This is a genomic window from Mycobacterium sp. 1245801.1 (assembly GCF_001673055.1).
GTDB classification, from domain to species: domain Bacteria; phylum Actinomycetota; class Actinomycetes; order Mycobacteriales; family Mycobacteriaceae; genus Mycobacterium; species Mycobacterium europaeum_A.
On the sequence record NZ_LZKY01000273.1, the window covers coordinates 1 to 50250 of the forward strand.

Genomic DNA, 50250 nt, shown 5'->3' on the forward strand with positions numbered 1-50250 from the left:
TCGCAGGCCGCATCGGCGCCCAAGCCCGCCGGCCCGTCGGGCGCGGCCCCCGGCGCACCCAAGCCCAAGCCGGCGGGGGACCGGCTTCCGGGGGCGGCGCCCCGAACGGCGGATTGGCGACCGGCTGCGGGGGTGCGAACGGCTGCGGCGGCGCGACCGGCTGCGGCGGCGCGACCGGCTGTGGCGCCCCGAACGGCGGGGGCGGCGCACCGAACGGCGGCGGCGGACCCACGGCCGGTGAGCTCTGCGAGCTGATGCAGATCACCGTGCACCCGGGAACCTGGGCCGGCGCCTGCGCAGGCGTGGGCGTCATCCACGGGAACATCGGCTGGGGACTGCCCAGCGCCGGGCTGCTCAGGTCGATCAACGGGACACGGGCCAGCGGGTCGTCCAGCGGCAGGCCGTTGACGTTCATCGGCAGGTTGGGCCCGAGCCCTTCGGGGTGCTCGAGGTGTGCGTCGCCCAGCGGCGGCGGCGGCCCGGTCATCGGCGGCAGGTCGACTGGCACGACGCCCGTGGCGTAGGCCGCCGCCCAGCCCAACACGTTCTGCGCGTAGGGCATCGAGTTGTTGTAGCGCAGGATCGCGGTCAACACCTGCGACTGATCACGCAGGTTGAGCCCGCCGCTGCACAGGTATCGGGCGGCCGCCAGCGTCGCGTCGAAGATGTTCTGCGGATCCGCCACGCCGTCGCCCTTGCCGTCGGAGGCGTAGCGCGCCCAGGTGCCCGGCAGGAACTGCATGGGCCCCATCGCGCGGGCATAGGTGACGCGGTTTCCGGCGCTGCTCTGGATGATCGTTTCGTTGCCGGGCAGCGTGCCGTCCAGGGACGGGCCGTAGATCGGGCTGATCGCGGTGCCGCGGGCGTCCACCGCGCCGCCGCCCGCGTGTCCCGACTCGATGCGCCCGATGCCGGCCAACAGATTCCAGCTGACGCCACAGCCCGGGGCGGCGACGGCCATCTTCTGCTCCGCGCTGCGGTAGGCGGCCAGCGCGATGCTCGGAATGCCAAGGGCGCCAGGCGCATTCACGATCATCGCCGGCGGCGGAGCCGACAAGGCTGGCTCGGCGACGTGAAAGAGCGTGGGGCCGCGGTCGATTGAGACGACGGCGGGGCCGGTGAGGTCGGGGAAGGTCGGGGACACCGCGGCCACCGGGGTGACGGCGGCGTGCACCGGGGGCATTCGCATGGGAAGCGATGGAGCCGTTGCGCTGACCGCCCCCGCGAAGACCAATGGAGTAATCATTGCCACGCCGAAAATCGGCTTGCGCGTGTTCCGAAGTGCTCGCTGCCGCACAGTCGCGGCGGCGGGGCTTTCACCCCGGCTTCCCCCTATGCGCACTCGACCGTCCTAGTTATGTGAGCTGGGTCCACTTTCTGTTAGCTCGGTGAACCAGATCACCATACATAACTCTTGTGACACGAGTGGCGCAATGGTGCAAACGGTTCTCACCTGGATTTCTTAGCCGTTCGCTCCAATCCGTCGCCGCCCTGAACCGGGTCGGCATCCGCGGCGTCCGGCTGCAGATTTGCCAGCAGTTCGCGCAGGTCATCGAGCTCGTGGCGCAGGTATTCGCGCGTCACCACCTCGCCCACGGCCAGCCGCACCGCGGCCAGTTCGCGGGCCAGGTATTCGGTGTCGGCCTTGGTCTGCGCCGCGCGACGGCGGTCGTCCTCGAGCGCCACGCGGTCCCGGTTCTCCTGGCGGTTCTGGGCCAGCAGGATCAGCGGTGCCGCGTAGGCCGCCTGGGTGGAGAAGGCCAGGTTCAACAGGATGAACGGGTAGGGATCCCAGCGCAGCCCCACCGCGAACAGGTTCAGCGCGATCCACACGAAAACCACGATCGTCTGCAGCAGCAAATACCGGCCGGTGCCGAAGAAGCGGGCGATCGACTCGGTGAACTGTCCGACGGTTTCGGGATCCAGCCGCGGCGAGTACCTGCGCGATGTCCGCGGGGTGTAGAGCCCCCGCGGAGCCGTGGACTTGCTCACGCGGATCCTCCCAGTCCTTCGAGACGGCCGGCGGTGTCGAGGTCCTGCATGTCCACCCGCCAGTCGTGCGGCAGCAGGTGATCGAGCAGGTCGTCGACGGTGACCGCGCCCACCAGGTGGTTCTGGTCGTCGACCACGGGCCCGCACACCAGGTTGTAGGCGGCGAGGTAGCGGGTCACCGCGACCAGCGGTGTCTCCGGCGTCAGCGTCAGCAGGTCGCTGTCGACGATCCCGCCGACCAGCTCGGCCGGCGGCTCGCGCAGCAGCCGCTGCAGCGCCACACATCCCAGGTAGCGCCCGGTCGGGGTGGCCGTGGGCGGACGCACCACGAACACCATGGACGACAGCGCGGCGGACAGGTCGGGATCGCGGACGCGGGCCAGCGCCTCGGCGACCGCGGTGTCCGGGGTCAGCACCACCGGGTTCGACGTCATCAGTCCGCCGGCGGTGTCGGGTGAGTGGGTGAGCAGCCGTCGCACCGTGGCGGAATCCCCGGGATCCATCCGGGTCAGCAGCATTTCGGCGTCGGTCGGATTCAGCACGCCCAGCAGGTCGGCGGCGTCGTCGGGATCCATCTCCTCGAGCACGTCGGCGGATCGCTCGGTGCCCAGCTGCGACAGCACGTCGGCCTGATCCACCTCGGGCAGCTCCTGCAGGATGTCGGCCAGCCTGTCGTCGTTGAGCGCCTTGAGCACCTCGTAGCGGCGCTTGGCCGGCAGCCCGCGGATGGCATCGGCGACGTCGACCGGTTTGCGGCCCTCGAACTGATCCAGCAGCTGTGCCACGCCCTGGCCCGGCAACGCCAGGGCCGACGGGGTCAAGCCCTGCACGTTGTGCCAGTCGACGACGTGCACCGGGCCACGCCGCCCCAGCCGGCGCTGGCTGCGCACGGCGACCCGGCTCACCATCCAGTCCCGGGTCCGGGTCTGCTCGATGCCCAGATCGGTGACCACCACGTCCAACCCCGCCAGCTCGGGCAGTTCGGGGTCGTTGACCTTGACGGCGGTGTCGAGCACCTGGCCGATAGCCAGCACCTCGCCGGGTCGCTGCTCGAAATGGCGCAAGGACACGTTGCCGGTGCTCAGCGTCACCGCGTTGGGCTCAATGGAGGCGACCCGCAGGATCGGGATGAAGATGCTGCGCCGTGTGGCCAGGTCGACGACCAACCCCAGGACGCGCGGTTGCTGGCGCACGATGCTGATGCTGATGACGACATCGCGCACCCGGCCGACGGATTCCCCGAGCGGGCCCAGCACCAACATGCGCGACAGCCGCGCGACGTACACCCTATTGACCGATCCCATGGAAGTAGAGCCTAGGCAGCCGCGGGTCCGATGGCAGACAGCCCGGCTCCGGCGCGCTGGCGCTAATGCGTGCGTATCGCGAAGAGCACGACCACAAAAGTGACGAGGAGCATGGCGATTCCGATGACGATGCCGGCGACCGCCAGGCCGAAGCCGTCCTGACGGGTCCGCTTGATCTGATCCAGCGCGATCGCGCCCAGCACCATGGCCACGATCGAGCCTACGCAGCACAGCAGGCCGGTGAAAGAGGCGATGAGCGACGCGATCGCCAGCGGGTTCGTCCCGGGCTGCGCTGCCGCAGGTCCATAGCCTCCCTGGTAATCCGGAGTCGGGTAGTAGCCGCCCGGATATGCGGGCGGCCCGTAGGTGGGCGGGCCGCCCACGGACGCGGGCGGATAGGCCGGACCGGCATAACCGGGCGGTTGCTCGTAGCCCGGCGGGGGCGGAACGGGCGGCGGGTAGGACGGCGCGTACCCGGACGAATAGTCGGGGGGGTAGCCCGGCCCCGGATAGGGGGGTGGCGCCGCTTCGGGAGGCGGCGGCGCGGCGGGCGGCTCCCAGGGCGCGGTCGGGTCCGGCTGCTCGTGGCGCCCGGCGCCGGCCGGCGCCGAGCCGGCCTCGTCGTCGTGGGCGCCCTCGCCGAAGCCACCGCCGGGAGCTGTCATGGTGTTCAACCTAACCCATGCGCTCAGGCCAAGTGCCGCCGCGAATCGCTGCCGGACGTACGCGGGCGCCGCACCGGTTTCGGGGCGGGCCGGAGCGAAATCCTGGGGCCGGCGTGACGCCTGGGTCGCGTCGGCGCCGCCGAAGACACGGCGTCTCCGCAGGTGGCCAAAGGTCGATAGGGTGAAGAAGCCCTGAGATGAAACCCTGGCCGAGGCGGAGGACAATGAGCGGCGATGACTAATCCTTTCCAGCCTGGGCAGGTTCCCGGCGCGACGCCTGCGGGCGCGGCGGGGCGCCGCGGGGCGCCCGGCCTCCCGACGCCGCCGCGGGGCTGGCCGGTGGGCTCCTATCCCACTTATGCCGAGGCGCAGCGCGCCGTGGACTACCTGTCCGACCAGCAGTTCCCCGTGCAGCAGGTGACCATCGTCGGTGTCGACCTGATGCAGGTGGAGCGGGTCACCGGCAGGCTGACATGGCCGAAGGTGCTCGGCGGCGGGGTGCTCAGTGGGGCATGGTTGGGGTTGTTCATCGGGCTGGTGCTGGGCTTCTTCAGTCCCAATCCGTGGGGAGCGCTGGCCACGGGTCTGGTCGCCGGCGTGTTCTTCGGGTTGATCACCTCCGCCGTTCCGTATTCGATGGCCCGCGGCACCAGGGATTTCAGCTCGACCATGCAGCTGGTAGCCGGGCGCTACGACGTGCTCTGTGATCCGCAGAACGCAGAGAAGGCGCGGGATCTGTTGGCGCGCTTGGCGATCTGAGCCGCGCCCGAGAGGTGTGAATTGGTGGTGATTCGTCGCGGGCGCGTGCGCCGGGTAGGCGCGTTCGCGCTGGCGACGGCGATCATCGCCGCGGCGGTATCGGCCTGCGGTTCCGGTGGCCATGGCTTGGTGATCAGCTTCTACACCACGGCCGCCGACGGGGCGACCTTCACGACGGTGGCCCAGGACTGCACTAGGCAATTCAACGGTCGCTTCGCCATCCAGCAGATCAGTCTGCCCCGGGCCCCCGGCGAACAGCGTCTGCAGCTGGCGCGTCGGCTGACCGGTCGCGACCGCACGCTGGACGTGATGTCGCTGGACGTGGTGTGGACCGCCGAGTTCGCCGAAGCGGGCTGGGCGCTGCCGCTGTCCGACGATCCCGAGGGACGCGCCGAGTCCGACGCCACGGTCGACACCCTGCCGGGTCCGCTGGCGACGGCGCGTTGGCAAGGCAAACTGTACGGCGCCCCCGTCACCACCAATACCGAATTGCTCTGGTACCGGCCAGATCTGGTGTCTCAGCCACCGCGAACCTGGGACGGCATGGTGTCCGAGGCCACCAGGCTGCATGCCGCTGGGCAGCCCAGCTGGATCGGCGTGCAGGCCAACGAGGGCGAAGGCCTGGTGGTCTGGTTCAACACGCTGTTGGCGAGCGGCGGCGGCCAGGTGCTCTCCGAGGACGGTCGCCGGGTCACGCTGACCGACACGCCCGCGCACCGGGCGGCCACCGTGACCGCGCTGCGCGTCCTCAAGTCGGTGGCCGTCGCGCCCGGAGCGGATCCGTCGATCAGCCGGACCGACGAGAGCACCGCGCGCCTGGCGGTCGAACAGGGCCGGGCCGCGCTCGCCGTCAACTGGCCCTACGCGCTGGCGTCCATGCTGGAGAACGCGGTGAAGGGCGGGGTGCCGTTCCTGCCGCTCAACCGGAACCCGATGCTGGCCGGCAGCATCAACGACACCGGCGCCTTCGTGCCCGATGACGAGCAGTTCCGCATCGCGTACCAGGCCAGCCAACAAGTGTTCGGGTTCGCCCCGTATCCCGGTGTGGCGCCCGGCCGCCCGGCCAAGGTGACGATCGGCGGGGCCAACCTGGCGGTGGCCAGCACCTCGCGTCACCGTGCCGAAGCCTTCGAAGCCATCCGCTGCCTGCGCAATCTGGCCCACCAGAAGTATGTTTCGCTCGAAGGCGGGCTGCCGCCGGTGCGCGCGTCGCTGTATTCCGACTCGCAATTTCAGGCGAAATACCCGATGTACACCATCATTCGCCGCCAGCTCACCGATGCCGCGGTGCGCCCGGCGACGCCGGTCTACCAGGGGGTGGCTATTCGGCTCGCCGCGACGCTGAGCCCGATCAACCAGATCGATCCCGAGCGGACCGCCGACGAGCTCAGCACGCAGGTGCAGAAGGCGATCGACGGGAAGGGGCTGCTGCCGTGACGGCCACGGTCTCCGAAACCCGCACCGCGCCAACGACATCGGTCCTACCACGGTGGCGCCGCCGGCCGGCGGAACGGAGGTTGGCGTTTCTTCTGGTCGCCCCCGCGGCGATGCTGATGCTGTTGGTGACGGCGTATCCGATCGGCTACGCCGTGTGGTTGAGCTTGCAGCGCAACAACCTTGCCGTCCCCAACGACACGGCGTTCGTCGGGCTGAACAATTACGTGACCATCCTGACCGATCGCTATTGGTGGACGGCACTGGCGGTGACGCTGGGCATCACGGTGGTCTCGGTCTGCCTCGAATTCGTGCTGGGGTTGGCGCTCGCGCTGGTCATGCACCGCACCATGGTCGGCAAGGGCCTGGTGCGCACCGCGGTCCTGATCCCGTACGGCATCGTCACCGCGGTCGCGTCCTACAGCTGGTATTACGCGTGGACGCCGGGCACCGGTTATCTGGCCAACCTGCTACCGCAAGGCAGCGCACCGCTGACCGAACAGGTTCCGTCGCTGGGGATCGTCGTGGTCGCCGAGGTATGGAAGACAACACCTTTCATGTCGTTGCTGTTGCTGGCCGGTTTGGCGCTGGTCCCGGAGGATCTGCTGAAAGCCGCCCAGGTCGACGGCGCCGGCGCGTGGCGGCGGCTGACACGAGTCACCCTGCCGATCATCAAGCCGGCGGTGGTGGTCGCGCTGTTGTTCCGGACCCTGGACGCGTTCCGCATTTTCGACAACATCTACGTGATCACCAACGGCGCCAACAACACCGGATCGGTGTCGATGCTGGGTTACGACAACCTGTTCAAGGGCTTCAACCTCGGGCTCGGATCGGCGATCAGCGTGCTGATCTTTTTGTGCGTGGGCGTCATCGCGTTGGTGTTCATCAAAGTGTTCGGTGCGGCGGCGCCCGGGGGTGATGTCGATGGCCGCTGATCGGGCGGGATTGTCGATCGGTGCGCGGCGCACCGCGCTCTGGGCCGTCGTCGACACCCTGGTAGGGGTGTATGCGCTGCTGCCCGTGCTGTGGATCTTCAGCCTGTCGCTGAAGCCGAGCTCGACGATCAAGGACGGCAAGCTGATTCCGTCGTCGATATCGCTGGACAACTATCGCGGCATCTTTCGCGGTGACTTCTTCAGTTCGGCGCTGATCAACTCCGTGGGGATCGCCCTGATCACCACCGCAATCGCCGTGGTGCTCGGCGCCATGGCGGCGTATGCGATTGCCCGGCTGGACTTTCCGGGCAAGCGACTGCTGGTGGGCGCCACCCTGTTGATCACCATGTTTCCCGCCATCTCGCTGGTGACGCCGTTGTTCAACATCGAACGCTTCGTCGGCTTGTTCGACACCTGGCCGGGCCTGATCCTGCCGTACATCACCTTCGGGCTGCCGCTCGCGATCTACACGCTGTCGGCGTTCTTCCGGGAGATCCCTTGGGATCTGGAGAAGGCGGCGAAAATGGACGGTGCGACACCGGCTCAGGCGTTCCGCAAGGTGATCGTGCCGCTGGCCGCACCCGGCGTGGTGACGGCGGCGATCCTGGTGTTCATCTTCGCCTGGAACGATCTGCTGCTGGCGTTGACGCTGACCGCCACCAAGGCGGCCATCACCGCCCCGGTGGCGATCGTGAACTTCAGCGGCAGTTCGCAGTTCGAGGAACCGACCGGATCGATCGCGGCGGGCGCCGTCGTGATCACCGTCCCCATCATCGCTTTTGTTCTAATCTTCCAACGACGAATCGTCGCCGGGCTGACCTCTGGCGCTGTGAAGGGATAACTCGATGGCCGAGATTGTGCTGGAGCATGTCAGCAAGAGTTACCCGGACGGCGCGACGGCGGTGCACGACCTGAACCTGACCATCGCCGACGGCGAATTCCTGATCCTGGTGGGCCCTTCGGGCTGTGGCAAGACGACCACCTTGAATATGATTGCCGGGCTTGAGGACATCTCATCCGGCGAGCTGCGCATCGGCGGTGAACGGGTGAACGAGAAGGCGCCCAAAGACCGCGATATCGCGATGGTGTTCCAGTCGTACGCGCTGTACCCGCACATGACGGTGCGGCAGAACATCGCCTTTCCGTTGACGCTGGCCAAGATGAAGAAGCCCGAGATCGCCCAGAAGGTCGAGGAGACGGCGAAAACCCTTGATCTGACCGGACTTCTGGATCGCAAGCCCTCACAGTTGTCGGGTGGGCAACGCCAACGGGTGGCGATGGGCCGCGCCATCGTGCGCCATCCCAAGGCGTTTCTGATGGACGAGCCACTGTCGAACCTGGACGCGAAACTGCGGGTGCAGATGCGCGGCGAGATCGCCAGGTTGCAGAAACGGCTGGGCACCACGACCGTCTACGTCACCCACGACCAGACCGAGGCCATGACGCTGGGCGATCGCGTGGTGGTGATGCATTCCGGTGTCGCGCAACAGATCGGCACGCCCGACGAGCTGTACGAGCAGCCCGCCAACCTGTTCGTCGCCGGCTTCATCGGTTCACCGGCGATGAACTTCTTTCCGGCCACGCTGTCGCCCGTCGGGCTCAAACTGCCGTTCGGCGAGGTGATGCTGACAGCGGAGGTCCAGGAGGTGATCGCCCAGCATCCGCGGCCCGCGAACGTCATCGTCGGCGTGCGGCCCGAGCATCTGTCCGACTCCGCGTTGATCGACGGCTACCAGCGCATCAGGGCGCTGACCTTCGAGGTGAAGGTCGACCTGGTGGAGTCGCTGGGCGCGGACAAGTACGTCTACTTCTCCACCGCGGCGTGGGCGGCGCACTCGGCCCAGCTGGACGAGCTGGCCGCCGAATCGGACGCTCACGAAAACCAGTTCGTGGCAAGGGTTCCCGCCGAATCCGCCGCGGCCATCGGGCAGTCGATCGAATTGGCAATGGACACCACCAAGCTGGCGGTCTTCGATGCGGACACCGGGGCCAACCTGACCATCGCGCCGGCCGGGGCACCGTGACACAGGATCAGGTGCGCGCGCATCTGCGGGCGCACTTCACCGACGCCGAGCCCGACGCGGCGAGTGTGACGTTTCTGGGCACCGAGACCATCGAGGTGCTGCGTTTCCGCGAGCCGGACACGACGGTGCACTACGTCACCCTGGGCTGCTCACGCCACCCGATGACCGAACCGACGCTGGACATCGCCGACCCGTTGCGCGGTCCGCGCGCCGAAATCGTGCTCCAATTGCGCGGTCCCGGCCCGATCACCGGCATCGCGCGCAGTCTGGCAGTCCTGGCCGCGGCGCCGGCCGTCGACGGTGTGGTGCTGTGCGCGGACGCGCTGGTCGATCTCGGTTCGCCGCTGTGGGCGTCCCCGTCGGCGCGGGTGCCGTTTACCGCGGTGCTGCTGGGCCGCAGCGAGATTGGCGATCTGGCGCTGGACCCGCCCCGTGACCCCGTGCAGTTCCTGTCGGCGACACCCATCACCGCGACCGAGGCGGCCTGGGTGCGGCTCAAGGGCGCCGAGGCGATGCGGCAGGCGTGGGACAACGACGGCGTCGATGTGCTGGACCCGAATCGCCCCGCAGCACAACCTAACTGACTATTGCCGAGCAGACGCAAAAGCACCCGACACGCCGAAGAATTGGGTGCCTTTGCGTCTGCTCGCGACGGTCTGCGTGGACTCAGCCCGCTATGCGGGGCGTCCTCAGGTGACTGTTGATCCGCTCGACCAGGCCGACCGGATCTCTTCGGATGTCGTCAACTGTCATCGGAATACATGTCCATCCACACTCCTGCAATCGCGCGGTTTTCAGCCGGTCGTGCAGTAGGGCATCGCGGCCGACGTGCCATTCCACGCTGTCGTATTCGGCCACGACCATCGCATCTGGCCAGGCGAAATCGACACGCCACAGCTTGCCGTAGCGGTCCAGGATGGTGTGTTGCAGCTCCGGTGTGGGCAGCCCGCTGGCGATGAATACGAGTCGCGCCTCGCTCTCCATCGGTGATTCCGCGCGGCCGTCGGCATATTCGACTAGCTTGCGGACCTTCACGATTCCGCGGCGTCCCCACTGCTCGCGAATCGCCGCGGCCAGTTCCACGGCCGTACAAGCGCCGATGTGCAGGGCGGCATCAAGCGTCGCCAGGGCGCGTGGCGGCCGGAGTGCTCGGGCTACTTCGACTGCGGTCCACGCCGGCGCCGTCGCGAGGCGGCCGTTGACTTGCCGCAGCGGCGCACCGATTCGCTGATGCACCATAACCCCAGGTGACGGGCGCATCCTGACGCCTGGATCAAGGACATGGAGTCGATAGGTGCTTTCGGTGTCGAAGCCGTACAGGCCGGCAGCGGTACCTAGGCAAGCCACGACCGGCTGGCCGACTACCAGGTCGAGAGCGGCCAGCATGTCAGCCGCATCGGGTTCTCTCGCCGCATAGACCCCATGGCATACCCGAATAAGCTTGCCGGACTTCACAAGTCCGACCAAACGCCTGCGCGAGACCACGGTCAAAAGTTGGGAAGTAGTTGCCAGCCCGCCACCGTCGAAAAGCACTTTTTCGATGTCCACAGCCGTAAACATGCGCCAAGGCAAGCGATCCAAGTAGCCAGTTGCTCCGGCGATGTGAACAAACCTGTGATCCATGCGCGACGACCAGACGCAAAAACACCCGACACGCCCAAGAAATGGGTGCTTTTGCGTCTGCTCGGCGAAAAGCGCTAGAGCCAATTGTTGCGCCGGAACTGGAAATACAGTCCCACGCAGGCGACGGCCATCACGGCCATGATCGCCGGATAGCCCCACGTCCAGTTCAGTTCCGGCATGAAATGGAAGTTCATCCCGTAGATGGCGGCGACCATGGTGGGCACCGCCAAGATGCCGGCCCAGGCCGCCATCTTGCGCATGTCGTTGTTCTGCTGCATCCCGACGCGGGCCAGCGCCGCCTGGATCAGCGAGTTGAGCATGTCGTCGTAGCTGGCGATCTGGTCCGCGGCCTCGGAGTGGTGGTCGGCGACGTCGCGCAGATAGCGGCGCACCTCTTTGGAGATGACGTCCTTATTGTCCATCTGGATGCGATGGAACGCGGCCGACAGCGGATTGACGCACCGGCGCAGTTCGACCACCTCGCGCTTGAGCAGATAAATCGGCTCGACGTCGATCTTGCTGCCCGGGGCGAACGCCAGCCCCTCGATGCCGTCGATGTCGGCCAGCATCAGGCTGCTCACCTCGAGGTAGTGGTCCACCACGTGGTCGGCGATCGCGTGCATCACCGCGTAGGGGCCCAGCCGCATCTGCTCGGGATCGCAATCCATCCGCTTGCGCACCTCGGACAGGCCGCCGTGCTCGCCGTGGCGGACGGTGACCACGAAATCCCTCCCGACGAAAACCATGATCTCGCCGGTCTCGACGATCTCGCGGGCCAGCACCACCGATTCGTGGGGGACGTAGTTGACGGTCTTGAGGACCAGGAACAGGGTGTCGTCGTAGCGCTCCACCTTGGGCCGCTGATGGGCGCACACCGCATCTTCCACCGCCAGCGGGTGCAGGCCGAACACGTCGGCCACTTCCTGCATCTCGGACTGGCTGGGTTCGCGCAGTCCGACCCAGACGAATCCCTCCTGACCCTGCGTTTCGATCTCGCGCACCTTATCGAGTGCGTCCGCGTAACCGAGCTTGCCGGGCAATCGCTGGCCGTCGGCGTAGACGGCGCAGTCGACCAGCGTCTGGGTGGGCGGCTTCGGGCCCGGGACCGCCTTCGGTTGCGGTTCATGCGCGAGGGGCCGAAGCGCTTCGGGCAATGCGTCGAATCCCTGGAACACAGCCACCTCCCACCAAGCGCAGGTCCGATCAGGCGGTGCTCCATGCTACGCGTCCCGGCTGTTCAAAGCGCGACGATCAGGTGTCGGGAAAGCCCTGGTAGCGGACCGGAGATCGGCGGCCGAGCGCAGTGCGCTAGTTTCGAGCCGAAACCTCGAATCTGCACGAACTTCTCCACAAGGAGTAAATCGACGTGAGCGCAAGTCCTCTCAAGGTCGCTGTCACCGGCGCCGCCGGCCAGATCGGCTACAGCCTGTTGTTCCGCCTGGCGAGTGGCTCGTTGCTGGGCCCCGACCGCCCGATCGAGCTGCGGCTCCTTGAGATCGAGCCCGCGCTCAAGGCGCTCGAGGGCGTCGTGATGGAACTCGACGACTGCGCGTTCCCGCTGCTGTCCGGCGTGGAGATCGGCGCCGACGCCAACAAGATCTTCGACGGCGTCAACCTGGCGCTGCTGGTGGGCGCCCGGCCGCGCGGCCCGGGCATGGAGCGCAGCGACCTGCTGGAGGCCAACGGCGCGATCTTCACCGCGCAGGGCAAGGCGCTCAATTCCGTCGCCGCCGACGACGTCCGCATCGGCGTCACCGGCAACCCGGCCAACACCAACGCGCTGATCGCGCTGAGCAACGCCCCCGACATCCCCAAGGAGCGGTTCTCCGCGCTGACCCGCCTGGACCACAACCGGGCGATCTCGCAGCTGGCCAAGAAGACCGGCGCCGCGGTGACCGACATCAAGAAGGTGACCATCTGGGGCAACCACTCGGCCACCCAGTATCCCGACATCTTCCACGCCGAGGTCGGTGGCAAGAACGCGGCCGAGGTGGTCAACGACCAGAACTGGATCGAGAACGACTTCATCCCGACCGTCGCCAAGCGCGGCGCGGCGATCATCGACGCGCGCGGCGCCTCCTCGGCGGCCTCGGCGGCTTCGGCGACCGTGGACGCCGCCCGGTCCTGGCTGCTGGGCAGCCCGGAAGGGGACTGGGTCTCGATGGCGGTCTACTCCGACGGCTCCTACGACGTGCCCGAGGGGATCGTGTCGTCGTTCCCGGTGACCACCAAGGACGGCAACTGGTCGATTGTGCAGGGGCTGGAGATCGACGAGTTCTCCCGCGGCCGCATCGACAAGACCACCGCCGAGCTGGTCGACGAGCGCAGCGCCGTCACCGAGCTCAAGCTGATTTAGCCGCGATCGCGGCCGCGGCGGGCCGACGTTGCGACCCACATCACCAATTAGGCCTACTAATGGGTAGTCAGTACCCTGAAGCGCGTGTCCGAATTGCTTGAATCGATACAGACGCATGCCGAGCAGGGCGTGATCACCGATGCGGAGATCTTCGAGGCACACGTCGGCGGCAAGCTTTCGGTAGGCCTGACGTCGCCCCTGGACACCCAGCGCGCCCTCTCGATCGCCTACACGCCCGGTGTGGCGCAGGTCAGCCGCGCGATCGCCGCCGACCACACTCAGGCGGCCCGCTACACGTGGGCGAACCGGCTGGTGGCCGTGGTCAGCGACGGCAGCGCGGTGCTGGGCCTCGGTGACATCGGCCCCGCGGCGTCGCTGCCGGTGATGGAAGGCAAGTGCGCCCTGTTCCAGGCGTACGGCGGGCTGAACGCCATCCCGATCGTGCTGGACACCAAGGATCCCGACGAGATCGTGGAAACCCTGGTGCGGCTGCGCCCGACCTTCGGCGCCGTCAACCTCGAGGACATCTCCGCGCCGCGCTGCTTCGACATCGAGCGTCGCCTCATCGAGGCGCTGGACTGCCCGGTGATGCACGACGACCAGCACGGCACCGCGATCGTGGTGCTGGCCGCGCTGATGGGCGCCAGCAAGCTGCTCGGCCGCGACATGACCTCGCTGAAGGTGGCGGTCTCCGGGGCCGGTGCGGCCGGCGTCGCGTGCACCAATCTCCTGATGGTGATGGGTGTTTCGGACATCACCGTGCTCGACTCGCGCGGCATCCTGCACACCGGTCGCGACGACATGAACGACGTCAAGGTGGCGCTGGCGCAGCGCACCAACCCCGCCGGCCTGACCGGCAGCCTGGCCGAAGCCGTCCGGGGCGCCGACGTGTTCCTCGGATTGTCCGGGGGCGTGGTGCCCGAGGAGATGATCGCCACCATGGCGCCGGGCGGGATCGTGTTCGCGCTGTCCAACCCCGACCCCGAGATCCACCCGCAGATCGCGGCCAAGTACGCCTCGGTGGTGGCCACCGGCCGCAGCGATTTCCCGAATCAGATCAACAACGTGCTGGCCTTCCCCGGGGTGTTCCGCGGTGCGCTGGAGGCCGGTGCCCGGCGGATCACCGAAAAGATGATGGTCGCCGCGGCCGAGGCGATCTTCTCCGTCGTCAGCGACGACCTGGCGCTCGACCGCATCGTTCCCAGCCCGCTGGACACGCGGGTCGGGGAAGCGGTCGCCTCCGCGGTGGCGCTGGCCACGGAAGCCTCAGACACGACCGTCGCCGGGGGGTGAGAATCGGCAGGCTGGCCGTGCCGCTGCTCGCCGCCGTGGTGGCCGTGGCCGGTTGCGCAACCGACACCGGTGACCGCCGGGCCCGTGCCGAGGTGGTGGTCGGTTCCCGCCCGGACGCCGACTCGGCGCTGCTGGCCGGCGTCTACGTCGCCGCCTTGCGGTCATACGGATTCGGTGCGCGGTTCCAGGCGACCACCGACCCGAAGGCCCAATTGGATTCGGGCGCAGTCACCGTCGTGCCCGCCTTCACCGGCCGCGTGTTGCAGGCGTTGCAGCCCGGCGCGACGGCAATGTCGGACAAAGACGTCTACCGCGCGATGATCGCCGCGCTGCCCGAGGGTGTCGTGGCGGGGGACTACACGACGGCCGCGGAGGACAAGCCCGTGTTGCTGGTGAGCCAGCCGACGGCCAAGTCCTGGGGCGGCAGCGAGGTCAGCGCGGACCTGAGCACGCTGCCCCGGCACTGCGACGACCTCGTCGTCGGCGCTGTCGGCGGGCAGCCGGAACCGTCGGCGATCGGCGCCTGCCGGCTCGCCGCCCCGCGCGAATACCCGGACAAGGCAACGATGTTCGCCGCGATCAGGTCCGGCCAGCTGACCGCCGGGTGGACCACCACGGCCGACCCGGGCGTGCCCGGCGACCTGGTCGCGCTGGCCGACGGCAAGCCCGCGCTGATCCGCGCGGAGAACGTGGTGCCGCTGTATCGGCGCAACGCGTTGAGCGAACGGCAGTTGCTGGCGATCAACGAGGTGGCCGGCGTGCTGGACACCGCCGCCCTGGTCGAGATGCGCCGCCAGGTGCGCGCGGGTGCCGACCCGCAGGCGGTGGCGGGAGGCTGGCTGGCCGAGCATCCGCTCGGCCGCTGACGATCAAGGCTGACGTGCCCCGGCCCTCTCTCGCGCGTATCCACGCGCTCATCGACCGGGTCAGCGCTTCGGCAGCAACCGGGTGACGAAGTCCTTGACCCGGCTCATCACGGGGCCGCCGACCAGCCGCTCGTAGTTCGGTCCGGCGAGCCGCACCAGCAGGTCCATCGCCTTGACGTCCGGACCGACCAGCACCCGCGCCTTGTTCTTTCGCACGCCTTCGAGGATGAGCTGGGCGGCCCGCTGCGGGGTGGTCTTGGCCTGCTGCTCCTCGAACACGGTGGCCAACTCGGCATGGTCGAGGCCCTCGACGCCGGTGGCGTTGCGGGCGAACGCGGTCTTGATGCCGCCCGGGTGCACCGTCGTCACCCGCACCGGGTGCCCGGCGCGGGCCATCTCCAGATGCAGCGACTCGGTGAAGCCGCGGACGGCGAACTTGGCCGAGACGTAGGCTGCCTGGCCGGGCGCGGAGAACAGGCCCAGCGCGCTCGAGATGTTGATGACGTGCCCGTCGCCGGAGGCGATCAGGTGCGGAAGGAAGGCCTTGGTGCCGTTGACGACGCCCCAGTAGTCGACGTCGATCACCCGCTCGATGTCTTTGAACCGGCTGTCCTCGATGGAACCGATGAAGGTGATGCCGGCGTTGTTGTAGATCTGGTTGACCTGGCCGAAGTGCTCGTTGACGGCGTCGGCGTAGGCCAGGAAGGCCTCGCGTTCGGTCACGTCGAGCCGGTCCGACTTGAACGCCGCGCCGATCGCCGTCAGCTGTTCGGCGGTCTGGGCCAGCCCCTCGGTGTCGACGTCGCTGATCGCCACCTTGGCACCGGCCCGGCCCAGCTCGACCGCCAACGCCTGGCCGATACCGGAACCCGCTCCGGTGACCACGGCGACCTTGCCGGCGAACCTATCCATGCAAACTCCCTCGACCAGGGTTAACCGCTTGACGCTAATCGTTACCAGCGATGCTGACTACAGCAGGGCGAAACGGTGAATCGGCGACCCTCGACACTGAGAGATCGATCACTGCTTGGGCAGCAACCGGCCCATCACCGGGCCGAAGAGCTGCTGGTAGTACGGGCCCGCCAGCCGCACCATCACGTCCAGGAGTTTGGCGTCAGTGCCGACCAGCACCCGGGCCTTCTTCTTGCGGACCGCGTCCAGGATGATCTGGGCGGCGCGCTGCGGGCTGGTCCTGGCGAGCCGCTTGTCGAACAGCTTCGCGAGCTGCTCGGGGTCGAGCCCCTCGGCGGCCGTCGCGTTGCGCGCGATCGCGGTCTTGATGCCACCCGGGTGCACCGTGGTGACCGCCACCGGGTGGCCGGCCGCGACCATCTCCTGCCGCAGCGCCTCGGTGAAGCCCCGCACGGCGAACTTGGCCGAGTTGTAGGCCGCCTGCCCGGGCACCGAGAAGAGCCCGAACACGCTGGACACGTTGATGACGTGGCCGTCGCCAGAGGCGATCAGGTGCGGGAGGAACGCCTTGGTGCCGTTGACGACGCCCCAGAAGTCGACGTCCATCACCCGTTCGATGTCCTTGAACTGGCTGACCTCCACGTCGCCGGTGAAGGCGATGCCGGCGTTGTTGTAGATCTGGTTGACCTTGCCGAAGTGCTCCTTGACGCCGTCGGCGTAGGCCAGGAAGGCCTCGCGCTCGGTCACGTCGAGCCGATCCGACTTGAACGACGCGCCGATCGCCTTCAGCTGCTCCTCGGTCTGGCCCAGGCCGTCGAGGTCGACGTCGCTGATCGCCACTTTGGCGCCCGAGCGGGCCAGCTCCAGGGCCAGCGCCTGCCCGATACCCGAACCCGCGCCCGTCACCACCGCGACCTTGCCGGCGAACCCTTGCATGAGCACCCTTCCTTCTTTGGCACGTTTGCGTCGAGGCTAGCCGGTACCAGCGGTCCCTGATACCTGCGGGTCACCGAAGCCCGTCAGGCGAAGGCCGTGTCGAGGATCTCCTGCTGCTCGACGGCGTGCACCTTCGACGACCCCGACGACGGCGCCGACATCGCCCGGCGCGAGATGCGCTTGAGGCCGGTCAGCTTGTCGGGCAGCAGCTCGGGCAGCTCCAGCCCGAAACGCGGCCAGGCGCCCTGGTTGGCCGGCTCCTCCTGGACCCAGAAGTATTGCTGCACGTTGGGGTAGCGGTCCAGCGTTTCATTCAGCCGGCGCTTCGGCAGCGGAGCGAGTTGCTCGATCCGCACGATCGCCACGTCGTCGCGGTTGTCCTTGGCCTTGCGGGCCACCAGCTCGTAATAGAGCTTGCCGCTGGTCAGCAGGACCCGGGTGACTTTGCCGCGGTCACCGATGCCATCCTCGTAGGTCGGCTCTTCGAGCACCGAGCGGAACTTGATCTCGGTGAAGTCTCGGACGTCGCTGACCGCCGCCTTGTTGCGCAGCATCGACTTCGGGGTGAACACGATCAGCGGACGCTGCACGCCGTCGAGGGCGTGCCGGCGCAACAGGTGGAAGTAGTTGGACGGCGTCGAGGGCACCGCGATCGTCATCGACCCCTCCGCCCACAGCTGCAGGAAGCGCTCGATGCGCCCCGAGGTGTGGTCGGGACCCTGACCCTCGTGGCCGTGCGGCAGCAGCAGCACGACGTTGGACAGCTGGCCCCACTTGGCCTCGCCGGAGCTGATGAACTCGTCGATGATCGACTGCGCGCCGTTGACGAAGTCGCCGAACTGCGCCTCCCACAACACCAGGGCGTCAGGGTTGCCCACCGTGTAGCCGTACTCGAAGCCCACGGCGGCGTACTCCGACAACGGCGAGTCGTAGACCAGGAACTTGCCGCCGGTCGGGGTGCCGTCGGCGTTGGTCGCCAGCAGCTTGAGCGGCGTGAACTCGGCGCCGGTGTTGCGGTCGAAGATCACCGAGTGCCGCTGGGAGAAGGTGCCGCGGCGGGTGTCCTGCCCGGAGAGCCGCACCAGCTTGCCCTCGGCCACCAGCGAGCCCAGCGCCAGCAGTTCGCCGAAGGCCCAGTCGATCTTGCCCTCGTAGGCCATCTCGCGCCGCTTCTCCAGCACCGGCTGCACCCGCGGGTGTGCGGTGAAGCCGTCGGGCAGGGCCAGGAACGCGTCACCGATGCGGGCCAGCAGCGCCTTGTCCACCGCGGTGGCCAGCCCGGCCGGCAGCATCTGGTCCGCCTCGACCGACTCGCTGGGCTGCACGCCGTGTTTCTCCAGCTCGCGGACCTCGTTGAACACCCGCTCCAGCTGGCCCTGGTAGTCGCGCAGCGCGTCCTCGGCTTCCTTCATCGAGATGTCGCCGCGGCCGATCAGGGCTTCGGTGTAGCTCTTGCGCACCCCGCGCTTGATGTCGACGACGTCGTACATCGCCGGGTTGGTCATCGACGGGTCGTCGCCCTCGTTGTGCCCGCGCTTGCGGTAGCACAGCATGTCGATGACGACGTCCTTCTTGAACTCCTGCCGGAAATCGACGGCCAGCTTGGCCACCCACGCGCACGCTTCCGGGTCGTCGCCGTTGACGTGAAAGATCGGCGCCCCGATCATCTTCGCGACGTCGGTGCAGTACTCGCTGGACCGCGAATACTCCGGCGCGGTGGTGAAGCCGATCTGGTTGTTGGCGATGATGTGGATGGTGCCGCCGACGCGATAACCGGGCAGGTTGGCCAGGTTCAGCGTCTCGGCGACCACGCCCTGACCGGCGAACGCGGCGTCGCCGTGCAGCATCATCGGCACCACCGAGAAGGCCTTTTCGTCGCCTTGGTCCTCGGCGCCGTGGTCGAGCAGGTCCTGCTTGGCGCGCACCAGGCCCTCCAGCACCGGGTCGACGGCTTCCAGGTGCGACGGGTTGGCGGTCAGCGACACCTGAATGTCGTTGTCGCCGAACATCTGTAGGTACACGCCGGTGGCGCCCAGGTGGTACTTGACGTCGCCGGAGCCGTGCGCCTGCGCCGGGTTGAGGTTGCCCTCGAACTCGGAGAAGATCTGCGAGTACGGCTTGCCGACGATGTTGGCCAGCACGTTGAGCCGGCCCCGGTGCGGCATGCCGATGACCACCTCATCGAGGCCGTGCTCGGCGCACTGGTCGATCGCCGCGTCCATCATCGGAATGATGCTTTCCGCGCCTTCCAGCGAAAAGCGTTTCTGGCCAACATATTTGGTTTGCAGGAAGGTTTCGAAGGCCTCGGCCGCGTTCAGCTTGCTCAGGATGAACTTCTGCTCGGCCACCGTCGGCTTGACGTGCTTGGTCTCGACGCGCTGCTGCAGCCATTCCTGCTGCGAGGGTTCGAGAATGTGGGTGTATTCCACGCCGATGTGGCGGCAGTAGGCGTCGCGCAACAGACCCAGCACGTCGCGCAGTTTCTTGTATTCGCAACCGGCGAAACCGTTGACCTTGAACACCCGGTCCAGGTCCCACAGCGTCAGGCCGTGATTGAGGATCTCGAGGTCGGGGTGGCTGCGGAACCGGCTGCCGTCCAAGCGCAGCGGGTCGATGTCGGCCATCAGGTGACCGCGATTGCGGTAGGCCGCGATCAACTCCATCACCCGGGCGTTCTTGTCGACGATCGAATCCGGGTTGTCGGTGCTCCAGCGCACCGGCAGGTACGGGTTGCCCAGCTCGCGGAAGATCTCGTCCCAGAACGCATCCGACAGCAGCATCTCGTGGATGGTGCGCAGGAAGTCGCCGGACTCCGCGCCCTGGATGATGCGGTGGTCGTAGGTCGAGGTCAGGGTGATCAGCTTGCCGATGCCCAGCTCGGCGATGCGTTCCTCGCTGGCGCCCTGGAACTCGGCGGGGTACTCCATGGCGCCCACCCCGATGATGGCGCCCTGGCCGTTCATCAGCCGCGGCACCGAGTGCACGGTGCCGATGGTGCCCGGGTTGGTCAGCGAAATGGTCACGCCCGCAAAGTCTTCGGCGGTCAGCTTGCCGTCGCGGGCGCGCCGCACGATGTCTTCGTAGGCGGTGACGAACTGCGCGAACCGCATGGTTTCGCAGCCCTTGATCCCGGCGACCACCAGGGAACGCTTGCCGTCTTTGCCCTGTAGGTCGATGGCCAGGCCCAGGTTGGTGTGCGCCGGCGTCACCGCGGTGGGCTTGCCGTCGATCTCGGCGTAGTGCCGATTCATGTTGGGGAACTTCTTGATCGCCTGCACCAGCGCATAGCCCAGCAGGTGGGTGAACGAGATCTTGCCGCCGCGGGTGCGCTTGAGCTGGTTGTTGATGACGATCCGGTTGTCGATCATCAGCTTGGCGGGCACGGCGCGCACGCTGGTCGCCGTCGGCACGTCCAGCGACGCCGACATGTTCTTGACGACGGCCGCGGCGGCGCCGCGCAGCGTCTGCAGCTCGTCACCCTCCGCGGGCGGGGGAGTGGCGGCCTTGGCCGGCCGCGGCGCGACCCCATTGCCGGCGGCAGTGCTGACGGGAGGTGTGGGCTTGGCCGGCTCGGGGGACGGCGGGGCCGCCGGGGCCGGCGCCGGGGCGGCGGCCGGCGCGCCGTCACCCCTGGTCGGGGCCGTCGGCGCGGGCTCGTTGGCGGGCTCGGGGTTGTAGTCGACCAGAAACTCGTGCCAGCTCGGATCGACGGACGAGGGGTCGTCGCGGAACTTGCGGTACATCTCCTCGACCAGCCATTCGTTTTGCCCGAACGGTGAACTTATGTTGCTCACGACCGCAGTTCGCCTCAATCCTTCTTTTTCGCAGGCGCATTCCCGCGGCGCCTGCACCCTTGTCGGCCCCGGATGGCCGAACACTCATACCCATGGCGGTACCCATTGTTCCGCCCTATAAAGGCTAACCTTTCACCGCCGATCCGCCAGGCTGACCGGGGGCACCGGGTGGGGGCTAGCCCGGCCGCGCCTGCGATCGCCACGGCCGCGCTTGCGATCACGGCTAGCCGGCTTCGTGGACCGGGGGGACCAGATGCAGCGCGCGGGGCCAGCGCGCGGGCGGTGTGCCGAACGCCCGGCCGGCGTTGCGGATCATCTTCTTGCCGGCGAGGTAGTTGCCGATGGCGCCCACCACGACCCCGACCCCGACCGGCAGCAGTTTGCCGAACAGCAGGGCGCCGCGCCGCACGGTGTACTTGCGCACCCACGACTTGAGCAGCCGTGAGTTCAGCTTGGACATCGACGACAGCGGCAGGGCGGCCAGGCTCTCGGAGATCCAGCCGCCGTTGGTGCGGCCCGGGCCGACAAGCTGGGCGACGGCGTGCTTGCTGTTGTCGCCGACGAGCACCGCCAGCACCAGCGCGCGGCGTCGCTCCCGGTGATCGGCCGGGATGTCGTAGACCACCGCCGTTGCCAGCACCAGGAACGCGGTGGCCTCCAGGAAGGTCACCGTTTCGGCGGCGGCGGCGGACAGGGCGCTGATCGTGCCGATGCCGGGGATGGTCGCCGCGGCCCCCACGGCAACACCGCCTGCCGTCACGACGGCCAGGTAGCGCTTGTGCAGCTTGGCCAGGATCTCGGCCGGGCTGGCGTTGGGGTGCGCGTTGCGCAGCCGGGTCACATAAGCCTCGGCGGCCGGGCCCTGCAACCGCGAGCTTCGCTCGATGACCTGCGCCAACGCGCGCGCGGACATCTTGGGCCGACCGTTGTCGGCCCTCGGTGCCGACCCCGAGTCGGACATCGTGAAAAACCGGTTCGGCGACTTGTTCCGTCGAGCCCGCATATCGTCTCTCCTGCAAATGGCGTTCTTTTCAGGCTAACGCGCCCGCGGGAAATCCCGACGTGTTATGCCCCCCGACCCGATCCTCAGCCGTCGGCCTATTGCCGCACCGGGAATAATGCAGGCTGGATGTCTGCGACGGTCCGCGCCGTTTCTCGATCCCCATGCTGTTTACCCGCCGGGTATCGCCTGCGTGGGCCGGTCCAGGCCGATCAGATGGGCCGAGACGACTGAACGGCATCGTCGGGAGCGAAACGAGGTGGGGTGGATGAGCACGGCTACGCCCCGCACGCCCGGGGGAGGGCGCGCGGGATCGGCGTCGCCCCGGGCCGCCAACCGCTGGGACTTTCTCACCCGGAGCTCGCCGCAGTCACAGAACCCCTGGAACCCGCTGTGGGCGATGATGATCGGCTTTTTCATGATCATGGTCGACTCGACCATCGTCGCCATCGCCAACCCGACCATCATGGGCAGCCTGCGCATCGGCTACGACACGGTGGTCTGGGTGACCAGCGCCTACCTGCTGGGCTACGCGGTGGTGTTGCTGGTGGCCGGGCGGCTGGGTGACCGGTTCGGACCCAAGAACCTGTATCTGATCGGCCTGGTGGTGTTCACCGTCTCGTCGGTGTGGTGCGGGCTGGCGGGCAGCGCGGCCATGCTGATCGCGGCGCGCGTCGTGCAGGGCGTCGGGGCCGGGCTGCTCACCCCGCAGACCTTGTCGACCATCACCCGGATCTTCCCGGCGGAGCGGCGCGGCGTCGCGGTGAGCCTGTGGGGGGCCACCGCCGGTGTCGCCAGCCTGGTGGGCCCGTTGGCCGGCGGTGTCCTGGTCGACAGCCTGGGATGGCAGTGGATCTTCTTCGTCAACGTCCCCATCGGCGTCCTCGGGCTGGGGTTGGCGTACTGGTTGATTCCGGTGCTGCCCACCCAGTCGCATCGCTTCGACCTGATCGGCGTCACCCTGTCCGGGATAGGGATCTTCCTGATCGTGTTCGGGCTGCAGCAGGGGCAGGCCGCGCACTGGCAACCCTGGATCTGGGCGTTGATCGTCGCGGGCGTCGGATTCATGACGGCCTTCGCGTTCTGGCAGTCGCTGAACGCCCACGAGCCGCTGATTCCGTTGGTCATCTTCAGCGACCGCGATTTCAGCCTGTGCAACGTCGGGGTGGCCATCATCTCGTTCGCCGCCACGGCGATGATGCTGCCGCTGACGTTCTACGCGCAGGCCGTGTGCGGGCTCTCGCCGACCCGCTCGGCCCTGTTGATCGCGCCAATGGCGATCGCCAACGGTGTCTTCGCGCCGTTCGTCGGCAAGATCGTCGACAAATACCATCCGCAGCCCGTGCTCGGTTTCGGTTTCTCGGTGCTGGCCATCGCGCTCACCTGGATCACCTTCGAGATGACACCGACGACGCCGATCTGGCGGCTGGTTATGCCGTTCTTCGCGATGGGCGTCGGGATGGCCTTCGTGTGGTCACCGTTGACGGCCACCGCGACGCGTAACCTGCCGCCGCACCTGGCCGGCGCGGGGTCCGCGGTGTACAACTCCGTGCGCCAGCTCGGCGCGGTGCTCGGCAGCGCCGGCATGGCCGCGTTCATGACCTGGCGGATCACCGCCGAGATGCCGCGCCAGCCGTCCGGCGACGCCGTCGGCGAGGACGCGCTCGCCCTGCAGTTGCCTGCGTTCCTGCGCGATCCGTTCGCCGCCGCGATGTCGCAATCGGTGTTGTTGCCGGCGTTCGTCGCGTTGTTCGGCATCGTCGCGGCGCTGTTCCTGGTGGGCTTTGCGCCCTGGTCGGGTGACGGCAGGGGCGGCGACGATCCGCTGCGACCCGACGACGACGTCGACGACGACTACGACGACGACGAGTACGTGGAATTCGTTCTGGTGCGCGAATCCGACGTCGAGCGCAGACGCGACCCCGAACCGCCCCGGCCGCCGGTCGACCGGCCGCGCCCGGCGTCCGCCGCAGTGCCGCGCCGCGGCCCGGCCGCGCAGCCCGAACCGATCGGCCACGCCCACAACGGGTCCCATGTCGACAGCGGCAAACGCCTGCGTCAGGTGGCGGTGCGGCGCTCGCCCAAGCCCCTCCCGCCGGGCGAGCGGCTCACCCGGCCCCCGCGCCGGCCCCATAGCGGTTCCGCGGGACGGTATCTCCCCGACGGTGAATCGCCGCGCGGTCACCATCACCGCTCGAATCCCGACGACGATCCCACCGGCTCGGGCCGGCACTCCTCGACCGGTTAGCCGGACCGCCGACCCGGCTGCGTGAGCGCCAGGAACGCGCCCAGGTCGATCAGGCCCGCGGGGGTGGCGGGCAGATACTCGGTCAGCGACGGCGAGCGCACGATCACGGCCGCAAACTGGGCCCGGCTCACCGCGACGTTGAGCCGATTCCTGTTGAGCAGGAACGAGATTCCGCGCGGCACCACGTCCGTGGACGACACGGTCATCGAGATGAAGACGACGGGCGCCTGCCCGCCCTGGAACTTGTCGACCGTCCCCACCCGCACCCCGTCGAGCCCAGCGGCGGCCAGCCGGCGGCGCAGCAGTGCCACCTGGGCGTTGTAGGGCGCCAGCACCAGCACGTCGGCGGCCGTCAACGCCCGGGTGCCGTGTTCGTCGGTCCATGACGCGCCGAGCATGCGGTCGATCTCGGCGACGATCGCGCTGGCCTCCTCGGGGCTTTCGGTCGAATTTCCTTGGTGCTCAACCGAAAGCAAGTGCAGGCCCGGTCGATACCCGTCGAGGCGTCGGGCGGCGGTGCATTCGTGGGAGTGCAGTCTGTCGTCGTAGGACAGCGCCGACACGGCGGCGCACACGGCCGGATGCATGCGGTAGGAGAGGTCCAGGAAGTAGCCGCGTGCGTCGGGCAGGGTGCGCTGACCGTCGACCAGCCACTCCAGCGCGGAGCCGTCCACCGGCTCCGGGTGCGTGCCCTGGCTGACTTGCGGCAACTGCGCAGGGTCGCCGAGCAGCAGCAGGTTGGCGGCGGCGGGTGCCACGGCGATGGTGTTGGCCAGGCAGAATTGGCCGGCCTCGTCGATGACCAGCAGATCCAGGCTTCCCGGCGGTATCCGATTGGCGTTGGCGAAATCCCAAGCGGTTCCGCCGATCACACATCCCGGCGTGTCGGCGAGAAACGCGGCGTAGGCGGCGCCGTCGATCTCCCGCCAGCGTGGGGCGTGGTGGTCGTAGCGCTTCTTCGCGATCCGGTGCGGATCCAGGCCGGCGTCGATCACGCAGTCCAGCACGTTCTCCACCGTGGCGTGTGATTGCGCGACGACACCGATGCGCCAGCCGCGTTGGGTGACCAGGTGGTGGATCACGCGGGCGGCGGTGTGGGTCTTGCCGGTACCGGGCGGCCCGTGCACCGCCAGGTACGACGAGTCCAGATCGAGTAGTGCCGCGGTGATGTCGGCGACGGTGTCGCCGCTGCGCGGGAGCGCAATGCCGCCCCGGGTGCGTGGCGCGCGGCGCAACAGCACGTCGACGACGGCGCTGTCGGGTAAGTGCGGCAAGCCGTCGGCCACCGCGGCGGCGGTGGCCTCGATCGACTCGCGCAGGGCCGTCGTCGGGATCGGTGGGCCGGGAGTCAACGCGAACGGCAGCTGGTGAAAGGTGTTGCCGTCACTGCCAACTCGCTCCAGGACCACCACTTCGGTGGGCACCGCCACATCGTCGGCCTCGACGACCGAGGCCCGCCCGGCCGCCCGCCGGTCCGGGCTGTCGCTCATGCCGGGCGGCGCCGGCGGGTGATAGAGCGCGAAGACGTCGCTCTTCAAATCCCCGCGCGCCAGCTCACCGCGCAGCCGCAGCCGCCGCTGCGGTTTGCGTGCCCGCGGCGGCGTGTGCCAGTCGAGGGCGACCAACGCGTGGTCGACGACGAACACGTCGGTGTTGTCGGCCCACTCCTCGATCGGGAAGTTCAGCCGGTCGAAATGCGCCCACCAGAAGGGTTTGTCCTCGCGCCGGTGGTAGCCGCGCGCCGCGCCCAGCAGCGCCACCGCGGTCTGCTGCGGGGTCCGGTCGTCGATGCCGGCCGCTCCGCTGAATGCGGACAGCGTCACCGCCAGTCCGTCGCGGTCGTCGACGGTGTTGCCGTCGGCCACCGGCTGGGCACCGACCGGTACAACGCCAGATTCGTAGGCGCGCAACATCAGCCAGTTCCGCAGTTCCTGCGTCGACCGGCAGTCGTAGTGGTTGTAGTCCTCGATCTCCTTGAGCACGGATGCCGCCTCGTCGCCACGCCCGTCCTCCCGGAGTTCGCAGTACCGGGCGTAGGAGGTGATCGAACCGGTGGCGGTGGTCACGTCACCCGCGCGTAGTTGGGCGCCCATGTAGAGCGGCTCGAGCGCCTTGAGGCTGAACGACTCGGCGCCCACGCGAATGCTCCTGCGCACCAACGGGTAAAGGTCGACCAGCGTCCCGCTGCGCAGCAGTTCGTCGACTTCGTCCTCGCCCACTCCGTAGCGCCCGGCGAGCCGCAACAAGGCGGTCTTTTCGTAGGGCGCGTAGTGGTAGATGTGCATGTTGGGCCGGCGTTTGCGGCGTTTGGCCACCAGCGCCAAGAAGTCGATCAGCGCCTTGCGTTCCTCGGCCCGGTCGTGCGCCCACAGCGGGCGGAACTTGCCCGTCGGCCCGGCTTCGAGCACACCGAACAGATATTCCAGCCCCCATTCGCGACCATCGGTGGTCCACAGCGGGTCACCCTCGAAATCGAAGAACAGGTCTCCCGCGTCGGGCTCGGGCAGCAGGGCCAGCGGCTGCGGGTCGATGACCTCGACCTGAGGAACGCCGGTTTCCCGTTGGCGCACCTGTAATTTCGCCTGGACGGTCAGTTTGTCCAGCACGCCGCCCGCCAGGTCGGGCACCGGCCCGCGATGCTCGGCCAGCTCGGCGACCGTGCTGATGCCCGCGTCAAAGAGCTTGTCGCGCTGGCCCACTCGCAGGCCGGCGACCAGTAACACGTCGTCGGCCGCCCGCAGCTGTTCGAGGCATAGGGGACAGTGAAAGCACGCGGCCACGCCGTCGTCGTCCCAGCGCACCGCCGCGCCGGCGGCGTAGTGGTCGTCGAGGAGGCGCTGCAGCCGGGCGCGCTGGGAGCGGTAGACCGGGATCAGGTCGCAGGTCCGGTGCCGCACCGCGGTCCCGTCGCCCAGCCGTAGTTCGGCCTCCGGCGCGACCGGGACGCCCGAGGCGGCCAACGCGTCGGCGTAGGCGGCCACCTGCAACAGCGCGGTGACCTTGGCCGAGCGGGCCAGTTTGGTGTCCACGACGCGATACCGCTGCCCGTCGCGGATCAGAAAATCGGCGAAGCCGACGAAGCGGCCGTCGAACATGGCGGCTTGATAGATCACCGGCGCACGGCCGGCGACGGCGCGGCCGGTGGCTTCCGCGGCCGCGGTCAGGCCGGCGGGCGTGTAGGCGGGGCGGCCGATGATCGCGACGTCCTGCCCGAACCGGTCGCGCAGCGAGGCCAGTTCGCGCCGCTCGTGTTCGCTACCGAGGGCGGCCGTCCGCGTGAGCAGTTCGTCCTCTACGGTGACCGCCGGGCCGCGCCCCAGTTTCGCGTCGAAATCCCGCAGCAGCGCGTATTCGCAGCGGGCCGCGGCGGCCAGATCCGATGCGCTGTAAACGATGCTGTCGCCGGAGACCAACACTCGAGCCACAGTAGGCCAGCGCTCCGACATGACGGTCACACCGGGCGGGCGTGCCCGGAGATCAGTGGGCGGGCGTATTGCCGATCAGCTCGACGGCGTTGCCGTTCCAGTGGAATTTCACATTGGTGTTCAGGCCGTTGATCCCGCTGGGGTAGGTCAGCGCCACGGTGTCGCCCGTGGTTTGCGCGGGGTCGACGCCGTTGAATCCGTAGGTGTCGGGCACGCCCTGGGGGATGAACTGGCCGAGGTGAAACAGCACCGCACGGGTAGTCGGGCTGACCGCGTTGGTGTTGGCCTTGATGATGACGGCCGAGAGCTGCGCGCACTGGTTGTAGTTGCCGGCCAGCGGTTCGGGGTTCCAGGGCTGCTGGCTGCGCGGGTCGCGGGGCAGCTCGGACACCACCTTCGCGATGGTGGGCGAGGCGAGGTTGACCGCGCAGGGGTCGGCCGGCGGGGCGTTGCCGGGCTGGGCGGCCGCCGACGGGGTGGCCGGAGCCGTGATCGACGCGGTCTCCGACGTCCTGGCCGGCGGCGTCTTGGCGACGGTGGAGTCGCTCGAACCGCAGCCGGCCAGAGTGAAGGCGATGAGAGCGATAGCGGCCGAGCCGGTCAGTGGCTCGGTACGACAGGGCAACGACCACACATCTGGGCACCGTACCGTCATCGGGTGCGAGGTCGTGGCAGGCATGGCCGGGTGTGCCGATGATCACCTGATCGGCCGCCTGGCCATAGACCCGCAGCGCTCAGCGTCCGCTGAGCTCGCGGTCACCACGGGGCCCTCGGGTGGTGACCCGCAGCGCTCAGCGTCCGCTGAGCTCGCGGTCACCACTAGACTCCTTGGACGATGACCCTCCCGGACAGCTCGACTGAAGCTGCCTCACCGACGTTTGCCGACCTGCAGATCAATCCCTCGGTCCTGCGGGCGATCGCCGACGTCGGCTACGAATCGCCCACCGGCATCCAGGCCGCGACCATCCCGGCGCTGATGGCCGGCTCCGATGTCGTCGGGCTGGCCCAGACCGGCACCGGCAAGACCGCCGCGTTCGCGATCCCGATCCTGTCCAAGATCGACGTCACCAGCACCGCCACCCAGGCGCTGGTGCTCGCCCCGACCCGCGAACTCGCCCTGCAGGTGGCCGAGGCGTTCAGCCGGTACGGGGCCCACCTGCCCAAGATCAACGTGCTGCCGATCTATGGCGGCTCGTCCTACGGCGTGCAGCTGGCCGGGCTCCGCCGCGGCGCCCACGTGGTGGTCGGCACACCGGGCCGGGTGATCGACCACCTCGAGCGCGGCACCCTGGACCTGTCCCACGTCGACTACCTGGTGCTCGACGAGGCCGACGAGATGCTCACCATGGGCTTCGCCGAAGAAGTCGACCGCATCCTGTCCGAAACCCCGGAATACAAGCAGGTGGCGCTGTTCTCCGCGACCATGCCGCCGGCGATCCGCAAGATCACCACCAAATACCTGCACGATCCGCTCGAGGTCAGCACCAAAGCGAAAACCGCTACCGCCGAGAACATTTCGCAGCGCTACATCCAGGTCGCCGGCCCCCGCAAGATGGATGCGCTGACGCGGGTGCTGGAAGTCGAACCGTTCGAGGCGATGATCATCTTCGTCCGAACCAAACAGGCCACCGAGGAGGTCGCCGAAAGGCTGCGGGCCCGAGGCTTTTCGGCCGCAGCCATCAACGGGGACATCCCGCAGGGCCAGCGTGAGCGAACCGTGGCCGCCCTGAAGGACGGCAGCATCGACATCCTGGTCGCCACCGACGTGGCCGCGCGCGGGCTGGACGTGGAGCGGATATCGCACGTGCTCAACTACGACATCCCGCATGACACCGAGTCTTATGTGCACCGGATCGGGCGCACCGGCCGGGCGGGCCGCTCGGGAACCGCGCTGCTGTTCGTCTCCCCGCGCGAGCGTCACCTGCTCAAGGCGATCGAAAAGGCCACGCGCCAAACGCTCACCGAAGCCGAATTGCCCACCGTCGAAGACGTCAACGCCCAGCGGGTGGCCAAGTTCGCCGACTCCATCACCACCGCGCTCGGTTCTCCCGGGATCGACCTGTTTCGCAAGCTGGTCGAAGACTACGAGCGCGAGCACGACACCCCGATGGCCGACATCGCCGCCGCGCTGGCGCTGCAATCCCGCGACGGCGAGGAATTCCTGATGGCGCCCGAACCGCCGCCGGAGCGGCGCGAGCGGCGCACCGAACGTCGCGACCGCCCCGAAAGGCCAAGGAACGCAAAGCCCTTCGCCACCTATCGCATCGCAGTGGGTAAGCGGCACAAGATCGGCCCGGGTGCGATCGTCGGCGCCATCGCAAACGAGGGCGGGCTGCATCGCAGCGATTTCGGCCACATCGCGATCGGGCCGGATTTCTCCCTGGTGGAATTGCCGGCCAAGTTGCCCAAGTCGATCTTCAAACGCCTTGAGCACACCCGCATTTCGGGGGTATTGATCAACTTGCAACCGGAGCGGTCGTCCGCCAGGCCCCGCAGCCACGACGGTGGGAAGCCGCGCAGGAAACACGGCGGATGACGCTGTCCGAAGAACAAGACGCCCAGGGCGGCCTCGAGCAGACCTCTCGCGTCGACCGGGTCGCCTCGCTGACCGGGATCCGCGCGGTCGCCGCGCTCCTCGTCGTCGGCACCCACGCGGCCTACACCACCGGCAAATACACGCACGGCTATTGGGGCCTGGTCGGTTCCCGGATGGAGATCGGGGTACCGATCTTCTTCGTGCTCTCCGGCTACCTGTTGTTCCGCCCGTGGGTGAAGGCGGCGGCGAAAGGCGGTCGTTCGCCGTCGCTGAGTCGCTATGCGTGGCACCGGGTTCGGCGCATCATGCCCGCCTACGTCATCACGGTGTTGTTCGCCTACGTCCTCTACCACTTCCGCAATGCCGGGCCCAACCCCGGCCACAGCTGGCTGGGCCTGGCGCGCAACCTGACGCTGACGCAGATCTACTGCAACGGCTACCTCGGCAAGTACCTGCACCAGGGGCTGACCCAGATGTGGAGCCTTGCGGTGGAGGGATCGTTCTACGTCATCCTGCCGCTGCTGGCCTACCTGCTGCTGGTGGTGATCTGCCGGCGACAATGGCAGCCGAAGTTGGTGCTCGGCGCGCTGGCCGGGATGCTGTTGATCAGCCCGGCCTGGCTGGTGCTGGTGCACACCGATCACTGGTTTCCCGACGGGGCACGGCTGTGGCTGCCCACCTATCTGGCGTGGTTCCTCGCCGGCATGATGCTGACCGTGCTGCAGGAGATGGGGGTGCGCGGCTACGGGTTCGTGGCCATACCGCTGGCGGTCATCTGCTATTTCATCGTGTCCACGCCCATCGCCGGCGCGCCCACGACCTCCCCGGCGACGCTGAGCGAGGCGTTGTTCAAGACGTGCTTCTACGCCGTCATCGCCGCGCTCGCGGTGGCACCGCTGGCCCTGGGCGACGACCATGGTTGGTATTCGCGGGTACTGGCCAGCCGCCCGATGGTGTGGCTGGGGGAGATCTCCTACGAGATCTTCCTGATCCACTTGATCACCATGGAATTCGCGATGGACTACATCGTCGGCGCGCGGGTCTACACCGGCCCGATGCTGTACCTGTACGTCGCGACGCTGGTGGTGACGATCCCGCTGGCGTGGCTGCTGCACCGGTTCACCCGCGTGCGGGAGTGACCACGCCGGCTAGTCGCGGGCGGACACCGGCGTCACGATCGGGACGACGAATTCCTCGATCATCGCCCGCTCCTCGGCTTCGTCACGGCCCGGGTGGGTCAGCAGCGAAACGATCACCCGCACCATCCAGCGGCCGCGGCGTTCGATGACGGCGGGATCGTCGGGTCCCAGCGATTGCAGGAACGCCACCGCCAACGCCGCGATGACGTCGGACTGTCCGGCCAGTTCGCCACCTACCGGCGGGCGGGTGGTGGCGAACCAGGATGCCAGCGCCGGGCTTTCGCGAACCATCGCCAGCGTGACGAGGATGCTCGCGACCAGCCGTTCGCGTGGGTCCTCGATGTCGCCGGTGCGCGCGATGATCTCGCGGCCCAGCCGGTGGGTTTCGCGGTGGACGTAGGCGGTTCGCAGCGCCTCGCGGTTCTCGAAATACCGGTACAGCGTCGCGCGGGAACAGCCTGCGGCGCGGGCGATTTCGTTCATGCCGATCGAGTCGGAATCGCGCTGGGTGTAGAGCCGCTCGGCGGCGTCGAGGATCCGGTCGGCGGCCGCCTCGGTCCGGTGCGTGCCCAGCCAGTCGTTGCCTGCCATCAGGACGTCGTCCGGATCGGCACCGACAGCGGGCGCCGGACGTAGCTGCCGCCGGCCCAGACGATGCCGGATTCGTCCACCTCGAAGTCCGGGCACCGGGTCAGGAGTTCGGTCAGTGCGACGCGCGATTGCATCCGCGCGGCGGCGGCGCCCAGACAATGGTGTGCGCCGTGGCTGAACGTCAGGATGTTGCGGGGGCAGCGGGTGACGTCGAGTTCGCCTGCGTCCGAGCCGTATTGGCGTTCGTCGCGGTTGGCCGAGCCGTAGAGCAACAGCACCCTGCGCCCGGCCGGAATGGTGGTCTCGCCGACGGTCACGTCCCGGGTGACCGTGCGGGCCAGGCCCTGCACCGGTGAGGTCATCCGCAGCAGTTCCTCGACGGCATCGGGAATGCGGCCGGGGTCGTCCACCAACAGCTGACGTTGGTCGGGTCGTTCGTGCAGCAGCGGCATCGAACCGCCGAGCATGCCGGTGACGGTGTCGTTGCCGCCGGTGACCATGGTGAACGTGAACGCCAGGATCGACAGGGTGCCGGCGATGTCACCGTTGGCACCGACCCCGGCGGCCACCAGGTGCGAGATGGTGTCGTCCTCGGGTTCGGTCCGGCGCCGTTCGATCAACCCGGTGAAGTAGGCCATCATCGACCCGACGGCATCGCCGACGGTCTCCAGGGCGCCGGCGACGCCGCCTTCGGCGGTGTTGGCCGCGACGATGGCCTGGGTCCAGCCGTCGAACTGGGCCCAATCCTCCTCGGGCACACCGAGATAGTGGGCGACCACCATCGACGGCAGCGGCTTGAACAGCTCCGCGACGATGTCGCCGCCGCCGGCCGAACGCAACCCCTCGATGCGCTCGACGACGAACTCGGTGACCTTGGGCTCCACCGCCTCCACCTGCCGCGGGGTGAAGCCCCGCGACACCAGCTTGCGGAACTGCGTGTGTACCGGGGGATCCTGCATCACGAACGGTGGATTGTCCTGCAGCCCAATCAGTTCTAGGTCGTCATAGTTGACGGTCAGACCCTTGGCGGAGGAGAAGGTTTCGTGGTCGCGGGCCGCGGCCCACACGTCGGCGTGCCGGGAGAGCACGTAGTAGTCATGCTCGGGGTGGTTGGCCGGCACGACGTGGTGCACCGGGTCGTGGTCGCGCAGCGCGCGGTACATCGGCCACGGGTTGGGCCAGGTGTCGGCGGTGGCCAGCTGGAAAGCGACCGGCGCTTCGTGAGACATAACAGCAGCCATGTCTCATTCGTACGACAGTCGTGACGATATGTCAACCCTGCCGCACGCCGGGCGCCCCGCTGGCCGGGCGCCCACCACCGAGCGCCCGGCTGGCCGGGCACTCGAGAGCAAAGGCCTAGATAGCCGCGCCCGGGTTCAAAATGCCCTGCGGATCCAGCGCCTGCTTGATGCGCCGGTTGAGGTCCATCACGTCGGGGCCCAGATAGCCGGCCAGCCAGGGCCGCTTCAACCGGCCGACGCCGTGCTCGCCGGTGATGGTGCCGCCCAGGCCGACGGCGAGATCCATGATCTCGCCGAACGCCAGGTGCGCGCGTTCGGTCATGTCGGCGTCGGCGGGGTCGTAGACGATCAGCGGGTGGGTGTTGCCGTCGCCGGCGTGCGCGATCACCGAGATCATCAGGTCGCGTTCGGCGGCGATGCGCGCGATCCCGGTCACCAGGCGGCCCAGCGCCGGCAGCGGCACGCCGACGTCCTCGAGCAGGAGCGACCCCTTGGCTTCGACGGCCGGGATGCAGAACCGCCGGGCCACGACGAACGCCTCGCCCTCGTCGGGATCGTCGGTCGAAAAGACTTCCGTCGCAGCGTGTTCCGCGAATACTTCGGCCATGATCTCGGCGTCCTCGCTGCCGGCGCGGCCGCGCTCGTCCGATCCGGCCACCAGCATGGCGGCCGCCTCGCGGTCGAGACCCATGCGCAGGGTGTCCTCGACGGCGTTGATCGCCACCGAATCCATGAACTCCAGCATCGAGGGACGAAGCCGCGCGGTGACGCCGAGCACCGCCTCGACCGCATCCTCGACGGTGGCGAAGCTGGCCACCACGATGCTGGACGCGTTCTGCTTGGGCACCAGTCGCAGGGTCACCTCGGTGACGACGCCCAGGGTGCCCTCGCTGCCGACGAACAGCTTGGTCAGCGACAGGCCCGCAACGTCCTTCAACCGTGGCCCGCCCAGCCGCACGGCCGTCCCGTCGGCCAGCACGACCTGCATGCCCAGCACGTAGTCGGTGGTGACGCCGTACTTCACGCAGCACAGCCCGCCGGCGTTGGTGGCGATGTTGCCGCCGATGCTGCAGATCTCGAACGACGACGGATCGGGCGGATACCACAGGCCGTGCTCGGCGACGGCCTTCTTCACCTCGGCGTTGAACAGCCCCGGCTGGCATACGGCGGTGCGGGTCACCGGGTCGACGGTGATGTCGCGCATCTTCTCGGTGGACAGCACGATGCCGTCGTCCAGCGCGGTCGCCCCGCCGGACAGGCCGCTGCCGGCACCACGGGTCACGACGGGCACCCGGTGGGCGGTAGCCCAGCGCAGCACGGTCTGCACGTCTTCGGTGCGCCGCGGCCGCACCACGGCCAGCGGCTTGCCGGCCGACGGGTCGAAGGCGCGGTCCTGGCGATAACCCTCGGTGACGGTCGGGTCGGTGACCACCATCCCGTCGGGCAGATCGGCGATCAGGCCGGCCAGGGCGTCAGAGCTCACGGCCCGATCCTAAGCCCGTGTCACGGGCCGGGGTCCTCGGCGAACTCCGGCGCGCGGTCCAGTTCCCGCAGCGACGGCAGCCGGCAAGCGATGAGGCCGATCAGCAGGATCGGCACCGCCAGCGCCAGGAACGTGACCTTCAGCCCGGCGGCGTCGGCCAACGGGCCCGCGACCAGCAAGCCCAACGGTCCCGCGGCGTACGTCAAGCCCGACATCACCCCGACCACGCGACCGCGCAGCCGATGCGGCGCGCGGGTCTGCATGACGTAGTTGTAGATCGGTTGGATGGGGCCGTAGACCAGGCCGGTTACGCCGCACAACACCAGGATCACCGGCAATGGGGGCAGGAACGCGATGCCGGCCGTCGCGGCACCGAAGGTGAGGGTCGCGGTCAGCACCGCCGTGCGCCGCCGGGTGTATCTCGACACCACGGCGTAGCCGAGCGCGCCCACCACGCCGCCGACCCCGAGCGCCATCAGCGCCCACCCCAACTGGGCGGGTTGGTGCTGGTCGGCGAAATACTTTGGAAACAACACGCTTTCCATCGGCAGGTACAGCGCGGTGACGAACAAGTCGATCAAGCCTAGGGTGCGCAGCACGCGCAGGTTCCAGACGAACCGCATCCCTTCGGCGACGCCGGAAACCAGTCCCACCGGGCGGCTCGCCTCCTGTGGCCTTCCGGCGCCTTCCAGCCGCAGCCCCCCGATCGCCAGGAAGGACAAGCCGAAACAGCCCGCCGTGACCCACATCGTGTTGATGCCGCCCAGCGTGGCGATCATCAACCCGCCGATGCCGGGGCCCAGGATTAAGGCCAAGTTCAGGATCGCCTCGTAGCTGCTGTTGGTGCGGTCCAGGGACCAGCCCGCGCGGGCGGCCGCCTCAGGCAGCATCGACTGACGCGCCGTGGTCCCGGCGGGATCGAAGGCGGCCGCGCAGCAGGCCAACACAGCCAGCTCGGCGACGTTGATTGCTTCGGCGCCGAAGAACCAAGCGGTCAGCGGCACACCGATGACCGCCATGCCGGACAGGGAATCGGAGACCAGCGACACCCGGCGGCGTCCGAAGAAATCGACCGCGGTGCCGGCGATCAGCGTGGAGAGCACCAACGGCAGCGTCATGGCAGCGGCCACGATCGAGGCGTCTTTGGCGCTGTCGTGGTGCTGCAGTGCCAACCATGGGAAGGCCACGATCGAAATGCCGGTGCCCGTCGTTGCAAGCAGCGTCGCGAACAGGATCAGGGACGCCGGGCCGCGGCTCGTATGGCTCATGAATATCGCGGGAAATCTAACCGCAAACCGACGGCGCGAGCCACTGGATTTCGTGGTCACCCTGACGGAATGCAGGATGTTGATGTGCTCGCCCACCCACGTACCGGCCAGGAGTTCGGCTCACCGGTCGGTGCTGGCACCGGATGGCCGGGCGATCCGGCCACCCCGCAGACCCCCGTGGCGGGCGACGCCGCCGCGGTCGCCGAACTCGCCGAGCGCGCCGGCTCGATTCCCGAAATCGACGCTCTGGTCAGCGTCTGCCGGGCCTGCCCGCGGTTGGTCGACTGGCGCGAGGACGTCGCCGTCGTCAAGCGTCGGGCCTTTGCCGACCAACCGTATTGGGGGAGACCGGTGCCCAGCTGGGGGTCGGCGCGGCCCCGCTTGCTGATCGTCGGATTGGCGCCCGCCGCCCACGGCGCCAACCGGACGGGACGGATGTTCACCGGCGACCGCTCGGGCGACCAGTTGTACGCGGCGCTGTACCGGGCCGGGCTGGTGAACCAACCGACCAGCGTCGACGCCGCGGATGGCTTGCGGACCAAGCACATTCGCATCGTCGCGCCGGTGCGGTGCGCGCCTCCCGCCAACGCGCCGACGCCGCAGGAGCGCGACACCTGCTGGCCCTGGCTGCGGGCCGAATGGCGGTTGGTCTCCGCGGATGTTCGCGTGGTGGTGGCCCTGGGCGGATTCGGCTGGCAGATCGCGCTGCGGCTACCGGGCACCACGACCGGGCGAAAGCCCCGGTTCGGCCACGGCGTCGTCGCTGATCTCGCGCCCGGTGTACGACTGCTCGGCTGCTACCACCCAAGCCAGCAAAACATGTTCACCGGTAGGTTGACACCAGCAATGCTCGACGACGTCTTCCGTGACGCTAAGGAACTGGCAGGAATCAAGTGACCGACGTTCTGGTATCCGGCGCCAGCGTGGCTGGTGCGGCGGCCGCGTTTTGGCTTGGGCAGCATGGCTTTTCAGTCACCGTGGTGGAGCGCCATCGGGGGCCGCGGCCGGGCGGTCAGGCGATCGACGTGCGGGGGCCGGCGCTGACGGTGCTCGACCGGATGGGGCTGCTGGGCGCCGCCCAAAAGCGCAAGACGCAAATCCGGGGCTCGTCGGTCGTCGACCGTGACGGCAACGAGTTGTCCCGGGACACCGAGTCGACACCGACCGGTGGCGCCATCGACAGTCCCAATATCGAGCTGTTGCGCGACGATTTGGTCGAATTGCTTTACGGCGCAAGCCAATGGTCGGCCGAATACCTCTTCGACGACACCATCACCGCCCTGGACGACGACGGGACGGCGGTCCGCGTGACCTTCGAGCACGCCGCGCCGCGCAGTTTCGACCTCGTCATCGGCGCCGACGGATTGCACTCCAACGTGCGGCGTTTGGTCTTCGGGCCCGAAGACGACTTCATCGAGAGGCTGGGCACCCACGCGGCGATCTTCACCGTGCCCAATTTTCTGGACCTGGACTACTGGCAGATGTGGCACTACGGCGACTCCACCATGGCGGGGGTATACAGCGCGCGTAACAACGCCGAGGCGCGGGCCATGTTGGGCTTCATGGACACCGATCTGCGGATCGACTATCGCGACACCGAGGCCCAATTCGCCGAGCTTGCGCGGCGGATGGCCGACGACGGCTGGGTCCGTCCGCAACTGCTGGAGTACATGCGCAGCGCGCCGGACTTCTACTTCGACGAGATGTCGCAGATCAAGATGGATCGCTGGGCGCGGGGCCGGGTGGCGCTGGTCGGTGACGCCGGCTACTGCTGCTCGCCCCTGTCGGGCCAGGGCACCAGCGTCGCGCTGCTGGGTGCCTACATCTTGGCCGGCGAACTCAAGGCGGCCACCGAGGGCGAGACGCTCGACCATGCGGCCGGCTTCGCCAACTACCACCGCGAGTTCAGCGACTACGTCAAGCGCAACCAATGGCTGGTCGTGGACAACATTCCGGGCGGCGCGCCGATACCCCAGGAGGTGTTCGACCGCATCGTCGCCTCGATCACCCTCAAGGAGTACTGAACCGAGCGGGAACGTTTGCCGGCCCGCGCGCGTTGACGCCAACGTGCGTCTTTCCGTCCTTGATCTCATCCCGGTGCGCACCGACCAGACCACCGGCGACGCGCTGGCGGCCACCGTGCAACTGGCCCAGGCCGCGGATCGGCTGGGCTTCACCCGCTACTGGGTCGCCGAGCACCACAACATGCCGTCGGTGGGTGCCACCAGCCCACCGGTGGTGCTCGCCTACCTGGCCGCGCAGACCGCGCAGCTTCGGCTCGGCTCGGGTGGCGTGATGCTGCCCAACCACGCGCCGCTGGCGGTCGCCGAGCAGTTCGCGCTGCTGGAGGCCGCCGCCCCAGGGCGCATCGACCTCGGCATCGGCCGCGCACCCGGCTCCGATCCGGTGACGTCGTATGCGCTGCGCGGCGGTCGGGACGATCGTGACATCGAGAACTTCCCGGAGTATCTCGACGACGTGGCGGCGCTGATGAGCGCTCGCGGCGTGCGGGTTCCGCTGCGCTCGGGTGATTACACCCTCAAGGCCACCCCGGCCGCGGCGGGCGAACCGCGGCTATGGCTGTTGGGTTCGTCGATGTACTCGGCGCATCTGGCCGCCGCCAAGGGGTTGCCGTATGTGTTCGCACATCACTTCTCCGGCAACGGAACCGAAGAGGCGCTCGAGGTCTACCGTGCGCGATTCAAGCCCAGCGAGCTGACCGCCGAGCCGCTGACTTTCCTGACGGTGAACGCCGCCGTGGCCGAAACCCGCGAGGAGGCAACGGCTTTGATGTTGCCCAACCTGCAGATGATGGCCCGGTTGCGGACCGGGCAGCCGCTCGGGCCGGTGCCGCTGGTCGAGGAGGCCGCGGTCGCCCAGTTGACCGGCCAGCAGCAGCGGATCGTGGAGAGCGGGCTGCAGCGCGCCGTCCTGGGGGCGCCGGCGGAGGCCGCCGAGCAGATCCGGGCACTGGCCGACCGGTTCGGCGTCGACGAAGTCATGGTCAACCCGGTGGCATCGGCGCGCCGCGGCACCGATCCCAGCACCGGCCCGGCGCGGGTCGCGACGCTGGAACTGCTGGCCAAAGAGCTGTTCTGACACCGCCGGCGGTGACGCTCACCCGTTGGACTGGCTCGGGTGCGGATTGGGTGCGTGGTTGGCGATCCAGTCCCGCAGGTCATCCGGCGGCAACGGCGGGGTGTGCACGAAGCCCTGGGTGATGGTGCAGCCATACCGGCGCAGGGCGTTCAGGGTGGCCTCGTTCTCGACCCCCTCGGCCACCAGGTCGGCGCCCAGATTGGACGCCAGCGCCACCGTCGAGCGCACGATGGCCACCGACCGCGCGTCGTGGGCCAAGCGCGCCACGAAAATCCGGTCGAGCTTCAGCTCGTCGACCGAAACCTCTTGCAGCCGAGCCAGAGACGACCAGCCGGTGCCGTAATCGTCGAGCGAGATCCGGATTCCCAGGCTCTGCAGCGCGGCGACGGTGTTGCGGGAACGCACCGAGTCCACCAGCGCGCTCTCGGTGATCTCGAGGATCAACGCCTCGGCGGGCAGGTCGTAATTGGCGAGCAGCCGCTCGACGGTGCCGACGAGTTCGATGTCCAGCAGGTTGGTCGTCGACAGGTTCACCGCGACGGTGAGCGGCATGCCCTGCTCGCGCCAGGAGCGGACCTGCGCGAGAGCCATGCTCAGCGTGCGGTTGGAGATCTTGCGCATCAGCCCGGCGCGTTCGGCGACGGACAGAAACTCCTCCGGCAGCAGTGTCCCGCGGGTGGGGTGCTGCCAACGCAGCACCGCTTCGACGCTGTGGACGCTGCCGTCGCGGCCGTCGATCTTGGGTTGGTAATGCAATTGCAGCTCGTCGGTATCGAACAACGCCGTGCGTAATTCCTCGATCAGGCTGGGGTCGTTGTCGCGATACGCCTCGAACGAGGAGTCGTAGACCGCGATCTTGCTGCGGGCGGATTTGGCGTGCGCCATGGTGATTTCGGCGCGGCTGAGCAGCTCCTCGGGGGAGTCGCAGTGGTCCGGGCACAGCGCGATGGCGATGCGGGCGTCCACCTGCACGGTGATCGGGTCCAAAGCGATTGGCTCGCTGAGGGCTTCGAGCAGGCGACCCGCCGACGCGCTGGCGGCGGTGAGGTTGGCCCCATCCGACAGCAGCACGGCGAACTGGTCTTCCCCCACCCGCGCGAGCAGATCGTCACGACGGACGCAGCCGGCCAACCGGTTTGCGATGTGGCACAGCAGCTCGTCGCCGAACTGTCTACCGATGGAGTCGGTGATCTCGTGGAAATCGCTCAGGCTCAACAACAACAGCGCCCGGCGCGCGTGCGCCCGGGTCGGCATCGACGGGCTGTCCGGTGGCGGCGAAGCGGGCAACCCGGTCAGGGCCGTCGCCAGTGAGCGCCGGTTGGGCAGCGCCGTCAACTCGTCGGTCATGGCGAGTTTGTCGTTGGTCTCCAGCAGGCTGGCGTCCCGGAAGGTCAGCGCGAACCGCCCGGCCGCCACGACCAGGCTCAGCGCCGCCAGCGTCGCCGCGAGCCGCGAATGGTGGGCCAGGACGATCACGGCCAACGCGACCACGGCCGATGCCACCGGAGTGGCGTAGGGCGCAATCCGGCCTCGCGATGGCGGCGTGATCGACGACGATCTGGCCCAGCTCGCCATGGCGATCAGTAATGACGACGCGGCCCAGCAGGCATCCAGCAGGGATCCGCTCCGATACAAGCCGGCCGACGTCTCGAACAGATACGCCGCGTCCGCGAACGCAAACAGGACCAATCCGGCCACCAGCAGCGCCCAGCGAATCTCGTTGCGCCAGCCCAGGATCGGCAACATGCCGGCGGCCAGCGCGAGCAGCACCATATCGCTCCACGGATAGGCGATGCCCACCCACACCGTCGCCGGTGCGCGCACCGCGGCCGCCCCGATCGGACCCGCGGTCAGCGCCGCGGCCACCGCCGCCAACGTCAGTGCGCAGATGAGCGAGTCGAGCTGAACCGGGATCGGCAGCCGCTTGAGCCGTGCCCGCATGAGCAACAGCAGCCCGGCGTAGATGAAGGGGTAGTACGCGAGATACTCCGGATCGGCCACCGACGGGGATCGGCCGCTGGGCACCCACAGGGCATAGACGACGTCGCCCACGGCCGAGCACGCCATACCGGCGGCGATCAGCGCCCAGGCCAACCGGTCGGCCGGAACCCGGTACGCGCGTAGGGCGATCAGTCCGGCCGCCACCACGGTCAGCGCCGTGTACAGGGCGGCGGCGGAGAGGATGCCGTGCCCGGCATTGGGGCGGACAACGCTGGACACGGCGAAGGCGACCACCCCGATCGCCAGCAGCACCAGGGCGGTCCGGACGTCTCGTGGGGGCCAGCGGACGGCGTCGGGCGCATCCTCGGGCTGGGCCGCTGTGGCGTTCGCGACCTCGGAGGTGGTTCGGGACTCCGGCGGTGCCTGGCCGTCACCGCCAAGAGCGCGGGCCGCCACCGAGGGTCTGGTCGAACCCGGCGCCGGCGGAAACGCATACGGCAGCGGCAGGTCGGGCATGAAGCTGCGAATGCATTGTCCCCCTTCGCGTTTGGCGGCGTACATGGCCAAGTCCGCGTGGCGCAGCAGCTGATCGACCGTGCAGTTCGTCGCGCCGGTGGCCACCGTGAATCCGATGCTCGGCCGCACCGTGATCGGAATGCCCTCGATCAGGATGGCGCCGGTGAAGGCGTCGAGAATCCGATGCGCGGCCGCCTGCGATTCCTCGACGGAGGCTTCGATGACCGCCGCGAATTCGTCGCCGCCGAGCCGGGCGATGGTGCCCTGTTCCCCCAGCGCCGCGGTGAGCCGGCCGGCGACCCGGACCAGGAGTTCGTCCCCGGCCGGATGGCCCAGGGCGTCATTGACCGCCTTGAAGTTGTCGAGGTCCAGACACAACACCGCGATCGGGGTGCCGTCGGGGCGTCGCCGCGCGACGGCCTGGTCCAGTCGGTGCAGGAAAAGCGCCCGGTTGGCCAGGCCGGTCAGGTTGTCGCGGAAGGCCTCCCGCGCGACCTCCGACAGCAGATTCTGGTTCTCGACGAGGACGACGAACTGCCGCGCCAAGACGGCGGCCACCAGGATGCCGAGCGCGGCCAGCATCGGTTCGTGCATCGCGTTGCCCGCCGCATGTCCCCAGCCCACGGTTGCCGCCAGGATCAGCGGCAGGTAGGGCAGCCACAGGCGGGTGCGGAACTCGATCTCGTCCGGCGATGCCGGCGTGGGGTGCTCGTGCACGACGGCCGTTGCGCCCAGCGCCAGCATCGCCAGGCCGGCCACCCGTATCACGTCACCGACATCGCCGGTGTGATAGCTGCCGATGCCGGTGTAGAAGACCAGCATCATGTCGGCGACGCTGATCGTCGCGACGCCGGCGGCGACCAGGCTCCGGCTGGGCCGGTCGCCGGGGCGCGCCCGGGACAGCATCAGGATCGCCGTCGTCAGCAAGACGATGTCGTTGAAGATCTCCGCGAATGTCGCCAGCCGGGTGCCCGTCCGCTCCTGCAGCTGCGCTTCGACCACGAACACCCAGGAGATGACGAACAGCGAGGTCGCCACGATAAGACCGTCGAGCAGCAGCCGCCGGGGGCTGTTGCGGGATAGCTGGGACAGCAGCATCAGCGACACCATGGCGCCGACCGGCCATAGCAGCAGCACGATCTCGGAGGCCGCCGGGTGGGCGGCGTGTTCGACCTCCGGTCGCACGTCGTAGACCGCCCAGATGGTCTCGCCCACCGCCCAGCCGAGCAGGGCCGTTACCAGCGCCAGCCAGCCGTAACGCTGCCGTCCGGACGTGCGACGGGCCGCGCGACCGGCCAATGCCGCGGCGACAACCAGACACACCGCGATGACGAACTCGTTGACCGGCCGAGTCCCGTAGGGGCCGTGCCAGCCCCGCACCGACGACAGCAACAGCAGCAATTCGGCGACGCCGTATGCGGCGGCGAGCATCCAGCCGGCGCGGGGGGGCACCCCCGACCGCCGCCACGGACTTACCGCCCAGCGTTGCATCACCGCTCCAGCCGATCCCCTGCTGTGTGGCGAAGAATGAACAACTTCACCACGCGTTACTGGGCATTAAACCGCTGCTGATGTTCGCCAAGTGCGGCTTTTGCCAGGTTGGGGCGGGGTGCGGCCGTCGCCGTTGGGCTCAATCGGCCTGACTTGCATCGATGCGGGCCAGCGCGTTGCGCAGAATCTGGCCGGTGGCGTCCCGGTCGGGGTCGCGGCGCAGCAGCATTCCCTTGGCCACCGACAGCTTGTCGCCGTTGCGGCGGGGCAGAACGTGCAGGTGGATGTGGAACACGGTCTGGAAAGCGGCGCGGCCGTCGTTGACAGCGATGTTGGTGGCGTCGGCCAGTTCGGTGGTCCGCGCGGCCCGGGCGATGCGTTGGCCCAGGGTGACCATCCCGGCCAGGGTCTCCGGCGCGGTGTCGGTGAGATCGACGCTGTGCCGTTTGGGCAGCACCAGCGTGTGGCCGCGGGTGAATGGGCGGATGTCGAGGATGGCCAGGTAGTCGTCGTCTTCGTAGATCCGGATGGCCGGGGCTTCGCCGGCGACGATCGCACAGAACACGCAGGACATGTCGCCCACGGTACTGGCTGCTTCGCCATGGCCACGCCGAGACCATCCGGGGCCTGCCTCGAATCGCGGGATACGCTGCCGCGGTGAACGATCTCGCGTTCGCCGGCGCGGCGGCACAAGCGCGCATGCTGGCCGACGGTGAACTGACCGCGCCGGAGTTGCTCGAGGTCTACCTGGAGCGGATAGCGCGGCTGGACAGCCAGCTGCGGTGCTACCGCGTGGTGCTCGCCGATCAAGCTCGTTACGAGGCCGCCGCGGCGCAGGAGCGTCTGGACGCGGGCGAGCGGCTGCCGTTGCTCGGCGTGCCGGTCGCGATCAAAGACGACGTCGACGTCGCCGGGCAGGTGACGACGTTCGGCAGCGGCGGACACCGGCCCGCTGTCACCTCCGACGCGGAGGTGGTGCGCCGGCTGCGCGCCGCGGGTGCGGTGATCATCGGCAAGACCAATGTGCCCGAGCTGATGATGCTGCCCTACACCGAGTCGATGACCTTCGGCGCCACCCGCAACCCGTGGAACCCCACCCGCACCCCGGGCGGCAGTAGCGGGGGAAGCGCCGCCGCGGTCGCCGCCGGGTTGGCGTCGCTGGCCTTGGGATCCGACGGGGGCGGCTCGATTCGCATCCCGGCGACGTGGTGCGGGCTGTTCGGCTTGAAGCCGCAGCGCGACCGGGTGTCGTTGGAACCGCACGACGATGCCTGGTACGGGCTGAGCGTCAACGGCCCGATCGCGCGCACGGTGCTGGACGCGGCGGTGTTCCTGGATGCGACGTCGACGGTGGCCGGTCCCGAAGGGGAGTTCGTGACGGCGGCGGGCCGCAGCCCCGGCCGGTTGCGAATTGCGTTGAGCACCAAGGTGCCAACCCCGTTGCCGGTCCGGGTGGGCAAGGCGGAGCTGACGGCGGTCGAGCAGGCCGGTGCGCTGCTGCGCGACCTGGGCCATGACGTCATCAGGGCCGATCCCGAGTATCCGGCCTCGGCGATGTTTGCCAACTATCTGCCTCGGTATCTGCGCGGTATCTGCGACGACGCGGACGCGCTGGCCCATCCGGAACGCCTGGAGGCGCGCACCCGCAACATCGCCCGCCTCGGTTCGTTCTTTTCGGACCGGCGGATGGAGGCGATCCGGGCCAACGAGGATGGCGTGGTCTCGCGGATCCAGGCGATCTTCGACGACGTCGACGTCGTCGTCACGCCCGGCACGGCGACGGGCCCGTCGCGCATCGGCGCCTATCAACGCCGCGGCGCGGTGTCGACGCTGCTGAGGGTCGGTCGATACGTTCCCTACCAACAGGTTTGGAACCTGACCGGGCAGCCCGCAGCGGTGGTGCCGTGGGACCTCGATGGCGACCGCCTGCCGTTGTCGGTCCAACTCGTCGGCAGGCCATACGACGAGGCGACGCTGCTGTCGCTGTCGGCGCAGATCGAAGCCGCCCGACCGTGGGCCCTGCGGCGACCGCCGGTGTCATAGCCGCCGCGCCGATTGGCCTAGTACTGCCGGCCACCAAACCCAGGATCAGTGTCCGGGCTCGCTCATCGACGACCGGCGGGAATCCCCGCAGCGGCGGTGTGTTCATCACCCCACATCCTGGCTGGCCCGCGTTGTAGGTTGACGAACGTGCAGGACGGGGCCGACCAGAACATCGACGATTTGCTCGAGGGGCTCGAGGGAACCGCGCGCACCGAGCGCGCCGAATTGGTGCGGTGGCTGCTCGAGCAGGGCATCACCACCGAGGAGATCCGCACCACCAATCCGCCCCTGCTGCTGGCCACCCGCCATCTGATCGGCGATGACGGCACCTACGTGTCCACCCGGGAGATCAGCGAGACCCACGGCATCGACCTGGGGCTGTTGCAGCGCGTGCAGCGCGCGATCGGCCTGGTTCGCGTGGACGACCCCGACGCGGTCGTTCACATGCGCGCCGACGGCGAAGCCGCCGCCTTCGCCCAGCGATTCGTCGAGCTGGGGCTGGATCCCGAGCAGGTGGTTCTCGTGGTTCGGGTACTGGCCGAAGGCCTGTCGCGGGCCGCCGAAGTCATGCGCTACACGGCGCTCTCGGCGATCATGCGGCCGGGTAACAGCGAGCTCGAAATCGCCAAGGCGTCAAAGGCTTTGGTGGGACAGATCGCGCCCATGCTCGGCCCGATGATCGAGCACATGTTGTTCATGCAGCTGCGCCACATGATGGAAACCGAGGCGATCAACGCCGCGGAGCGGGCCGCCGGCGAGCCGCTGCCCGGGGCGCGCCAGATCACCGTTGCCTTCGCGGATCTGGTCGGCTTCACCCGGATCGGTGAGGCGGTGTCGCCCGAGGAACTGGGACATCTGGCCAACCGGCTGGCCATCCTCGCCCGGGACATGACGGTGCCGCCGGTGCGGTTCATCAAGACCATCGGTGACGCGGTCATGTTCGTCTGCCCTGATCCGCTGCCGCTGCTCGACGTCATCGTCAAGCTCGTCGAGGCCGTCGACACCGACAACGACTTCCCCCGGCTGCGGGCCGGGGTGGCCTCCGGCATGGCGGTCAGCCGGGCCGGCGACTGGTTCGGCAGCCCGGTCAACGTGGCGAGCCGCGTCACCAACGTGGCGCGCCCGGGCACGGTCCTGGTCGCGGATTCGGTGTGGGACGTCATCGGCGACAGCGGTGAGTTCTCCGGTTCATTCGCCGGCGCCCGGCGCCTCAAGGGCATCAAGAACGAGGTGAAGCTCTTCCGCGTGCGGCGCGGCGACGGCGACTGACGGGCCCGCGCTGCCCGGGCGAGAAAGGTGCCCGACGCATGGGCAGGCCCGGTGCGACTCTAGGGGGCGTTTGACGACGTCTTATGCGTGTCCTACGCGGCCGGATTCCTACCCCGTGTTCCAGCGCTTCGAATTGGTCGCTTCCCGGGCCTGCTTCGCTAACCAAAATACGCCGACCAACAGCGCGGATCAACGGTTTTCCGGGGCGGTCCGCGTCGTGGAGAACCGCTTGCGACGGCGTGGCGACACCCGCCCACACGTCCGCGCCGGTGGGTCGTTTCGCTGCCGGTGAAAGGCGGTTCCCTAACAGGTGTAACGGTGTAATTATGTAATCATGAAAGCCCATCACACACAAAGGCGGTACGGCCGCCCCGGCGGCTGGCAGCAAGCCCAGCAACCCGACGCCAGCGACGCCGCGGAGTGGTTCGCCGGACGTCTCCCGGAAAGCTGGTTCGACGGCGACCCCACGGTGGTCGTCGACCGCGAAGAGATCACCGTCATCGGCAAGCTCCCGGACCCAGACAGCGCGGAAGGCGAAGCGAGCGAGGCTCGCGCGGCCGGACGGGCGTCGCGGTTCCGCGAGGACACCCGCTCGGAGCGCATGCGCATCGCCGACGAAGCGCAGGATCGCTACGGCCGCAAGGTCTCCTGGGGTGTCGAGGTCGCTTCCACGGCCGGCGCCGAGCGAATCCTGTTCACCCACATCGCCGTACCGGTCATGACGCGGCTGAAGCAACCCGAACGCCAGGTGCTCGACACGCTGGTGGACGCCGGCGTCGCCCGGTCCCGCGCCGACGCTCTGGCCTGGTCGGTCAAGCTGGTCGGCGAGCACGCCGAAGAGTGGCTGGCCAAACTGCGCGGCGCCATGTCGGCCGTCGACGACCTACGCGCGCAGGGCCCCGATCTGCAGTCCTGACAAGGCCGGTAGCGCCTCAGCCCTCGGGCTTCTCGCTGTCGATCTTGGCGACGATCTTGTCGGCGATCTGGGCGCCCTGATCGCTGATGTGGTACCCGCAGGCGTTGATGTCGACGACCACGTTGTTGGCCACGCTGAGCGCTCGCTGGCACTCCCAGCCGTCGGCGCCCTCCTGGGTGTCCATCAGCGTGATCTTCGGTGGACTGCCCTGAAGTTGGGCGAACGTCCACCGATAGGTCTTGCTCTTGTTGGTGACGGTCACCGTCTTGCCGGCGCAGCCTTTCCACTTGTCCGCGGAGGTCTGCACGAAACTCTTGGCCTTGTCGGCGGAGGGAAACAGCACCACGGCCTGGTTGACCCAGTGGTCGTAGTTGTCGCCCGCCTCTGAGGACACCAGGCCGCTGACCGCCGAGTAGCCGGTGCCCGCATAGACCGGGTCCTGCGTGGTGTACAGCGCCCCCTGGCAATCGGGCGCGGAGACCGTCACCGAGGAGCTGTCCGTCGACGTGATGGGTTTGCCCGGCTGCATCGACGACGAGCCCATCACACCGTTGATGTCGGCCGGGCCGAGCAGCAGGCCGCTGAGGCGTTCGGGGCCCAGCGGGGCGGCCTGCGGTGGTTCCGGCTTGGGGCGAACGACAAGCCAGATGCCGACCCCGGTCGCGATCACGACGAGCACCACGGCGACGGCCGCGATGATCGGCCAGATCGAGCGGTGCGGTTTGGGCGGGGGCTGACCCCAGGGCGTCGAACTGGTGAACTGGGGCGGCGCGCCCCAGTTGGCATTGGTGCCTTGGTAATACGGCTGACCGGCCGCCGGGATCGGCCCGCTGGTCGGGGTCCACGCCTGACCGCCGTGCGCCGGTATCGGACCGGAACTGGGGGCCGACGGCGGGTCGAACGGCGACGGCGGCGGGGTGTTGAACGTCGGCCCGAACGGCTGCGGGGGCGCCGCGGCGGCGTGGGCTCCCGCGCCGGGGTAGTCGGCGGCGGGCAGTGCGGCTTCTTGGCTGCGGCGCAAGATGGTGGCGGCGCGGTCCTGGTCGGGGTTGCTCAACGCTTCCTTGGCGGCCAGGGCCAGATCACCCGCGCTGGCGTAGCGATCCTCCGGCTTCTTGGCCATGCCGCGGGCGATCACCACATCGAAGGCCTTCGGGACCCCTGGGCGCTGCGCGCTGGGCGCGGGGATGGGGTCCATCATGTGAGCGGAGACCAGCACCCCGGCGCTGTCGGCGCGGTAGGGCGGCGTCCCGGTCAGGCACTCGAACAGCACGCAGGCCAGCGCGTAGATGTCGGCGCGATAGGTGACTTCCGCGTCCGAAAACCGTTCTGGCGCCATGTATTTCCAGGTGCCGACCGCGGTGCCGAGCTGCGTCAGCTTCTCGTCGGTGGTGGCGCTGGCGATGCCGAAGTCGACCAGGTAGGCGAAGTCGTCACGGGTGATGAGAATGTTTTGCGGTTTGATGTCGCGGTGCATCACGCCGGCGGCGTGCGCGGCATCGAGCGCCGACGCGATCTGGGTGATGATGGCGACCGCGCGCGGTGGAGTCAGCGGGCCGAAGCGTTTGAGCACGCTGTCCAGGTCGGTGCCCTCGACCAAACGCATCTCGAGGAACATCTGGCCGTCGATTTCGCCGTAGTCGTGCACCGGCACCACGTGCGGTTCCTGCAAACGACCGGCGGTGCGGGCTTCGCGTTTCAACCGCTCGCGAAACACCGGGTCCCGGCTGAAGCTTTCGGACAGGAGTTTGACCGCGACCGTCCACTCTTTGACGGTGTGTTCGGCCTCGTAGACCTCACCCATCCCACCGCGGCCCAGCAGCCGCTTTAGGTGGTAGGGGCCGAACATCGACCCCGCCCGTGAGGACTGCTCGTCACTCATTCCTCATCCTTCCAACCCAACCCCTAGCCTGCCGGTCTCTTTCGAGACTTTGCGGGCAGACACACGATCGCAACCCGTGACTGAGCAATCATGACGGTAAGCGCGCAGGCGTCCCACCGCACGATAACGGGAACAATCGCCGCGCGTGTCAGCGCGGGTCGGCTCGCCGTGCTCTCAGGCCTCGTCTTCGTGGTCAGCGGCGACCTGGAAGGTGAATTCGTGGTCGCAGATCCGCACGCGGTCGCCGTCCCGCAGGGTGGCTGCGGAACGGATCCGTTGCTCCCGCACGTGCACGCCGTTCGAGGACCGCAGGTCGTCGATGATGTAACCGTTTCCGGTGTCGACGATGACGGCATGATGCCGGCTGACCTTGGGGGAGTCGAGCACGATGTCGTTGTCGCCAAGCCGCCCAATGGTTGTCGATCCCCGCAGCGGATAACTGCGTCCGGACACCTCGTGCAGATAAGCGGCCACCTTGTCGTCGGTCGGGTAGTGCTCAAGCACGGTGATCGCGACCGCCGCGGTCGTCATGGCGTTCTTCTTCACGTCCAGCGGCTCTTGGCGCAGGATCTGGTCGTTGAGGGCGCGCAGGTTCTGGCCGGGGTCGATCCCGAGGTCATCGGCCAGCGATTTCTGCACGCGCCGATAGGCCGCCAACGCGTCGGATTGGCGGTCGGCGAGGTAGTAGGCGGTCATCAATTGGGCCCACAGCTGCTCGCGGTAAGGATGCTCGGCCGTCAGGGCTTCCAGTTCGGTGATCACGGTAAAGGCGCGTCCGCAGGCAATTTCGGCCTCGGCCTGCGCGGTGTGAGCCAGGATCTTCTCCTCGACCAGCGACGCGGTGAAGGCGTCGACGAAGCGAAGGCCGTCCAGGTCCTCGAGCACCGGGCCGCGCCATTCGGCCAGGGCGGCCGACAGGTGCTGACTGGCCTGCTCGAACCGGCCGGCGGCCGCCGCCTGCACGCCGGCGGTCTTCTCGGCGATGAACCGGCCCAGATCGCAACGGTCGTTGGCGACGTTGAGCCGGTAACCCGGCGGTGCCGCGACCAGCACCGTGCGCGGGTCGATGCCGGCACCGGTCAGCAACTTTCGCAGGTTGGACACGTAGGAGTGGATGCTGGCCCGCGCCCCCGACGGTGGCGACTCGTCCCACAGGGCGGTGATGAGCCGGTCGACGCCGACCGGGTTGTTGCGGTTCATCAGCAGCATCGCCAGCACCGCCCGCTGTTTGGGTGTGCCCAGCGGCACCAGGGTGCCGTCGACGCTCAT

38 protein-coding genes and 1 pseudogene are annotated in these 50250 nt (G+C 68.5%); 18 read left to right on the forward strand and 21 right to left on the reverse strand.

Annotation, left to right across the window (positions count from 1 at the left end; all coding sequences use genetic code 11):
* From A5622_RS17670 to A5622_RS17685, 4 genes are all read right to left on the reverse strand, one after another.
* Positions 1 to 1342 (reverse strand): lytic transglycosylase domain-containing protein (locus A5622_RS17670; RefSeq protein ID WP_232002996.1); only part of this gene is annotated, 1342 nt, incomplete at its 3' end.
* Between the two features lie 107 nt (positions 1343 to 1449).
* Positions 1450 to 1992 (reverse strand): DUF1003 domain-containing protein, encoded by a 543-nt coding sequence (locus A5622_RS17675; protein WP_066871640.1) that lies wholly within the window; start codon positions 1990 to 1992, stop codon positions 1450 to 1452.
* Complete coding sequence (locus tag A5622_RS17680) at positions 1989 to 3296, reverse strand: magnesium transporter MgtE N-terminal domain-containing protein (protein WP_066871637.1); 1308 nt, start codon at positions 3294 to 3296, stop codon at positions 1989 to 1991. Before A5622_RS17680 ends, A5622_RS17675 begins: the two co-directional genes overlap by 4 nt.
* A gap of 62 nt (positions 3297 to 3358) precedes the next feature.
* Positions 3359 to 3961, reverse strand: coding sequence for a DUF4190 domain-containing protein (locus A5622_RS17685; RefSeq protein WP_066880301.1), 603 nt, complete (start codon positions 3959 to 3961; stop codon positions 3359 to 3361).
* Between the two features lie 234 nt (positions 3962 to 4195).
* Here A5622_RS17685 and A5622_RS17690 point away from each other — a divergent pair, with 234 nt between their 5' ends.
* The 6 genes from A5622_RS17690 (at position 4196) to A5622_RS17715 (ending at position 9697) form a co-directional block, all read left to right on the forward strand.
* Positions 4196 to 4720 (forward strand): general stress protein, encoded by a 525-nt coding sequence (locus A5622_RS17690; protein ID WP_066880302.1) that lies wholly within the window; start codon positions 4196 to 4198, stop codon positions 4718 to 4720.
* A 24-nt stretch (positions 4721 to 4744) separates the two neighbouring features.
* Positions 4745 to 6157 carry an extracellular solute-binding protein gene (locus A5622_RS17695; RefSeq protein ID WP_066880351.1) on the forward strand — a complete coding sequence of 471 codons (1413 nt, stop codon included), beginning with the start codon at positions 4745 to 4747 and terminating at the stop codon, positions 6155 to 6157.
* Between the two features lie 110 nt (positions 6158 to 6267).
* Positions 6268 to 7089: a carbohydrate ABC transporter permease gene (locus A5622_RS17700; RefSeq protein WP_197505125.1), complete on the forward strand. Its 822-nt coding sequence runs from the start codon at positions 6268 to 6270 to the stop codon at positions 7087 to 7089.
* Positions 7090 to 7105: 16 nt separating this feature from the next.
* Positions 7106 to 7930 carry a carbohydrate ABC transporter permease gene (locus A5622_RS17705; RefSeq protein WP_197505124.1) on the forward strand — a complete coding sequence of 275 codons (825 nt, stop codon included), beginning with the start codon at positions 7106 to 7108 and terminating at the stop codon, positions 7928 to 7930.
* A gap of 4 nt (positions 7931 to 7934) precedes the next feature.
* Positions 7935 to 9113 carry an ABC transporter ATP-binding protein gene (locus tag A5622_RS17710; RefSeq protein WP_066880307.1) on the forward strand — a complete coding sequence of 393 codons (1179 nt, stop codon included), beginning with the start codon at positions 7935 to 7937 and terminating at the stop codon, positions 9111 to 9113.
* A complete protein-coding gene (locus A5622_RS17715; RefSeq protein ID WP_066880309.1) occupies positions 9110 to 9697 on the forward strand; it encodes a suppressor of fused domain protein in 588 nt (195 codons plus the stop codon). Before A5622_RS17710 ends, A5622_RS17715 begins: the two co-directional genes overlap by 4 nt.
* 82 nt (positions 9698 to 9779) lie before the next feature.
* Here A5622_RS17715 and A5622_RS17720 read toward each other — a convergent pair whose 3' ends face one another.
* Positions 9780 to 10673 carry a hypothetical protein gene (locus A5622_RS17720; protein ID WP_066880311.1) on the reverse strand — a complete coding sequence of 298 codons (894 nt, stop codon included), beginning with the start codon at positions 10671 to 10673 and terminating at the stop codon, positions 9780 to 9782.
* Positions 10674 to 10810: 137 nt separating this feature from the next.
* The gene (gene corA, locus A5622_RS17725) at positions 10811 to 11911 is read right to left on the reverse strand and encodes a magnesium/cobalt transporter CorA (protein ID WP_066880313.1); all 1101 of its coding nucleotides are present in this window, start codon (positions 11909 to 11911) and stop codon (positions 10811 to 10813) included.
* 191 nt (positions 11912 to 12102) lie between these two features.
* Between corA and A5622_RS17730 the strand changes: the two genes are divergently transcribed.
* The 3 genes from A5622_RS17730 to A5622_RS17740 all read left to right on the forward strand — a co-directional run bounded on the left by A5622_RS17730 (position 12103) and on the right by A5622_RS17740 (position 15251).
* Positions 12103 to 13092, forward strand: a complete 990-nt coding sequence (locus A5622_RS17730) for a malate dehydrogenase (RefSeq protein ID WP_066880315.1) — start codon at positions 12103 to 12105, stop codon at positions 13090 to 13092.
* 84 nt (positions 13093 to 13176) lie between these two features.
* On the forward strand, positions 13177 to 14385 hold the full coding sequence (locus tag A5622_RS17735; protein ID WP_066873271.1) for an NADP-dependent malic enzyme: 1209 nt from the start codon (positions 13177 to 13179) through the stop codon (positions 14383 to 14385).
* Positions 14382 to 15251, forward strand: a complete 870-nt coding sequence (locus A5622_RS17740; protein WP_066873267.1) for a glycine betaine ABC transporter substrate-binding protein — start codon at positions 14382 to 14384, stop codon at positions 15249 to 15251. The genes A5622_RS17735 and A5622_RS17740 overlap by 4 nt, the downstream gene beginning before the upstream one ends.
* A 60-nt stretch (positions 15252 to 15311) precedes the next feature.
* Here the strand turns inward: A5622_RS17740 and A5622_RS17745 are convergent, their stop codons facing one another.
* From A5622_RS17745 to A5622_RS17760, 4 genes are all read right to left on the reverse strand, one after another.
* Positions 15312 to 16163: an SDR family oxidoreductase gene (locus A5622_RS17745; RefSeq protein WP_066880318.1), complete on the reverse strand. Its 852-nt coding sequence runs from the start codon at positions 16161 to 16163 to the stop codon at positions 15312 to 15314.
* A gap of 108 nt (positions 16164 to 16271) precedes the next feature.
* The gene (locus A5622_RS17750) at positions 16272 to 17099 is read right to left on the reverse strand and encodes an SDR family oxidoreductase (protein WP_066880320.1); all 828 of its coding nucleotides are present in this window, start codon (positions 17097 to 17099) and stop codon (positions 16272 to 16274) included.
* An 83-nt stretch (positions 17100 to 17182) separates the two neighbouring features.
* Positions 17183 to 20893 (reverse strand): multifunctional oxoglutarate decarboxylase/oxoglutarate dehydrogenase thiamine pyrophosphate-binding subunit/dihydrolipoyllysine-residue succinyltransferase subunit, encoded by a 3711-nt coding sequence (locus tag A5622_RS17755; RefSeq protein WP_066880322.1) that lies wholly within the window; start codon positions 20891 to 20893, stop codon positions 17183 to 17185.
* A 223-nt stretch (positions 20894 to 21116) separates the two neighbouring features.
* Entirely contained in the window at positions 21117 to 21896 is a 780-nt protein-coding gene (locus A5622_RS17760; protein ID WP_066880324.1) for a hypothetical protein, read from the reverse strand.
* Between the two features lie 265 nt (positions 21897 to 22161).
* Between A5622_RS17760 and A5622_RS17765 the strand changes: the two genes are divergently transcribed.
* A complete protein-coding gene (locus A5622_RS17765) occupies positions 22162 to 24141 on the forward strand; it encodes an MFS transporter (RefSeq protein WP_066880326.1) in 1980 nt (659 codons plus the stop codon).
* On the opposite strand, the gene A5622_RS17770 is transcribed toward A5622_RS17765, so the two are convergent.
* Together A5622_RS17770 and A5622_RS17775 are read right to left on the reverse strand one after the other, a co-directional pair.
* On the reverse strand, positions 24138 to 27557 hold the full coding sequence (locus tag A5622_RS17770; RefSeq protein WP_066880328.1) for a TM0106 family RecB-like putative nuclease: 3420 nt from the start codon (positions 27555 to 27557) through the stop codon (positions 24138 to 24140). The genes A5622_RS17765 and A5622_RS17770 overlap by 4 nt on opposite strands.
* Positions 27558 to 27618: 61 nt before the next feature.
* Positions 27619 to 28221 carry an LppP/LprE family lipoprotein gene (locus A5622_RS17775; RefSeq protein ID WP_066863897.1) on the reverse strand — a complete coding sequence of 201 codons (603 nt, stop codon included), beginning with the start codon at positions 28219 to 28221 and terminating at the stop codon, positions 27619 to 27621.
* A gap of 180 nt (positions 28222 to 28401) precedes the next feature.
* On the opposite strand from A5622_RS17775, the gene A5622_RS17780 reads away from it, so the two are divergent.
* A complete protein-coding gene (locus tag A5622_RS17780; RefSeq protein ID WP_066880330.1) occupies positions 28402 to 30102 on the forward strand; it encodes a DEAD/DEAH box helicase in 1701 nt (566 codons plus the stop codon).
* Complete coding sequence (locus A5622_RS17785; protein WP_066880332.1) at positions 30099 to 31241, forward strand: acyltransferase; 1143 nt, start codon at positions 30099 to 30101, stop codon at positions 31239 to 31241. Before A5622_RS17780 ends, A5622_RS17785 begins: the two co-directional genes overlap by 4 nt.
* Before the next feature lie 9 nt (positions 31242 to 31250).
* Here the strand turns inward: A5622_RS17785 and A5622_RS17790 are convergent, their stop codons facing one another.
* From A5622_RS17790 to A5622_RS17805, 4 genes are all read right to left on the reverse strand, one after another.
* Positions 31251 to 31832, reverse strand: coding sequence for a TetR/AcrR family transcriptional regulator (locus A5622_RS17790; protein WP_066880334.1), 582 nt, complete (start codon positions 31830 to 31832; stop codon positions 31251 to 31253).
* Entirely contained in the window at positions 31832 to 33073 is a 1242-nt protein-coding gene (locus A5622_RS17795) for a cytochrome P450 (RefSeq protein WP_197508042.1), read from the reverse strand. Before A5622_RS17795 ends, A5622_RS17790 begins: the two co-directional genes overlap by 1 nt.
* A gap of 115 nt (positions 33074 to 33188) precedes the next feature.
* Positions 33189 to 34556 (reverse strand): FAD-binding oxidoreductase, encoded by a 1368-nt coding sequence (locus A5622_RS17800; protein ID WP_066880338.1) that lies wholly within the window; start codon positions 34554 to 34556, stop codon positions 33189 to 33191.
* Between the two features lie 20 nt (positions 34557 to 34576).
* Entirely contained in the window at positions 34577 to 35824 is a 1248-nt protein-coding gene (locus tag A5622_RS17805) for an MFS transporter (RefSeq protein WP_066880340.1), read from the reverse strand.
* 69 nt (positions 35825 to 35893) lie between these two features.
* Between A5622_RS17805 and A5622_RS17810 the strand changes: the two genes are divergently transcribed.
* From A5622_RS17810 to A5622_RS17820, 3 genes are read left to right on the forward strand one after another with little or no spacing between them, the layout of a single operon-like run.
* Entirely contained in the window at positions 35894 to 36721 is an 828-nt protein-coding gene (locus A5622_RS17810; RefSeq protein WP_066880342.1) for a uracil-DNA glycosylase, read from the forward strand.
* Positions 36718 to 37848: an FAD-binding protein gene (locus tag A5622_RS17815; RefSeq protein ID WP_066863919.1), complete on the forward strand. Its 1131-nt coding sequence runs from the start codon at positions 36718 to 36720 to the stop codon at positions 37846 to 37848. The genes A5622_RS17810 and A5622_RS17815 overlap by 4 nt, the downstream gene beginning before the upstream one ends.
* Before the next feature lie 43 nt (positions 37849 to 37891).
* The gene (locus A5622_RS17820) at positions 37892 to 38923 is read left to right on the forward strand and encodes an LLM class flavin-dependent oxidoreductase (RefSeq protein WP_066880344.1); all 1032 of its coding nucleotides are present in this window, start codon (positions 37892 to 37894) and stop codon (positions 38921 to 38923) included.
* Positions 38924 to 38941: 18 nt separating this feature from the next.
* Here A5622_RS17820 and A5622_RS17825 read toward each other — a convergent pair whose 3' ends face one another.
* Positions 38942 to 42811, reverse strand: a complete 3870-nt coding sequence (locus A5622_RS17825) for a bifunctional diguanylate cyclase/phosphodiesterase (protein ID WP_066880346.1) — start codon at positions 42809 to 42811, stop codon at positions 38942 to 38944.
* Between the two features lie 199 nt (positions 42812 to 43010).
* Positions 43011 to 43445 (reverse strand): HIT family protein, encoded by a 435-nt coding sequence (locus A5622_RS17830; RefSeq protein ID WP_066863937.1) that lies wholly within the window; start codon positions 43443 to 43445, stop codon positions 43011 to 43013.
* A gap of 83 nt (positions 43446 to 43528) precedes the next feature.
* Between A5622_RS17830 and A5622_RS17835 the strand changes: the two genes are divergently transcribed.
* Complete coding sequence (locus A5622_RS17835; RefSeq protein WP_082972053.1) at positions 43529 to 44914, forward strand: amidase; 1386 nt, start codon at positions 43529 to 43531, stop codon at positions 44912 to 44914.
* A 36-nt stretch (positions 44915 to 44950) separates the two neighbouring features.
* Here A5622_RS17835 and A5622_RS29255 read toward each other — a convergent pair.
* Positions 44951 to 45020, reverse strand: a pseudogene (locus A5622_RS29255) (DNA-deoxyinosine glycosylase); the annotation flags it as partial.
* A gap of 32 nt (positions 45021 to 45052) precedes the next feature.
* On the opposite strand from A5622_RS29255, the gene A5622_RS17840 reads away from it, so the two are divergent.
* Together A5622_RS17840 and A5622_RS17845 are read left to right on the forward strand one after the other, a co-directional pair.
* Positions 45053 to 46183: an adenylate/guanylate cyclase domain-containing protein gene (locus tag A5622_RS17840; RefSeq protein WP_156748906.1), complete on the forward strand. Its 1131-nt coding sequence runs from the start codon at positions 45053 to 45055 to the stop codon at positions 46181 to 46183.
* Positions 46184 to 46517: 334 nt separating this feature from the next.
* Positions 46518 to 47099 (forward strand): hypothetical protein, encoded by a 582-nt coding sequence (locus A5622_RS17845; RefSeq protein WP_066863931.1) that lies wholly within the window; start codon positions 46518 to 46520, stop codon positions 47097 to 47099.
* 16 nt (positions 47100 to 47115) lie between these two features.
* On the opposite strand, the gene A5622_RS17850 is transcribed toward A5622_RS17845, so the two are convergent.
* Complete coding sequence (locus A5622_RS17850; protein WP_066880349.1) at positions 47116 to 48981, reverse strand: serine/threonine-protein kinase PknH/PknJ; 1866 nt, start codon at positions 48979 to 48981, stop codon at positions 47116 to 47118.
* Positions 48982 to 49155: 174 nt separating this feature from the next.
* A partial coding sequence (locus A5622_RS17855) for a BTAD domain-containing putative transcriptional regulator (RefSeq protein WP_082994622.1) occupies positions 49156 to 50250 on the reverse strand: 1095 nt, incomplete at its 5' end.

Bases quoted from the DNA above. Each gene is read 5' to 3' on its own strand.
- A5622_RS17680 (WP_066871637.1), bottom strand. From the start codon at position 3,296: ATGGGATCGGTCAATAGGGTGTACGTCGCGCGGCTGTCGCGCATGTTG.
- A5622_RS17685 (WP_066880301.1), bottom strand. From the start codon at position 3,961: ATGACAGCTCCCGGCGGTGGCTTCGGCGAGGGCGCCCACGACGACGAG.
- A5622_RS17690 (WP_066880302.1), top strand. From the start codon at position 4,196: ATGACTAATCCTTTCCAGCCTGGGCAGGTTCCCGGCGCGACGCCTGCG.
- A5622_RS17700 (WP_197505125.1), top strand. From the start codon at position 6,268: ATGCTGATGCTGTTGGTGACGGCGTATCCGATCGGCTACGCCGTGTGG.
- A5622_RS17710 (WP_066880307.1), top strand. From the start codon at position 7,935: ATGGCCGAGATTGTGCTGGAGCATGTCAGCAAGAGTTACCCGGACGGC.
- A5622_RS17720 (WP_066880311.1), bottom strand. From the start codon at position 10,673: ATGTTTACGGCTGTGGACATCGAAAAAGTGCTTTTCGACGGTGGCGGG.
- A5622_RS17745 (WP_066880318.1), bottom strand. From the start codon at position 16,163: ATGGATAGGTTCGCCGGCAAGGTCGCCGTGGTCACCGGAGCGGGTTCC.
- A5622_RS17750 (WP_066880320.1), bottom strand. From the start codon at position 17,099: ATGCAAGGGTTCGCCGGCAAGGTCGCGGTGGTGACGGGCGCGGGTTCG.
- A5622_RS17760 (WP_066880324.1), bottom strand. From the start codon at position 21,896: ATGCGGGCTCGACGGAACAAGTCGCCGAACCGGTTTTTCACGATGTCC.
- A5622_RS17765 (WP_066880326.1), top strand. From the start codon at position 22,162: ATGAGCACGGCTACGCCCCGCACGCCCGGGGGAGGGCGCGCGGGATCG.
- A5622_RS17775 (WP_066863897.1), bottom strand. From the start codon at position 28,221: ATGACGGTACGGTGCCCAGATGTGTGGTCGTTGCCCTGTCGTACCGAG.
- A5622_RS17780 (WP_066880330.1), top strand. From the start codon at position 28,402: ATGACCCTCCCGGACAGCTCGACTGAAGCTGCCTCACCGACGTTTGCC.
- A5622_RS17785 (WP_066880332.1), top strand. From the start codon at position 30,099: ATGACGCTGTCCGAAGAACAAGACGCCCAGGGCGGCCTCGAGCAGACC.
- A5622_RS17790 (WP_066880334.1), bottom strand. From the start codon at position 31,832: ATGGCAGGCAACGACTGGCTGGGCACGCACCGGACCGAGGCGGCCGCC.
- A5622_RS17795 (WP_197508042.1), bottom strand. From the start codon at position 33,073: ATGGCTGCTGTTATGTCTCACGAAGCGCCGGTCGCTTTCCAGCTGGCC.
- A5622_RS17805 (WP_066880340.1), bottom strand. From the start codon at position 35,824: ATGAGCCATACGAGCCGCGGCCCGGCGTCCCTGATCCTGTTCGCGACG.
- A5622_RS17810 (WP_066880342.1), top strand. From the start codon at position 35,894: ATGCAGGATGTTGATGTGCTCGCCCACCCACGTACCGGCCAGGAGTTC.
- A5622_RS17825 (WP_066880346.1), bottom strand. From the start codon at position 42,811: ATGCTCGCCGCCGCATACGGCGTCGCCGAATTGCTGCTGTTGCTGTCG.
- A5622_RS17830 (WP_066863937.1), bottom strand. From the start codon at position 43,445: ATGTCCTGCGTGTTCTGTGCGATCGTCGCCGGCGAAGCCCCGGCCATC.
- A5622_RS17845 (WP_066863931.1), top strand. From the start codon at position 46,518: ATGAAAGCCCATCACACACAAAGGCGGTACGGCCGCCCCGGCGGCTGG.
- A5622_RS17850 (WP_066880349.1), bottom strand. From the start codon at position 48,981: ATGAGTGACGAGCAGTCCTCACGGGCGGGGTCGATGTTCGGCCCCTAC.